We start from the raw sequence: 57,264 nt of genomic DNA, 5'->3' as shown, positions 1-57,264 counted from the left end.
TGTGCTCCTCGGACAGGATCATCATGTCGCGCAGCGACTCGGCGTTGCCCGACGAGATCGCACTGCCCTCGTCCTCCTCCTCGTAGTCGGAGATGATCGCGAGGTCCGGCGCGAGGACCTGCTGGACCAGCTGCGGGCGCATCCGGACGCCGTCGTTGGCGACGGTGCCGGCGATGACCGCGTTCTCGAGCGCCGTGAGCCGGACGTCCTTCTGGCCGATGCCGCTCTGGTACAGCGCCGGGCGGTCGGCGATGTTGAGGCAGTTGCCGTCGGCGAGCGAGCCGATGCAGGAGGGCACCACCGACATCGGGATCGTGAGGTCGGTCTGGCCGATGCCGTAGTTGGCCGCTTGCTCCGCCAGCTTCTGCTCGCCGACCTCGACCGCCAGCTGCGCGAACGCGGTGTTGCAGGACAGCTGCAGCGCGGTCTCCATCGACGCGGTCTGCCCGGAGCCGCAGGAGTTGCCGTTGTAGTTGCTCATGCAGCGGGTGCTGCCGTCGTCCGGGTCGCACGGGTCGCCGTTGAGCACGTCGATGCCCGGCGCCGCGGTCAACTGGGTGTTCTTGTCCTTGCCGTCCTCGAGCGCGGCCGACGCGGTGACCAGCTTGAACGTGGAGCCCGGGGTGTAGTTCTCCGAGATGGCCCGGTTGAGCATCGGCTTGGCCGGGTTGTTGGCGTCGCTGTAGGAGTCGTACGCCTTCTCCTGGGCGGTGCCGTCGTGGACGGCCAGGCCGTTCGGGTCGAACGACGGCGTGGACACCATCGCGAGGATCTTGCCGGTGTCCGGCTCCAGCGCCACCACCGCACCGGTGAAGTCGTTGCCGGTCATCGCGTCGTAGGCGGTCTTCTGCACCTTCGAGTTGATGGTGGTGACGATGTTGCCGCCGCGCGGGTCCCGGCCGGTGATCAGGTCGGACAGCCTGCGGACGAACAACCGGTCGTCGGAGCCGTTGAGGATCTCGTCCTCCGCCCGCTCGAGCCCGGTCGCGCCGTAGCGGACCGAGTAGAACCCGGTGACCGGCGCGTACATCGGGCCGTTCTCGTACACCCGCTGGTAGCGCAGCCGGTCGTTCGTCGCCTTGACGTTGGCGATGATCACCTCGTCGGAGGTGATGATCCGGCCGCGCTGGCGGGCGTACTCCTCGAGCAGCACCCGCTGGTTGCGCGGGTCGTTGCGGTAGTCGTCGGCCTTCACGACCTGGATGTAGGTCGCGTTGGCGAGCAACAGGGCGATCATGGCCAGCATGGCGAGACCCACCCGGCGCAGGGGAGTGTTCATGAGGGACGCTCCACCATCACGGTATGGGCCTCGGCGATCGGCGCCTGCTGCACGGGCTTGGGCTTGGCCCCGGTCTGCGGGCGGCGGGCCGCGTCGGAGATTCGCAGCAGCAGCGCCACGAGGATGTAGTTGGCGAGCAGCGACGAGCCACCCGCGGACAGGAACGGCGCGGTGATGCCGGTCATCGGGATGAGCTTGGTGACTCCGCCGACGACCACGAACACCTGCATGATCAGCGCGAACGAGAGGCCGCCGCCGAGGAGCTTGCCGAACGTGTCGCGCACCGCGACCGCACTGCGCATGCCGCGCATCGCCAGCATCATGTAGATCAGCAGCAGCGCCGCCAGGCCGATGAACCCGAGCTCCTCGCCGATCGCCGCGGTGATGAAGTCGCTGTTGGCGAGGGGCACCATGTCCGGCCGGCCCGCGCCGAGGCCCGTGCCGCCGATCCCGCCGGTGCCGAGGCCGAACAGCGACTGCGCGATCTGGTAGCCGCCGGCGTCGTAGTCGGCGAACGGGTCCAGCCAGTTCGCGACCCGGACCTGCACGTGGCCGAACAGCTGGTAGGCGAGCATGCAGCCGCCGATGAACAGGGCCAGCCCGACGCCGACCCAGATGGCCCGCTCGGTGGCGACGTAGAGCATCACCAGCACGGTGCCGAAGAACAGCAGCGAGGTGCCCAGGTCCTTCTCGGCCACCAGGACCATCACCGAGACCGCCCAGCAGAACAGGATCGGTCCGAGGTCACGAGCCCGCGGCAGGTCGATGCCGAGCACCCGGCGTCCCGCGGCCATGAAGAGGTCGCGTTTGGACACCAGGAACGCCGCGAAGAAGATCAGCAGCAGGATCTTGGCGAACTCGCCGGGCTGGATCGACACGGGTCCCAGGCGCAGCCAGATCTTGGCGCCGTTGATCGTGGGCGCGATGACCCCGGGGAGCACCGCCGGCAGCGCGAGCAGGAACAGGCCCACCAGGCCGAACGTGTAGCCGTAGCGGGTGAGCGTGCGGTGGTCCTTGATCACGTGGAGCACGGCGAGGAACAGCACCAGCGCGATCGTGGTCCACAGGATCTGCTTGGGCACGGTGTTCTCGAACTCGGTGTTCGTGCGCAGCGCCCGCTCGGCCGTGGCGAGGTCGATCCGGTAGATCATCACCAGGCCGATACCGTTCAACAAAGCAACGCACGGCAGGATCAGCGGGTCGGCGTAGGGCGCCCACTTGCGGACGGCCGCATGCGCGATGCCGAACAGGGCCAGGTAGGCGAGGCCGTACCAGACCAGCCGGATGGTGAGCGTCTGCTCCTGGTTGGCCTCGACGAGCATCAACGCACCGGTGACCAGGCCGGCCGCGAACGCCAGCATCGCCAGTTCGGTACCGCGCCGGGTCGGAGCCGATCTGCCTGGCGTGTCGCTGCCTTGTGCTGCCAACAACGGCGCTGGCCCCGGCTGCGCCATCAGCCGCCGCCCTCGTCCCCGCGCGGCTGGCGGCAGTTGACCCCGGGCTCCGGCTCGGCCGGTTTCTCGGCGGTCTCTGTCGGGTTCGGCGAGACGGAGCCGCTCGTGGTCGGCTTGGCCGGCGGCCGGCTGCTCGACGGCGGTGGCGCGGCATCGCCCGCCTGCCGCTCCTGCTGCTTGATCAGCGACTCACAGGTCGGCAGCGGGTAGTTCGTACGCAGGCCCTGGATGAACTGGCGGGCGTCCGGGACGCTGTCGAAGCTCTCGGTGCCCGACCGCACCGCGTCCCGGCCGAGCTGGCGCAGGTCGTCGACGTAGAACTTGTCGCAGGTCCGCACGTCCGGGTCGCACGAGCCCTGCACCTGGTTGTTCAGCGTGATGCCGAAGATGCTGCCGCGCACGCCCTGGAAGATGGCGATCTCGCCGTCGTCGGCCTCGCCGACGAAGTACTGGTTGTTCACCACGACCCATGTCGCGATGCCACCGCCGGCGAGGATCAGCAGCACGACGAACAGCAGCACGAACAGCCGGATCCGCTTGCGGCGCTTGGCCTTCGGGTCCGGCGGCTCGGTGGGCTCGACCCGGACCGGCTCGATGCGCGGCGAGGTGATGGCGCCCGCACGCGACGCCGGCGAGTCCGGCGGCGGCTGGTCGTCCTGCCCGTTGCCGGCGGCGCCGCCCACGATCGGGGCGTCCTCGCCGAAGTCGATGTCCACCACGTCGGCCACGATGACCGTGACGTTGTCCGGCCCGCCGCCCTTGAGCGCGAGCTCGATCATCCGGTCGGCGCACGCCTGCGCGTCGGGGATCTTGATCGTGTCGGCCAGCGTCTCGTGCGTGACCACGCCGGACAGGCCGTCGGAGCACAGCAGGTAGCGGTCGCCCGACCGGGCCTCGCGGATGGTGAGGTTCGGCTCCACCTCGTGCCCGGTCAGCGCCTTGAGCAAAAGCGAGCGTTGCGGGTGGGTGGCCGCCTCGTCCTCGGTGATCCGGCCCTCGTCGATGAGCGACTGGACGAACGTGTCGTCGTGGGTGATCTGCGCGAACTGCCCGTTGCGCTGCAGATAGGCCCGCGAGTCGCCGATGTGGACGAGCCCGATGCGACTGCCCGCGAACAGGATCGCGGTGAGCGTGGTGCCCATGCCGTCCAGCTCGGGGTCGCCCGCGACGAGCTCGGCGATGGCGCCGTTGCCGGCGTTGGTGGCCTCCCGGAGCTGCGCGAGCAGATCCTCACCAGGCTCGTCGTCGTCGAGCGGCGCCAGTGCCGCGATGACGACCTTGCTGGCGACCTCACCGGCGGCGTGACCGCCCATGCCGTCGGCGAGGGAGAGCAGGCGCGGGCCTGCGTACACGGAGTCCTGGTTGTTGGAACGGACCAGGCCCCGGTCGCTGCGGGCCGCATAGCGAAGGACGAGGGTCATGACCGTAGCTCGATCACCGTCTTGCCGATTCGGATCGGGACACCAAGAGGCACCCGGAGGGGTGCGGTGACCTTAGCCCGGTCGAGGTACGTCCCATTCGTCGAGCCCAGATCTTCCACGTACCAGTCCGTTCCGCGCAGCGAGATCCTCGCGTGCCGGGTGGACGCATAGTCGTCGTCGAGGACCAACGTGGAGTCGTCCGCGCGGCCGATCATGATCGGCCGGCCGTCCAGGGAGATCCTGGTCCCGGCCAGTGCGCCATGCGTGACGACCATCTGCCGGGGCGCCTTGCCGCCCCGGGACTTCTTCGCGGTGCTGCGGCGGAAGCCCGGGACCGAAACCTTCAGTCCGGCGGCGGCGTACAGGTCGGACCGAACGATCCGCAACGCGGCCAGCACGAACAACCAGAGCAGGGCGAGAAACCCTGCTCTGGTCAGCTGCACAACAAGCTCTGGCACCTGCTGTGAACGCTCCCGCCGGTAGGGGTCGATGGTATGGGGCACCGGCACCCGCGCGGTGCCTGTGCTCAGTATTGAGGGTCGGTCAGCCCCGGTGTCGGTCAGCCCTGGGTACGGAACACGAGGGACGAGTGCCCGATGCGGATGACGTCGCCGTCGGCCAGCTGCCAGGTCTGCACCGGAGTGCCGTTGACCGTGGTGCCGTTGGTCGAGCCGAGGTCCGCGAGGGTGGCGCTCTGACCGTCCCAAGTGATCTCCAGGTGGCGACGCGAGACGCCCGTGTCCGGAAGCCGGAAGTCGGCGTCCTGGCCACGGCCGACGACGTTGCCGCCCTGCTTGAGCGAGTACGTCCGGTTCGAGCCGTCGTCCAGCTGCAGGCTGGCGTTCAGCTGCCGCGGGCCGGTCTGCACGGCCGGCGGGGCATACCCCTGCTGGGCGTACGGGTCGCCGCCCTGCTGGTAGCCACCGCCTTGCTGCTGGCCGTAACCCTGGTCGTAGCCCTGCTGCTGGCCGTAGCCCTGCTGCTGCTGGCCGTAACCCTGGTCGTAGCCCTGCTGCTGGCCGTAGCCCTGCTCGTAACCTTGCTGCTGGCCGTAGCCCTGCTGCTGCTGGCCGTAGCCCTGGTCGTAGCCACCGCCTTGCTGCTGGCCGTAACCCTGGTCGTAGCCCTGCTGCTGGCCGTAGCCCTGCTGCTGCTGGCCGTAACCCTGGTCATAGCCCTGCTGCTGGCCGTAGCCCTGCTCGTAACCTTGCTGCTGGCCGTAGCCGTACTGCTGTCCGTAAGGATCGCCCTCGGGCGGCTGGCCGTGGCCGGGAGGCTGGCTCATGGATCGGTCTCCTGCGTTGCGGGGTGGTGCTGACCGCTTCTCCCCGGGAGCCCTGGCGGAAGCCTTGACGTCCGGGTCGACGGCCGAGCGTATTCGAAACTGTCCGGTGTGCAGCGCGTCGGAGCGCTCAAGGGAGACTACGACGTCACCATAGGTGTCCCATTGGTGCTCGGAGAGATACTCCGCCACACAGTCCGCGAGCAGCGCTGTGGTGCGGTCCTCGTCGCCAGCGAAGTTGTCGTAGTCGGCGGCGCCCAACTGCACCATGTAGTGGTTGGGTGCCAGCTGCCGACCACCGGCCAGCTCGCGAACGTTGACCTCACCTTCACGCAGCAGCGCCTGTGCCACTTCCTGGGGCACGACGTTGCCACCGAACACACGAGCGAAAGAGTTGCCCACGAGGTTCTCCAACTTGCGGTTCAGCCGCTGTCCGATGCCCATGGGTGCCTCCTTCCACACGTGTGCTCCTAGGTCGATCGTATCCGGGTACGGCCTGGAGGACAGTGCGATGTACAAACCCAGTTGAGGACCGTGTACTCTTCTCGGCGTTCCACTCGGGCGAGTGGCGGAATGGCAGACGCGCACGGTTCAGGTCCGTGTGTCCGTAAGGACGTGGGGGTTCAACTCCCCCCTCGCCCACTCGACCTCCGGATATCTGTGCCCGCGGAGAGCGCGGGCCGGGTCGGTCGTCATCATGTTGGGGGGCCGAGCCCCCCAAACCCCCACGGTGCGAGTTCCGTCCGACCCAGCGTGGTCACCTTCCGTGTTCACCAGCTGGGCTCGCCTTCGGCATCGACATCAGGGGCTCGGCATCCGGGTGGGGTCTCGCCTTCGGCATCGGTAGCAGCTGGGTCTCGCGTTCGGCGTCGGGCATGGGCGGATTCGTGGGTTGCTCTCGGCATTCGCTCGCGGGCTCGCCTCGGCGGGCGCTTCCGCTCAGTCGCTGCGGTTTTGGTTGGTGGGTCGGGTTTATCTCGGGGGTCTTGCGGGTTTTGTTCGGCGGGTAGCCGTTTCTTCCGCGTTCCTCCGGGCATTTCTCCGAGGCCTTCCCCTTGTGGTGCCGTTCGTCGTGGGCCAGGTGGGTGAGTTGTCCGAGCCGTCGGGCGGGCTGGGGTTGTCGTCGTTCCTGTGGGTTGGGGCGGAAGGTTCTCTTCCGGATCGGTGCGGGCCGCACCACGAGTCGGAGTTTTTCCGACCGTCCAGCCGGGTAGGAAAGGGTTGGGGCGCAACGACTTTCGCCAAAGTGGTCGCACTTGTGGATCTTCTGGTCAGGCTGTCCGAACTCCTCAAGTGGATCTTTCGCGGTGGTGCGGCCGAATCCTGTGTGCAACTCGTGGTGCGACCCTGCGTTCAACCATCCAGCCCACGACTCACCCAGACGGCGGCACTGCCGGGCAGAAGTCCCAATGTCGGTCGTCGACCGGTCACCGACCGCTCAGCGCCGTCGGTCGCAGGAGCCCCGTTCTCGTCTGCGGTTGGGGCCCCGCCACCTGGTACTCCGGACATGTACCAAAAAACGCCGCGCTTGGCAGGGGATGGCGAAGCCGATCGGCGCGACGGTAATCGAGAGGGCTGAGTTCGTGACGGGCATTCCAGGGCGCACGGCGGCAGTGGACAACCTGACGGCGGTGCCGTCTCCACTTGTTCCTCCCGTCGAGCTGCCGGCAGAGGTCGACGAGCTGGCCGCCGCGGCAGCGCGGGAGCTCGGTTGGCAGGGGGTCGTACTGCCGGAGATGAAGCTGCTCGGCCGCCGGGTCAACCTGGTGGCGCAGCTCATGCCGGACGCACACGCCGAGCGCATCTGCCTCGGTCAGGCCCCCGAGGTCGACCGGGCCACGGTTTCCACCTGGGTCTGGCCGGAGTTCTCCGGTCGGGTCCCCGAGCCCGCCGTGCGCATCGTGGGAGCGCTCGCGGTCACCCGCCACTGGCGCACCGGCCTCGTCAACGCCGTGCCGTTCCTTCGGTACTGCGACGCCGCCATGGTGCTGCCGATGTCCGTGGTGCTCACCAACGACTACCTGATCAACTGCCTGCCGCGGGCCCGCGCCTACGGTGTCGGCGTGATCAGCGCTGAGCCCGGGCCCGAGGTGGACCTCGACCTGCCGGGTCGCGGTGACCGGGCGCCGGCCGGGGTCGACGGCACCCAACGGTGGATCACCGAGCTGGCCTACGAGCAGATCCTCGCCACCGCCTGACCATGCGCGTAGTCATCGCCGGCGGGCACGGCAAGATCGCGCTGCGCATGACGAAGCTCCTCGCCGGCCGCGGAGACACCGTCGTCGGGCTGGTGCGCAACCCCGACCATGTCGACGACGTGCGCGCGGCCGGCGGTGACGCCCGGGTGCTCGACCTCGAGAGTGCCGACGCCGGCGCGGTCGGCGAAGTGGTCGCCGGCGCGGACGCCGTGGTGTTCGCCGCGGGTGCGGGGCCGGGGAGTGGCTCGGCCCGCAAGGACACCGTCGACCGGGCCGCGTCCGTGTTGCTCGCCGACGCCGCCGAGTCCGTGGGCGTGCGGCGTTACCTACAGATCAGCGCAATGGGCCTGGACCGTGCCGACGACCCGAACATGGACCAGGCCTTCGCCGGCTACCTTCGCGCGAAGGCCGCCGCGGAGCGGGATCTGATGGCCCGCGGTCTCGAGTGGACGGTGCTGCGCCCGGGCAGGCTCACCGACGACCCGGGCACCGGACGCGTCACGCTCGCCGACCGGGTGCCGCCCGGCGCGGTCACCCGCGACGACGTCGCCGCCACATGCGTCGGCCTCCTGGACACGCCGTCGACCGCCGGTCGCGTGCTGGAGCTCATCGGCGGAGACGTGCCGATCGAGCGCGCGCTAGCCGAGCTCGCCTAGGACGCGACTCAGGTACGGGTTGCCGAACACGCCCGTCGGGTCCATTTTCGTTCGCATTTCAACGAAATCGTCGAACCGGGGGTACCGGCCGCGCAGCTCGGTCGCATCCAGCGTGTGCATCTTTCCCCAGTGCGGCCGCCCGCCGACCGCGTCGACGATCGACTCGAACAGGTCGAAGTACTCCCGGTACGGCATGCCGACGAACTGGTGGATCGCGATGTACGCCGAATCCCGTTGGTACGCCGTCGAAAGCCAGATGTCGTCGGCCGCCGCCACGCGGACCTCCACCGGGAAGATCACCGGATCGGCCAGCCGCGGCACCCGCCTGCGCAGCTCCGCCAGCACCTCGCCGAGAGCCTCGCGTGGCACCGCGTACTCCGACTCGACGAACCGAACACTCCGGTTGGTCACGAAAACCCGGTGCGAAACGTCCCGATAGGACCGTTCGGACAGCACCGCCGACGCCAGTTTGTTCAGCGGCCGCACCAACGCCGGCACCCGTCGGCCCAACCGGCACATCGTGCCGAACAGCTTGTTCTCCATCAGCTCGTACTCGACGAACTGCCGCGTCCTGGACAGCGGCTGGGCCGGAGTCCCGGCCGGCAGCCGGTTGTTGCGCTTCGTGAGCACCTGCGGGCCGTAGGGGAACCAGTAGAACTCGAAATGGTCGTGGGTCGCGCAGTTCTCGTCCAGCGCCGCCAGCACCTCCTCCAGGGGCTCCGGCCGCTCCTGCGCGGCGAGCACGAACGACGGCTCGGTCCGCAGCGTCACCGTCGAGATCACCCCGAACGCGCCGAGGCTCACCCGGGCCGCGGCGAACAGCTCCGGCCGCTCGTCGGCCGAGCAGGTGACGACCGAGCCGTCGGCCAGCACCAGCTCCAGCCCGGCGACCTGGGTGGCGATGCCGCCGAACCGCGCGCCAGTGCCGTGCGTGCCGGTGGAGATCGCGCCGGAGATGGTCTGCGCGTCGATGTCGCCGAGGTTCGTCATCGCGAGGCCCAGCCGATCCAGCTCGGCGTTGAGCGCTCGCAGCGTGGTGCCGGCCCGCACGGTGACGAGCCCGGTGTCGATGTCGGCCGACGTGACGCCCGTCCAGTCCCGCAGGTCCAGCGCGATGTCGTGCGCCGCGGCCACCGCGGTGAAGGAATGGCCGCTGCCCCTGGCCCGCACGGACTTGCCGGCCCGCGCGGCACGCGTGACCGTGTCCGCGATGCCCTCGAGGTCGCGCGGCCGGGTCACGCCGGTCGCCACGGCCGACTCGGTGCCGGCCCAGTTACGCCAGGCGGTGGATGGAGCTGCCACGGATCCTCCCAGGTCCTACGGTGGGTGCGTGCCCGACGAAACGCACCTCATGAGGTTCAACGCTGCGACCTTGAACGCTGCGACCTTGAACGCTGCGACGAAGCACCTTGACGCGCCGCTCGCCGTCGTCGACCTCGACGCATTCGACCACAACGCCTCGGACCTGGTGCGGCGTGCCGCCGGTCGGCCGATCCGGGTGGCCAGCAAGTCGATCCGCTGCCGGTTCCTGCTGGAGCGGGTGCTGCGCCGGGACGGCTTCACCGGGGTCATGTCCTACGCGCTGCCCGAGGCGCTGTGGCTCACCGGCGAGTGGGCGGGCACCGACCTCGCCGATACGGATCTGCTGGTGGCCTACCCGACCACCGACCACGCCGCGCTGCGCGCGATGGCCGAGGACGACCACGCTCGTTCGCATGTGTCGATCATGGTCGACTCGGTGGCACATCTGGACCTTGTCGACGCCGCGCTCGGTGTCGGGCACCCGGACATCCGGGTGTGCCTGGAGCTGGACGTGTCCTGGCGACCGCTGCTGGGGCGCGATCTCGCCCACGTCGGCACCCGCCGCTCGCCGGTGTTCACCGCTGCGCAGGCCGGCGCGCTGGCCGCCGCGGTGGCCGACCGTCCGGGGTTCCGGCTGGTCGGGCTGATGGGCTACGAGGGGCAGATCGCGGGTCTCGGTGACCATCCGGCCGGCAAGCCGATCACCGGCGCGGTGTTGCGCTGGATGCAGGACCGTTCGGCGCACGAGCTGGCCGCTCGGCGGACCGCGGCGGTGGCCGGGGTGCGAGCGGTCGCCGACCTGGAGTTCGTCAACGGCGGCGGCACCGGGAGCATCGAGACGACCGGGCTCGACGAGTCGGTCACCGAGGTCGCGGCCGGTTCGGGGCTGATCGGGCCCACGCTGTTCGACAACTACCGGCGGTTCGCGCCGGCTCCGGCCGTGCTGTTCGCGCTGCCGGTGGCGCGCAAGCCGCGGCCCGCGATCGCGACCCTGTTCAGCGGTGGCTTCATCGCCTCGGGCCCGGTCGGCAAGGATCGGCTGCCGAGCCCGTACCTGCCGGCGGGCCTGAAGCTGCTGGGCGTGGAGGGCGCGGGCGAGGTGCAGACGCCGGTGACCGGGCGGGCGGCCCGCGACCTGCGCATCGGCGACCGGGTGTGGCTGCGGCACACGAAGGCCGGCGAGCTGGCCGAGCGGTTCACCGAGTACCAGGTGATCGAGGGCGACCGGGTCACCCACGCGGTGCCGACCTACCGCGGCGAAGGGCGGAGCTTCGGTTAGAACTCGCGGGCCAGGTACGCGCGGACGACTCGCTTGGCCTCGTCGATCATGTCCTGCTCGCCGAAGAGCTTGCGCCGGAACGCGAGCGCGAGGATGGTGTCGCCGATGTCGCTGGCGATGGTGATGGTCCGGTAGAGGCTTTCGACCGGCACGTTGACCTTCTGCGCGACGAGCCCCGCGATCTGGTCGGCGATGACTGTGTTGTTGTCCCGCTCGTCGTCGATGAACCGCAGGTCGATGACATCGCCGAAGCGCACCCGGGCGAACCCGGGGATCTCCCGGTACATCTCGACGTAGATGTCGATGATCGTGTCGACGCCGTGCCACCAGTGCTCGAGGTGGTCCCAGTCGAGCCGCCGGTCGATCTCGGCGGTGAAGTAGTCGAGGTTGCGCTTGGTGAGTGCCTGCACGACCGCGCGCTTGTCGGGAAAGAACTGGTAGAGCGACCCCACCGCAACCCCGGCGCGCTCGGCGATGAGCGTGGTGGTGACACCGTCGTAGCCGAGCTCGTCGATGAGCGCGGCACAGGCCTTGAGCATCTGCTCGACGCGTTTCGCGCTGCGCCGCTGCACTGGTTGCTTTCGCAACGGAACGGAGGTCACCACATGTACTCCTAGCCGGGGGCCTACCTCCATCCTGCCCGCAGGTGGCCTAGACCTCCACAAAACTTTGTATACGAAACCCCCAATCTGAAAAGTCTTGTATCCAAACCAAAAGGAGCCCCAGGAATGGAAGCGCATACGCCAAAAAAGGGCGAGCGAGCGAAAGGCGAGCGAGCGAAGCGAGAGCGAAAGCTGGTCACCTTGGAACCGGGACCACGCTGGGTCGGGGGGAGCTCGCACCGTGGGGGTCTGGGGGCTCGGCCCCCAGAGTCACGCGAAACGACCCGGCGAGCGCAAGGCGCGAGCAGGGTCGTCCGGAGTGGAGCCACGGACCGATGCTGGTCGGGGGAGGGGAATACAACAGCACCGGTCCGTGGAGCTTGTGGAGTTGTCATCGGCGGGTGATTGCCGGTTCCTCTGTTGAGAACCGGCGGCCCGGTGTTCGTCGAGCTCGGGGGTGCTGACGAATCGAACCGCCGGTCCATCAGGCGACCGTAGCCACACGTCGTGCGGGGTCACGGGAGGCCGTGGTCGCCGGTCCTACCTGGCGCTCGCCAACCTGCCGGGCGACGCGGTCCGGGTCGTCGCCTTGGGGGCGGGCTCGGCGATCGCGTGCCTTGCGTTGTTCGGGTTCGGAGCGAGGCCACCCGCCACCAGGTGTTCGTAGGCCGCCTGCCACACCGAGCACGGCGCCTTCTGCTGGCGCCACCGGGACGAGCACGCCGGGCAGTTGCCCCGGTCGTCCGGCTCGTGCGCGGCGAGCATGGCTCGCCAACCCTCGGTCAGCCTCGGGAGTTCGGAACGGGCCACGGACAGCAGGGACGGCGCGTCTGCGCGGTTGGCCAGCTCGGAGAGCATGTCGAGCCGCTCCCACACCGCGTTGCGCAGCACCTGCCCGAGTATCTCGTCCACCGAAACCTCACCGTCACCTTTCCGCCTGTTCGGCGGCCTCACGAAGCGCGGTCCGCAGCTGGCCGAGCTGGCCAGTGGTGAGGACCGCGGTTTCGCCCGGCGGCCCTACGAGGACCACCCGATTGCGTTCGACGAGCACGGTGAGGCAGCGTTCCCGGTTGACCACGTCACCGCAGTTGATGCGCCACACCTGGCGGCCGAGGGCGGAGCCATGGAGGTCGCCGCGGAGATCCGCGGGGCTCCGGTCCTCGCCGGCCAGGCGTCGGGTTGGCGCCGGCGCTGCGGTCACGGCGGTCTTGACCAGTTCCACAGTCGCTGCTTCCCTCCGTGCTCGTACGCTTACAACCAACTACATTGGTGCCTGAGAACACAGATTGGTGCGTCACAGCGCCGATCGGCGGTCGTTCCACGGTGAACGGTCGTTGAACTTCGGTCGGACCGATCAGGTTCACCGATTCGGACTTCTCGCTGCTTGTGAAGTACGCATACATTGCTGCTGACGCCCAGCGGACTGTGAGGGGGCGGAATGAACTCCATCGGATCTCAGAGCTCTTCCGTTACATCGGATGTGTGGGAAGCCCAGGAGATGCGAAACGCGCTCGCGGCGCGGGAGGTCAGCACCATCTACAAGCTGCTGCGACGAAAAGGCGTGTCACAACGCCAGATCGCGGCGATGACCGGTCAGTCACAGTCCGAGGTGTCGGAGATCCTCAAGGGTCGTCAGGTCATGGCCTACGACGTCCTGTTGCGGATCGCCGACGGCCTGGGTGTCCCCAGGGGATACATGGGCCTCGCGTACGACGAAGTCACGGCCACACGAGTAGCCGAGACGCGCGAAGCCCCGGAGGCTGAGGAGCCGGAGAACGTGAAGCGTCGCAAGTTCCTTGCGCATGCCGCCGCCGTGGCGGTCGGTGCGCATGTACTCGGCGCGGACTCAGGATCGTGGGTGTCCAACCCCGTGTTGACCCCCGCTCCTGGTCGGATCGGAATGACCGATGTCCGCCAGGTAGAGGCGGCCACCAGGGCACTCCGCTCGCTGGACTACCAGTACGGCGGGGGGTTCTGCCGGGACGCCGTCGTCGCCCAACTGTCGTGGGGGCAGCAGATGCTGTCCGCGTCCGGCTCGGAAGTGGTCAAGCAACGCCTCCACGTGGCGCTCGCGGACCTGCACAACCTGGCCGGTTGGACCTCGTTCGACATCGGACTGATCGACTCGGCGCGCAACCACTTCGGGCGGGCTCTCGAGCTCGCCAAGGCAGGGGACTCCAACCAGCTGGTCGCCAACATCCTCTACCGGATGGGCCGGGTCTACCTGCACAAGGAAGCCCCCGACGACGCGCTCAAGATGTTCCAGCTCGGCCAGATCGCCGCCCAGGAGTCGGGCTCCGAGCTGGCCGTGGCGGTCATCTGCGCCAACCAGGCCTGGGCCTACGCGATGATGGGCCACGAGGACCAGACCATGAAGCTCATCGGCCGTACCCGCGACGAGTTCGCCAGGTCGAACTCGGGCGAGGCCGAGGACTGGGTGAAGTTCTTCAACGAGGACGACGTCTACGCCATGATCGGCACGGTGCACACCGTGCTGGCCCAGGAAGTGGATCCCAAGCACACGAAGTACGCCATTCCCGCGCTGCACCGGGCCATCGGCTCGTACGGCGACGACATGGCCAGGAGCAAGGCGTTCAACCTGAGCTTCCTGGCCACCAACCACTTGCTCGACGGCGACATCGACCACGGTGCCAAGATCGGCCACCAGGCCGTTGACCTCGCCCAACATCTCAAGTCCCGGCGTGTCAAGGACCGCCTCATGCCACTCAAGGCCGAGGCGGACAAGCGGCGCAACTACACCGACGCGCGGGAGCTGTCCGACACCATCAGCAGGTTCTACGACGCAGACGTGTCCTGACTCGACAAGGCAGCCCAATGACCGCGACGTCCACGTCGGACATGGCCCCGGGCCGCGGCGGTCAGTTCTCACCCGACAACCTCGCCGAGGCCCTCACCGCGGTGTGCGCCGCCGCCGGGCTCGACCCGGCCGGCGCGCGGCTGCTGCGGTGCACCAACAACGCCGTGTTCGAGCTGGCCGGCGCGCCGGTGGTGGTGCGGATAGTCGCGTCCAACGCGCTGCGCCACCGGGTCGACAAGGTGGTCCGGGTGGCCACCTGGCTCGCCGAGCACGACCTGCCGGCGGTACGGCTCGTGCCCGGCGTCGAGCAGCCGGTGGCCGCCGGGGAGTACCTGGCCACCGTGTGGGAGACGGTCCCGCACGGTGGCCGTCGGGTCCGCGGCCGGGACCTGGCGAAACTCCTCCACAGGCTGCACGAGCTGCCCGAGCCCGCGTTTCCGCTGCCCGCATGGGAACCACTGGACGACGTTCGGCGGCGGATCGGCGAGGCGGATGGGCTGGATGGCGCTGACCTGGCGTTTCTCCAGGATCGGTGCGACGAGGTGAGCGCGCGGCTGGCCGGTGTCGAGTTCGCGCTGCCCACCTCGCTCCTGCACGGCGACGCGCACCTGGGCAACCTCATCCCGAGTCCGGCCGGTCCGGTGCTCTGCGACTTCGACTCGGCGAGCCTGGGTCCGCCGGAGTGGGACCTGACCCCACTCGCCGTCGGCATCGTCCGGTTCGGCGAGCCGGTGGGGAGCTACCGCGAGCTGGTTCGCTCCTACGGGTTCGACGTCACCGGGTGGGAGGGGTTTCCGGTGCTCCGCGAGGTGCGTGAGCTCAAGCTCATCACCAGCGTGCTTCCGATCCTGTCCAGCCGGCCCGAGGTGCGGCCGGAGCTGTTCCGGAGGCTGTCCGACGTTCGGCGGGGCGACAGGTCGGCCAGATGGGCGCGCTACACCTGACCCGTTCGGTCTAACGCCAGTCCACTGGGTCGTAACGCTGCGTCGCCAAAATACGACGTCCTCGATGGGTATGCCGTGCTCACCAGGGCGTCCTCGCAGGTCAGATCGAAAATCACCCGATCGAGTGACAGGCCGGAGTGGACGTTGCGGATGAGCGCGCTACGCTCTGTTAAGGTAGCCTCTCCCGTTCCCCGAACGAGGTGGTTCGTCCCGGTGGCTAAGCGCAGGCAGGTGACCAGACCGAGCAGGCGCGTGCGACGTGCGCTGGCGTCCGCGCGTGTGTTGGACCAGGTGGTGGCCGACCAGCTGCCCCTCGTCGCCAGGCTCCCCGAGGCGAGCCGGCACAGAGCCGCCGACTTCTTGGCCGAGCTCGTCCTGCTGTCGCAGGCCTACCGCCACCACGCCGCCGGTTGGATCACCCGTCGCGAGCTCGAGCGCAGGGGCACCGGCACGGTCTCCCGGATCGCTGTCATCCGCCGCCGGTCGAGCCTGTCCTCGGCGCAGTTCACCGAGCAGGACTGACCATTCGCCGTTGGGCCGATCCGGGGGCTCGGCGACGCCCTGTGGCCCAGCACACACCGGCCGTTCCCACGATGAACGGTCGTTGCCACCGTTCGCCGTATCGGAGCGGCTGTTCGTGCAACCAATCCGGCGTGCACCGCGTATGACCGAACTGGGGCGAAAAAACAGGCTGGTGTCCCCCGCCGGAAGTTCGTCACATGATTCGCCGGCCCAGCTTCCTGCTGGCGGCGTCGCCGGTCCGCCCGAGTACAACCCGGTACGAGGACGAACCGGCGCCTTGCCAGCAGAAACCTGGACTCGCCGACTCACGCAACAGACTCCCGGCGGGGGACACTAGGCGACCGGGGCGCGGCTGAGCACCACCGCGAAACCGAACGCGAGCCCCATCACCGACAGCTCCAACGCCGCCCAGCCGACCAGCGCGGTCCGCTGGTGGCGCACGATCCCCGGCATCAGTCGCCAGCGGATGTTGGCGCCCAGCGCGCCGAGCAGCGTCAGGCAGGTCAGCTTCAGCAGCACGAGAACGCCGTAGCCGGTGCCGAAGAGCGCGCCGAAGAGGTTGTGGTCCCCGGTCAGCTCGACGACCGCGTTGAACAGGCCGGTCGCCGCCACCACCCCGAGGCAGACGGTGGCGAGCCGGGAGAACCGGGGCAGCGCGGTGGCCAGCAGCGTCCGGTTGGTCGCGAGCAGCACGACCACCGCGCCCAGCCCGCCGGTCCACGCCACGGCGCCGAGCACGTGCAGCTCCAGTGAGATCATCGTGAAGTCGCGCCACGCGAAGTTCGTCGCGTGCCCGGTGACCGGCAGCGGCAGCAGCCCGAACAGCGCGACGGCGGTGCGCAGCTCGGCCGGTACGGACTCGCCGACCCGCACCGATCCGATGCCCAGGCCGAACGACACGAACGCCACCGCGGCGACGAAAACCAGCGCCTTGCCCGCGCCGACCTCGGCCACGTAGTCCGCGACCGCGCCCGGCGAGACACCGGTACCCGGCTTGACCTCGGCGGTCTGCATGACGAGCGCGACCAGCGCGGCGAGCGCCCACCCGAGCGCCGCCACCGCGGCCACCCGCCGGGCGCCGCCCAGCACCTGCTCGGCGTGCTTGGGCCGGTCGTAGCCGATGAGGATCGGCAGCAGGTTCAGCCCGACCGTCACCACCGCGGCCAGGTCGAGCACCACCCGCACGACCGGCAGCCCGTACCGGACCACCGCGTCCGGCTCGGTCACCCCCGGCACCGGCTGGGCCGCGGTCAGCGCGAGGCCGACGGCCATGCCGGCCAACGCCGCCGCGACCAGCGCGACGACCAGGTGGAACCGGGCGGACGCGGTGGCCCGGGCCTGGGTCATTGCGGCTGCTTGCCCCCGATGCGCAGGGCAACGGTCAGCCCGGCGCCGAGCACGACGACCGCACCGACGATCCACACCCAGATCGGCAGCCCGTCACCGTCGGACGAGCCGCCCGCGGTACCGCCGCCACCGGTGCCGCCGGCGTTCGGCACGCCGGTGACCGGGGTGCCGTTGCCGGCCGCGGCCAGCGTGAACGTCACCTCGCCGGTCACCGGGTGCCCGTCGGCCGAGACGATCCGGTAGGCGATCCGGTAGGCGCCGGCCGGGCCGAGCTCGTCGAGCGACGCGCTGATGACGTTGCTCTCGACGTCGACCGCACCGGTCGTCCAGCTCGTCTGCTCCGGACCGCTGACGGTGATCGTGTTGAGCCCGTCACCGTTCTGCACCGGCTGGTCGAACGTCAGCTCGACCGTCGACGGGCTCTCCTGCACGGTGGCCTGGTCGGCCGGGTTGCTGCTGACCAGCGAGTTGTGTGCGAACGCCGGGGTGGCCAGGCCCAGCAGCGCCAGGAAGGCCACCCCGATGACGACGGCGAGCTTCCTCATTGCGCGTCGCCGGTCTTGTTCGCGGCCACCACCCAGCGGGCTCGCATCGTGGCACCCACCCCGACGCCGAGGCCGAGTGCGCCGACCACGAGGCCGGCACCGCCGAGCCAGCGCGCGGTGTCGTCGCTGGTGGACGCCGCGGAGGCGGTGTTCTCGATGTCGTCCGCGTCGGCGGCGGCGGGTGCCGGCGTGGCCGCGTCGTGGCCGTGCTCGTCCTCCTCGGCCGGCGACAGCGTGATGACCGGCGCCGGGTGCTCCGGCTCCTCCGCGCCCTCGGCCGGCGGCGGCGCGTCCCACTTCACGACCTTGTTGCCCTCGTAGGTCTGGATCGCGGGCATGACGAGCTCGTCGGTCTCGGGCAGCGGACCCACGGAAAGCTCGAACTCGGCGAACTCGCCGGGGTTGATCCGCACGCCGGGGCTTGCCGTCCAGGTGACCTTGCTCGCCGCCTCGGTGATCTCGGCGCCGTGCGACTCGATCGGCTCGGCCAGCTTCGACTTGGTGACCGCGGCCTTCCAGCCGGTCACCGCCTTGGGGCGCACAGAGCTCATCGGTGCGTCGGCAGGCAGCCGGACCTCGAGCTTGACGGTGCCGGCGGTCGGCTCCTCGTTCGGCACCCGGAAGGTGATCTTGGTGTAGCCGCCCTGCGCGGCCGACTCACCGATGATCTTCGCGGTGACGTGTGCCGAGGCGACGCCGGTGCCGAGCAGCAGGGCCGCGCCGGTGGCGACGGCGACACCGATCGCCGCTCCGGCGCGCTTGTATCCGTTGGTGGACATGTGTGACGTGCTCCTGAAGATAGGTGGGTGACGACGCATCCTTGGCCGGCTGCGTCGGTGGGGTGCTCGGTTTCAGGAGCGAACGGGTGGTCCGCGCCGGGGGCTGACCCGGCGCAACAGCACTTCGAGCAGGTGGTCCGGCCGGGCCGGGGCGCCGCCGCGGACGTTCTGGAGCGCGGCTCGCGGCGGGGCGGGGCACAGGGCCTGCAGCCTGCCGACCAACCAGGTGAATGCCGCGCCGACGGCGGCCAGGGCCTCGTCCGCGCGGAGCAGCAGCACCGCGGACAGCAGCGTGGCGACCGCGTGCGTGGCGAACATGAGCCAGCCGTTGACCGGCGGCGGCGCCAACATGTGGGTGTGCATGCTGCCGGCGATCTCGGTGAGCAGCACGTGCTGGGCGGCCTGGGTGGTCCCGAGCACGCCGACGAGCGCGACCAGCCCACCACGCCGGACGATTGTCGCGCCGCCCCAGGCGAGAACGGTCGTGAGCAGGGCGGTGAGGGCCGCGTCGGAGAGCGTGCCGCCCGCGGTTCCGTGCGCGGCGACGGCCAGCGCGGCGGAGCAGGACCCGAGCAACCAACCACGTGCGCCCGGCGCACCGTCGGTCGTCCGTCTGCCCATGTCTGCCTACCCTAGGCGGCTGTTCCGGACCGGGGACCGCGTCTCGGCGAACGGTCGTCCCGAACGGTCGTATCGGACCCAATTATTGCGCTCAGCGCAACAATCGTGACGCAGAGCTTGCCAGCAAGGTCAACATAGGCCACCGTGTCGGCCAACAAGCACCCAGCGGGGCGGAGGTGACCAGAGGTGAACCTCTGGGAGTTCATCGGCGAGCGCTGGTCCCGGCTGGCGGTCGAGGCCTACCAGCATGCGAGCGTCGTCATCCAGTGCACGATCATCGCGGCGGTCGTCGGGGTACTTGTCGGCGTCGGTGTCTACCGCAGCCCGCTCGGCTCCACGATCGCGACCGCGCTCGCCAGCACGATCCTCACGATCCCGTCGTTCGCGTTGCTCGGCCTGCTGATCCCGGTGCTCGGCCTCGGCGTCGCGCCCACGGTCACCGCGCTCGTGCTCTACGCGCTGCTGCCGATCGTCCGCAACACGATCGTCGGGCTCGGCGGGGTCGACGCGGCGGTGACCGACGCGGCCAGAGGCATCGGGATGAACCGGATCGCCGTGCTCACCCGGGTGGAGCTGCGGCTGGCCTGGCCCGCGGTCCTCGCCGGCATGCGGGTCAGTACCCAGATGCTGATGGGCATCGCCGCGATCGCCGCGTACGCCAAGGGCCCGGGGCTGGGCACCGAGATCTTCTCCGGGCTCAACCGGGCGGGCAGCGCGAACGCGACCAACCAGGCGCTCGCCGGCACGCTCGGCATCGTGGTCATGGCGTTGGTCATCGACGGCTTGTACCTCGTCATCGCGCGACTTACTACCTCGAGGGGGATCCGTGGCTGAGACCAGTGGTGTGGAGATCCAGCTCGACGAGGTGACCAAGCGCTACCCCGGCCAACGCGAGCCGGCGGTAGACGGTTTCACCATGACGATCAACCCCGGGGAGATCACGATCTTCGTGGGACCGTCCGGCTGCGGCAAGACGACCACGATGCGCATGATCAACCGGCTGATCGAGCCGACCGCCGGCCGGATCACGGTCGGCGGCGAGGACGCGCTGTCGCTCAACCCGGACGACCTGCGCCGGCGGATCGGCTACGCGATCCAGCAGGCGGGGCTCTTCCCGCACCTGACCGTCGCGCAGAACGTCGGCGTCGTGCCGCGCCTGCTCGGCTGGAACAAGCAGAAGATCACCGCGCGAGTCGCGGAGATGCTGGAGCTGGTCGGCCTGGACCCCGGCCAGTTCCTGCACCGCTTCCCGCGCCAGCTTTCCGGCGGCCAGCAGCAGCGCGTCGGCGTCGCCAGGGCACTCGCCGCGGACCCGCCGGTGCTGCTGATGGACGAGCCGTTCGGCGCGGTCGACCCGATCACCAGGGGAAACCTGCAGGACGAGCTGATGCGGCTGCAGACAGAGCTGCGCAAGACGATCGTGTTCGTCACCCACGACTTCGGCGAGGCGGTGAAGCTCGGCGACCACATCGCGGTGCTGGGTGACCGGTCCCGGATCCTGCAGTACGACACCCCGGAGGCGATCCTGGCGAACCCGGCCGACGACACGGTCGCGGGCTTCGTCGGCGCGGGCGCCTCGCTCAAGCAGCTCACCCTGCTGCGGGTGCGCGACATCGAGCTGACCCAGGTGGTCACCGCGACCGAGGACGAGTCGCCGGCCGCGGTGCGGGAGCGGATCGCGGCCGGGGGCCGGCAGTTCGTGCTGATCGTGGACGGGCAGCGGCGGCCGCTGCGCTGGGTGCACACCCGCCAGCTCGGCGGCAGCTCGCTGGCAGGTGTCGGCAACCCGGTCGGCGACCAGGTGAGCACCCAGTCCACGCTGCAGGACGCACTCGAGGCGATCCTCACCGAGGGCGGCGCGGCGGTGGTCACCGGCGGCCGCGGCGAGTACGTCGGCGCGGTCGAGCTGGACGCGGTGGTCGGCAAGATTCGCGAGCTGCGCGAGGAGCACAACTGATGAGCACCACGGCGGACCTCGACCGCGAGGTGACCACGGGCTCGGTCCTGTCCGTCGACTCCGGCTCGCGGCGGGCCGAGGTGGTCCGGCTGTTCCTGCAGCCGATCGCCGCGATCGCGCTGGTCGGTGCCGTGCTGATCTGGGCGTTCAGCTCCGACCTCGACGCGAACGAGACGGCCACGCTCAACTCGGAGACGCTGACCAAGGCGACCTGGGAGCACCTGGTGATCACGTTCGTGGTGACCGTCCTCGTCGTGGTGGTGGCCATCCCGCTCGGCATCATCCTCACCAGGCGATGGGCCCGGCCGATCGCGCCGATCTTCCTCGGCATCGCGACGATCGGGCAGGCCGCACCGGCGATCGGCGTGGTGGTGCTGTACTTCCTGTGGACCTCTCAGGAGGGGCTGTGGGCGGCGGCGGTCCCGCTGGCGTTCGTGTCGCTGCTTCCGGTGTTGCGCAACACGATCGTCGGCATCCAGCAGGTCGATCCGGCCCTTGTGGACGCCGGCAGGGGGATCGGCATGTCGTCGTTCACCGTGCTGCGCCGGGTGGAGCTGCCGCTCGCCGTGCCGCTGATGCTGGCCGGCCTGCGCACCTCGCTCGTGCTGGCCGTGGGCACCGCGACGCTTGCGCTGTTCGTCAACGGCGGCGGGCTCGGCTTCGTGATCGACTCCGGCTACAAGGTGGCCAGGACCAGCGTGCTGCTGGTAGGCGCCACGCTGGCGGTCGGGCTCGCGCTGATGGTCGACTGGCTCGGCGCGCTGGCCGAGCGCTACCTGGGACCGAAGGGGCTGCGATGAGGCGCCTTGCTGGTCTGCTCGCGGTGTGTGCCCTGGTGGCCGGCTGCGGGCTGGACGCCGGCTACAAGCTGCCGTTCGACGTCGGCCCAGGGTCGATCGAGCCGGTGCCGGAGCTCGAGGGCGTGTCGATCACCGTCGGCTCGAAGAACTTCACCGAGAACATCCTGCTCGGCTACATCGCCGAGGTGGCCCTGACCGCGGCCGGCGTGGACGTAGAGGACCTGACGAACATCCAGGGTTCGCCCAGCAACCGGCAGGCGCTTGAGAAGGGCGACATCGACCTGTACTGGGAGTACACCGGCACGAGCTGGATCAACTACCAGGGCCAGACCGAGCCGATCCCGGACGAGCAGGACCAGTACGACGCGGTCAAGAAGGTCGACGCGGAGCAGTTCGGCATCGCCTGGCTGGACTACTCGCCGGTGAACGACCAGTACGCGTTCGCCACCACCCGCGAGTTCGCCGACGAGCATGGTCTGGAGACCCTGTCCGACATGGTGGCGTTGCTGGCGGAGGACCCGTCGCTGGGCACATTCTGCCTGGAGTCGGAGTTCATCAGCCGGCAGGACGGCCTGGCCGGTGCCGAGAAGACCTACGGGTTCGACGTGCCGGACGACAACATCAAGACGTTCGGCCTCGGCACGATCTACGCGACCCTGGCCGGCGGCAACACCTGCAACTTCGGTGAGGTCTTCACCACCGACGGCCGGTTGCTGACCCTGGACCTGGCCGTGCTGGCGGACGACAAGAAGACCTTCCCCCAGTACAATGCGGCGGTGACGGTCCGTGTCGACTTCCTGGATCGCTACCCGCAGCTGGCCGACATCCTGGAACCGATCTCGGCGAAGCTGACCAACGAGGTCATCCTGGAGCTCTCGGTCAAGATCGACGGTGACGGCGTGGACCCGGCCGTGGTCGCGAGAGACTGGTTGGTGAAGGAAGGTTTCGTGACGAACCCGTCCGACTGAGGCGGCGTTCGCGGTGGACATCGCAGGTCTCGAGCGTCGGCTGGCCGAGACCGTTGCCGGGCGGGTCGGCTTCGACGCCGGGACCCGGGCGCTGTACACGATGGACGCCTCGAACTACCGGCAGGTGCCGGTCGCCGTCGTGGTCGCCGAGTCCGGCGACGACGCCGTGGCCGCGGTGGCGGCGGCCCGTGAGTTCGACGTTCCGCTCGTCGCGCGTGGCGGGGGCACGAGCCTCGCCGGCAACTCGACCGGTGGCGGGCTCGTGCTGGACCTGTCCGGGCTGAACAAGATCCACGCGATCGACCCGGTGGCCAGGACCGCACGGGTCGAGCCGGGCGTGATCCTCGACGACCTGCGTGCCGCGGCCGCCGAGCACGGGCTCACCTTCGGGCCGGACCCGTCGACCCACGGCCGCTGCACGCTCGGCGGCATGATCGGCAACAACTCCTGCGGCGCGCACTCGGTCGCCTGGGGCACGACGCTGGAGAACGTCGAGGAGCTCGACGTCCTCCTCCACGACGGCACCCGGCTCACCGTCGGCCCGACCACCGCCGAGGAGCTCGACCGGCGCGCGGCACTGCCCGGCCGCGAGGGCGAGATCCACACCGCGCTGCGCGACCTCGCCGCGGGCAACCTCGCTGCCCTGCGCACCGAGCTCGGCAAGCTCGGCCGCCAGGTGTCCGGTTACCCGCTGCACCAACTGCTCCCCGAGCACGGCCGCAACCTCGCGAAGGCACTGGTGGGCACCGAGGGCACCTGCGTGGTCGTGCTCGGCGCGACGGTCCGGCTCGCCAAGGTGCCGAAGACCCGGGCGCTGCTGGTTCTCGGCTTTCCCGACGACATCGCCGCGGCCGACGCGGTGCCGGCGATCCTGCCGCACGGTCCGCTGACCGTCGAGAGCATGGACGAGCGGATCCTCGCGCTGCGGGATGCCCGCAGCGCCGACACCCGGCCCGAGCTGCCCGACGGGGGTGGGTGGCTGTTCGTCGAGGTCGGCGGCGACGACGTGCCGTCGGCCACCGGCGCGGCCGCCGCCATCGCGGCCCAGCTCGCGGTGCCGCACAGCGTGTACACCGAACCGGCCGAGCAGCGGGCGCTGTGGCGGCTGCGCGAGGAGGGTTCGGGCATCTCGACCCGGATGGCGGACGGCTCGGAGGCGTGGCCCGGCTGGGAGGACGCCGCGGTGCCGCCCGAGCGGCTGGGCGCCTACCTGCGGGAGTTCCGTGCGCTGCTGGAGGGGCACGGTCTGCGCGGCGTGACCTACGGCCACTTCGGCGAGGGCTGCATCCATATCCGGATCGACTTCGACCTCGTGCACGGTGACGGCGTGGCCGCGTTCCGCCGGTTCGTCGAGGAGGGCGCGGACCTCGTCGCCCGGCACGGCGGCACGCTGTCCGGCGAGCACGGCGACGGCCAGGTGCGCGCGGAGCTGCTGCCGCGTATGTACTCGCCGGCCATGATCGAGCTGTTCGAGCGGTTCAAGGCGATCTGGGACCCGGCCGGGCGAATGAACCCGGGCATGATCGTGCACCCGTACCGGATCGACGAGAACCTGCGGTTCGCCGCGGTCAAGCCGCTGCCGATCGTGACCGAGTTCGCGTACCCGCACGACGGCGGCGACTTCGCCCAGGCGATGCGGCGCTGCGTCGGCGTCGCGAAGTGCCGCAACCACGCGGGCGACGGCGCGGTGATGTGCCCGAGCTTCCGGGTCACCGGCGAGGAGAAGCACTCGACCCGCGGGCGCGCGCGGCTGCTGTACGAGATGCTCGCCGGCGAGGTGATCACCGACGGCTGGCGGTCCACCGAGGTGCGCGACGCGCTCGACCTGTGCCTGTCCTGCAAGGGATGCGCGAGCGACTGTCCGGTCAATGTGGACATGGCCACCTACAAGGCGGAGTTCCTGCACCATCACTATGCCCGTCGGGTGCGGCCGGCATCGCACTACTCGATGGGGTGGCTGCCGGTGTGGTTGCGGCTGGCGTCCCGCATGCCGCGGCTGGCCAACGCGACGATGTCCGCGCGGTGGTCATCGGCGCTGCTCAAGCGGCTCGGCGGGATCGCGCCGCAACGGTCGCTGCCGGCGGTGGCGCGCCAGCCGTTCAACCGCTGGCTGCGCCGGTCTCCCGCGTTCGGTGGCCGGCGGGTGGTGCTGTGGCCGGACACGTTCACGAACTTCTTCGCGCCGGAGATCGGCATCGCGGCGGTGCGGGTGCTGCGTGCGGCGGGCTTCGACCCGGTGCCGCCGGCCGGGCGGGTGTGCTGCGGGCTGACCTGGGTGTCGACGGGCCAGCTCACCAAGGCGCGCAAGGTGATGCGACGGAGTCTGCGGGTGCTGGAGCCGGAGCTCGCGGCCGGGACGCCGGTTGTCGGTCTCGAGCCGAGCTGCCTGTCCGCACTTCGCGGCGATGTCCCGGAGCTCACCGGCGACCGCCGCGCGGTCTCTTTGGCCGCGCGGAGCTTCACGCTGGCCGGCTTCCTCGCCGAACATGCTCCCGAGTGGACCCCGCCGTCGGTGCCGCGGACCGCGATCACCCAGGTGCACTGCCACCAGCACGCGACCCTCGGCTTCGACGCCGAAGCGGCACTGCTGGCAAGGGCGGGCGTCGAAGCCAACCGTCTGCCGTCCGGCTGTTGCGGCCTGGCCGGCACCTTCGGCTTCGAGCGGGACCACTACGAGGTGTCCCAGGCGCTGGCCGAGCAGACGCTGCTGCCGGCGGTCCGCGAGGCCTCGCCGGAGACGCTGGTGCTGGCGGACGGTTTCAGTTGTCGAACCCAGGTCGCGCAGGGCAGCGACCGGCGCGCGGTCCATCTGGCCGAGGTACTGGCCGACGGCCTGCCGACCTGATCGTGGTCAACCGACCGGTCTGCGGGCAGACCCCCGCCGGCCGACGCCGCGGTTCAGCGGGCCACCGGCAGCGGCTGCGTGACCTGGTCGCCGGGTGGGGCCAGCGGCAGGGTCACCGTGAAGCGGGCGCCGCCTTCCGGCGCCGGGCCTGCCTCGACGGCGCCGCCCATGCGGGTGACGAGGCCGTGCACCAGCGCGAGCCCGATCCCCGTGCCGACCGGTCGCACGCCCGCGTAGCGCGAGCGCAGCACGCCCCGCGCGAACGCCTCCTGATAGTCCTCGTCGGACAGTCCGGGCCCGCCGTCGCGCACCTCCAGCACCGCCGCGCCCGGCACCGCGCGCAGCGCGAACACGATCGGCGCGCCCGCGGGCGTGACGCGCAGCGCGTTCTCCGCGAGCCCGTCCACCACCTGACGCAGCCGCCGCGGGTCGGTGTGCACGGGCACTGGATGGTCAGGCGCGTCCACGAAGAACGGCACACCCTCGGCCGCACACCGGCTCTGCCACACCCGGGCCGACTCGGCGACGAGCACCGTGAGATCCACATCGACGAGGTCGAGCCGGAAGTCGTCCGCGCCGAGCCGGGCCAGGTCGAGCAGGTCGGACACCAGCCGGTTGAGCCGACCGGCCTCCTGCCCGATGACCCGGCCGACCTCGGGCACCTCGTCGCCGGTGACGACCCCGTCGGCGAGCGACTCGGCGAACCCGCTGACCGCGGTCAGCGGCGTGCGCAGCTCGTGCGAGATCGACAGCAGGAACTCCCGCTGCCTGGCCTCGCTGTGCGCCAGTGCGTTGGCGAGCGCGTTGATCGACTCACCGACCTCGACCAGCTCGCGCGGGCCCTCCGGCGGCACCCGCAGGTCCCGCCGCCCGTGGCTCATCGCCGACGCCACGGCCGCAGTGCGCCGCAGCGGCCCGGCCAACCGGCGAGCGAGCAGCCACCCGGCCCCCGACGCGACGAGCAGCCCGATCCCCAGCGCGAAGACCACGTTGCCGATCAGCCGCCGCCCGGTTCCCTTGGCCGTGGCGACCTCCCCGACGAGCGCGATCACCCGCTGCCCCTCGATGACCCGCCCCTCGACGAGCAGGACCGACCCACCGACCCGGGCGCTGCCGTGCAGCGGCCGGGTCGCCGTGACCCGGGTGATCCCGGCCCGGCGCGCCGCCTGCACCGCCGCCGGGTCGTCCCCGACGACGCCCCCGCCCGCCCCGCGCCGAACCACCGAGACCCCCTGCCCCTCCAGAATCTGCTGGAGGCGACGCCCGATGCGCGGCGAGTCGGCGAGCTGAGCGGCCACGACGTCGGCCTGGTCGGCGAGTGTCTGTTGGGTCAGCTCTCTGGAGGCGGTGCTGACGAGTCGAACCGCGATGCCGCCGGCGACGAGCGCCATGACTCCGGCGACCGCGAGGCAGAGTGCGGTGGTCCGAACCGCCAAGGACGACGGCCGCTTCACGGCGACTCCGCGGGGGTCAGGTGTCGCTCGTGTGGGACTGGCTGGTCGGCGGGTGCCTGTTGGGTCGGTTTCGGGTGTGCGGTAGTGACGAAGCGAAGCGCGGTGTCGCCTGCCACCGGCGCTTTGACCGCGGCGACGGCGGGGCCGGGTGCGGTGGTTCGGACCGCCAACGACGATGGCCGCGTCACGACCACTCCGTGGACGGCAGGTCTCGCCCGCGTGCGGAACGGGGCGGTCATGGGTTGTCCGCGGAGTAACCGACGCCCCGGACCGTCCGGATGGGACTGGTCGGGCCCAGCTTGGCTCTGAGCTGGGCGATGTGGACGTCCACGGTCCTGGTGCCCGAGGCGGCCTCGTATCCCCAGACCATGCTCAGCAGCTGGGCGCGTTCGAACACCTGGCGAGGGCGGCGCATCAACGCGGTCAGCAGGTCGAACTCCGTGGAGGTGAGGGACACCTCCACACCGTCGGTCCAGGCCCGGCGTTGGGTGAGGTCCAGGCGCGTGCCGGCGAGCTCCAGAATCTCGGTGGCCGGGGTGCCGGTGGCGCGGCGGCGGACCGAGCGGATCCTCGCCACGAGCTCGCGGGGGCTGAACGGCTTGGTCACGTAGTCGTCGGCGCCCAACTCGAGGCCCAGGACCCGGTCGACCTCGTCGTCGCGAGCGGTGACGAACAGGACCGGGGTCCAGTCGTCCGAGGACCGCATCGCTCGGCAGACCTCGATGCCGTCCAGCTTCGGCAGGCCGACATCCAGCACCACGGCGACCGGGCGGAGGCGGCGCACGGCCGCCAGCGCCGCCTCGCCGTCGGTGGCCACGTGCACGCCGTAGCCGTCCCGCCGCAGGTAGCGGCTCACCAGGTCGGCGATGGCGGCGTCGTCCTCGACCACCAGCACCAGACCTCGCTCATCCGGCATGCATCACCTCGAGTCACTCGTTCAGTTCGGACTCAATGCTGTCCAAGGTGGACTCGACGTCGTCGAACCGTTGCTCCACCGAGTCACCCGGGCCGCCCGGACCGCCGGAGTCACCGCCGCCGGCATCCCGGCAGCCGGCGCCCAGCAGCAGCACGGACGACGCGACCAGCGCGATTATCCGGGCCCGCCTCACTTCGCCCCGCAGTGCTCGGCGCGGAAGTCGGCCGCCCACTTGTTGACCTGGTTGAGCTGCTCGACCCGCCCCTCGCGGCGGTCGGCCCGCTCCTCCAGTAACTCGGCCGACGTCTCGCGGCCGGCACCACGCTCCTTCTCGGCCCGCGCGCGCAGCCAGGCGGCCGAACCCCGCACGTCCGCGCCGCCGTTGATGCGCTCGACCAGCTTGCTCGTCCGCTTCTCGATCTTGGGCAGCCGATGGTCGCACAGCCTGGTGACCTGCTCCGGGCTCAACGTGATGGTGACCGGCGCCGGCTGCGACGACGACGGGTCCTCCTGGGCCACGGCCACCGCGGCGCCGCCGAGCAGCACCGTCCCGACCACCGCGCCGCCGATGACGACCCTGGACATCCGGTTCATGTCGCTCCTCTCGTGGATGTTTCCGACGAGACCCACTGTGCCGGTGGGATGTGAGCGAGTTGCCAGGTTCGTGTTCGGGTCCGGTAAGGGTTTCAGAGACCCAGTCGGGTGAGCAGGCGCTGCTCCAGCTCGTCCAGCTCGGTGCCCGCCGCCTTGTGTGCGGCCCTGCGCCGGGCGGACGGCATCCGCTCGGCCGCCCGCACGGCCGCGGTGAGCTGGCGCAGCGTCGTCTCCGAACGGTCGGCGAACGTCCGGTCCCCGGCCGTCGCGTCCGGCTTCTCGCGCAGCTCGGTGATCGCCTCGGCGGCGCCGGTGATGCGGGCGTGCAGCGCACCGCCCTTGCCGGAGAACTGGGCCAGGTCACCGACCGCCACGCCCATGCGGCGGGCGCGCATCCTGTCGATCTGGTCCCGGGCCTCGCCGAACGCGCGGAGCACGAAGGGCGCGACGACCGGTATGACGGCCGGCCCGACGATCTTGGCCACGGCGAGCGCGTTCTTCGCCTTCTTGGGAGTGAACCGCGGATCGCCCGGCACGACGTCCGCCGCGCGCTTCCTGAGTGCCATGCGAAGAACCTACTTGGGAGTGAGGCGTGGAGCACGCCGGCTACCTGCCGTGTTCTGTCGGTGGGTCCGCCTAAACTGCGAACCGTGACAACTTCGGTGCTGCTCGACGCTGGCGTGGTGACTCGGTGCCGGCGACGGGTGCACCTGGAGCACGACCCCACCATGGTCGGCACGGTCACCGCGCCCCCCGACCCCACCGCCGAGCAGCGGAAGGCCGACGCCACGGCACACCGCCGGTCCATCGCCGACGAGATCGCCGGGCTGGTCGGCGGTGTCGACGGCGAGGGCTGGACGGAGATCCCGCGCGGCGCCGGCCACCGCAGCGCCGAGCGCGAGCAGGCCACCCTCGAGGCGATGGCCGCCCGCGCGCCGCACATCTGGGCCGCGCAGCTCCCGCGTGATCATCCCGGCGGCCGCCGCGGTGCCGTCGACCTGCTGGTCGCCACCGAGGGCGGCTACGTCCCGGTGCTGGTCGTCCGGCACAAGGTCAGCGACCCGGGCACCGGCGCGCAGACCTCGCCGCTGGCCAGCCCGGTGCCGTCCGCACGCGGGGCGGACCCCGCCCGCCGGGTCCGCCCGCAACCTCGTGACCAGCTCAAACTCGCCCATTCCTACCGGCTGCTCGAGGCCTGTGGCCAGTCCGACGGTTCCGCGCTGGGCGGTGTCGTCGGGCTCGACGGCGACGTGGTGGTCTGGCACGACCTCGAGGTACCCAGCTGGCCGGGTGGCCGCGGCGCGCTCGCCGAGTACGACGCCCGCTTCGCCGACCGCCTGGCCATCGCCACCACCGCGGCCACCGGCGGCGAGGCGCTGGCCCAGCCGTCCCGCATCGTCGAGTGCCGCACCTGCCCGTGGTGGCCGGTCTGCCAGGTCGAGCTGGAGGGCGCCCGCGACGTGAGCCTGGTCGTGCGCGGCGAGGAGGCGGGCACGCTGCGGGCGGCGGGCGTGCGCACGGTCGACGACCTGGCCCGGCTCGACCCCGACGACGATTCCCTGCCGCCCACCGGCATGCCGCTCACCGACGCGGTCGGCCTGGCCAAGGCGTGGCTCGCGGACCTCACGGTCGTGCGACGCATCCCCCGGATCAGCGTCCCGCGCGCCGAGGTCGAGGTCGACGTCGACATGGAGAGCTTCGGCGACTCCGGTGCCTACCTGTGGGGCGTGTGGTTGTCCGGGGCGGATGTCGGCGAGCCGCACGGCTACCGTGCGTTCGCCACCTGGGAGCCGCTGCCCACCGACGACGAGGCGCGCTCGTTCGCGACCTTCTGGCAGTGGCTCACGCTCATCCGCCTGCGCGCCAGCGCTCGCGGGCTGAGCTTCCGGGCCTACTGCTACAACGAGCTCGCCGAGAACCGCTGGCTGCTGTCCTCGGCCAAGCGGTTCGCCGGCAAGCCGGGCATCCCCACCACCGAGCAGGTGCAGGCGTTCATCGGTTCCGACGCCTGGTTCGACCTGTTCGGCAGCGTGCGCGACCACTTCCTGTGCTCGCGGGGCAAGGGGTTGAAGACCATCGCCCCGGCGGCCGGGTTCGCCTGGCGCGACGCCGAGGCCAGCGGCGAGAACTCCATGCGCTGGTACCGGGACGCGGTCGGCATGGACGGCTCACCGGCCGACGACGGGCAGCGCCGCCGGCTCCTCGAGTACAACGAGGACGACGTGCACGCCACCCTCACCCTGCGCCGCTGGATGACCTCGCCCGCGGTCAACCAGATCCCGTATGTCGGCGACCTCTAGTGTCCTGAGTCGGAGATTCGTCACCACCTCCGGCGCCCGCGCGGCGGCTGGCGGCGTTGGCGGAAAGCCCGAGTACGACCCGGTACGAGGGATTCCCTCCGCCTCGCCAGGAACGATCTGGATCCCCGGCAAACGTCAAACAACCTCGAACTCACGACACTAGCGAGGCGCCATGCGCAGGGCGCCGTCCATGCGGATGACCTCCCCGTTCAAGTAGTCGTGCGCGATGATCGTCAGCGCCAGGCTCGCGTACTCCTCCGGCTTTCCGAGCCGCTTCGGGAAGGTCACGCCCTCGGCCAGGGCCGCGCGGAACTCGTCGCCCACCGTCGCCAGCATCGGGGTGTCCACGATGCCCGGCGCGATCGTCATCACCCGGATTCCCGAGGAGGCGAGGTCGCGGGCCGCCGGCAGGTTCAGGCCGATCACGCCACCCTTCGACGCCGCGTAGGCGGCCTGGCCGATCTGGCCCTCGTATCCGGCGATGGACGCCGTGTTGATCGCCACGCCGCGCTGGCCGTGCTCGTCGGGCTCGGTCTCGGCGATGGCCGCCGCGGCCAGGGTGAGCACGGTGAACGTACCGATCAGGTTGATCTCCACGACCTTGCGGAACAGGCCGAGATCGTGTGGGCCCTTGCGGGACAGGATGCGCGCGGACGGGCCGATGCCGGCGCAGTTGACGACCACGCGGAGTGGCACCCCGCTGCCCGACGCCGTCTCGACGGCGGCGGCGACCTGGTCCGGGTCGGTCACGTCCGCCGCGACGTAGGTGATCCCGGCGACCGACGGGGCTTGCTCGATGGCCGCCGGCAGATCGAACGCGAACACCCGCGCACCGTTCTGCGCAAGCGCTTGCGCGGTCGCGCCACCCAGTCCGGAAGCGCCGCCCGTCACGATCGCCGCGGTGTCGCTGATCTGCATGCCCGTTCCCCTTTCTCGGCTACCGCAAGAGAGGTTAACGGGCGTTCAACCACCGTCCCGAGTGGCGCTGCTCACCTGAGCTCGCCCGCCAGCAGGTCCATCAGGAGGCCGTCGTGCCAGCCGTTGCCGTCGTGGTCGCGCTCGTACCGGCGCATGATCCCGACCGGCTGGAAGCCCACCGCCGCGTAGCACTTGACCGCCGCATCGTTGTCCGCCGCCGGGTCGATCACCAGCCGGTGGTGGCCGCGGTCCTCGATCAGGTGCCTGGCCAAGGTCCGGACCGCGTCCCGGCCGACGCCGCGGCCGTGCACGGTCGGGTCCAGGAAGATGTCGATCGACGCGTGGCGGTACCCGGGATCGTCCTCCTCGCCGTACTGGATCATCCCGCGCACCTCGTCGTCGACGAGCACCGCGAAGCACGTGACCTCGGGGTCGTCCAGCGGCCAGCCCGGCTCCGCGTCCGCCTCGCCCCAGCGGACGGCCACCGCGGGCGTGTGCAGGATCCGCCGCAGCTCCGGCACATGTGCCGGGAGCACCGGCACCAGCTCGGTCAGGTCACCACGTAGCACCCACGCACGCTAGCCGTTCCCATCCGGGTGCCGTCCACCGAAATTCAGGAGCAGCACGAGCGGGATGGCCGCGAGCAGGGCGAGGAGCACGAACAGACCGGCCGCCGCGAGGAGTTCCATACAAACACCCTGGTAGCAGGGCTGCCGCGGGCGCGTCGGCCATCAGTGGTGTTCTGCGGTCCGTCCGGGGGATGACCGGATATCACCCTCAGCGACGACCCGGCGGGCAGATCTCGTCGAGGACCAGCAGGTCGTCAGCGGTCGGGTGCCACTGGACGGAGGAGGCGTTGGCCATCGCCTGCTCGGGAGTGGTCGCGCCGGCGATCACCGAGCCGACCGGTCGCTGGGCGGCGAGCCACCCGATCGCGACCGTCGCCATGCTGATGTTGCGTTCCTCGGCGAACGCCCGGAGCTTCTCGATCCGGTCCCACGGCGCGTCGGCCAGCAGCCGGGTCCGGCCGGCCAGCCGCGCGTTCGCCGGCGGCTCGACGTCACGCTGGTACTTGCCCGTCAGCAGGCCGTTGGCCAGCGGGAAGTAGGGCATCACGCCCAGGCCGAACCGGTCGCACGCCGGCAGCACGTCCCGCTCGGCCTCGCGCTCGAGCAGCGAGTAGTGGTTCTCCGCGGCGACCGGCGCGGAGAGGTTGTGGGTGCGCGCGATCCACGCCGCGTCCGCCACCTGCCAGCCGGCGAGGTTGCACACCCCGGCGTAGCGGATCAAGCCGTCGCGCACCAGGTCGTCCAGCGCGCCCAGGGTCTCCTCGATCGGGGTGTTCGGGTCCGCCCGGTGCAGCTGGTACAGGTCGATCCAGTCGGTGCCGAGCCGGCGCAAGGACGCCTCCACCGCGCGCTTGACATAGCGACGCGACCCGCGCGCGCCGAAGTCCGGACCGTTGGCGCCCTGCATGTCCACGCCGAACTTCGTGGCGATCACCGCGTGGTCGCGCCGGCCGGACAGTGCCTGGCCCAGCAGCTCCTCGCTGCGGCCCCGCGGCGCGCCGTAGACGTCGGCGACGTCGAACAGGTTGATCCCGGCGTCTATCGCGGCCCCGATCAGCGCGCGGGAGCCGGCCAGCGACTCCGCCGCCGTCCCCGGCCTGCCGAGGTTGTTGCAGCCGAGCCCGACGACGCTGACCACCAGTCCGGATTCACCCAGGTGACGCAATTCCACTCGATCAACCTACTAAGCCGACTGGCCACGATCTAGCTGCCAATCGGTGGGTATTGGCTGCTCTTCGCCGTGCGGTAGCCGCGCCGCGAATACCGTCGACCGCCATCACTGCCGGCGACACGGCGACCGAACCACCGGGGCGCGGTGTGAATCGGGCGCCGGTGAGGCACGCTATGCGCCATGAGCAGTGCACCTGATGACGAGAAACCGTCGGCGTCGACGTGGATCGCCGACCACATCTCGAGCCAGGTCGGCCGAACCTTCGTGGTCACCGGAGCCAACAGTGGGCTCGGGCTGGAGACCGTTCGTGCCCTCGGCGGCCTCGGCGCCACGGTGATCCTCACCGTGCGCGACGAGGGCAAGGGCATTCGCGCACTGGACGAGCTGCGCGGGGAGCAGCCGGAGGCCCACTTCGAGGTCAGGGTGCTCGACCTCGCCGACCTCGACTCGGTCCGCGAGTTCGCCGGCACCGTCGAGGAGGTCGACGTGCTGATCAACAACGCGGGCGTGATGATGCCGCCGCGCGGCACCACCAAGCAGGGCTACGAGCTGCAGTTCGGGGTCAACCACCTCGGCCACTTCGCGCTCACCGGACTGCTGCTGGACAAGCTCGTGCGGTCCGAGGACGGGCGGGTGGTCACGGTCAGCTCGGGACTGCACAAGCGCGGCCGGATCCACTTCGACGACCTGCACGGCGAGTCGAACTACTCGCGTACCAAGTACTACTCGCAGTCCAAGCTGGCCAACGTGGTGTTCGCGCTGGAGCTCAACCGCAGGCTGCGGGCCAACACCATCCCGATCCGCAGCGTTCTCGCACACCCCGGCTACTCGGCCACCAACCTGCAGACCACCGGCCCGACCGGGGTCGGCAAGCTGGTGATGAAGGCCACCACCAAGTTGTTCGCCCAGGACGCGATGATGGGTGCACTCCCACAGCTGTACGCGGCGACCGGCGCCGATGTGGAGAGCGGCCAGTTCTACGGGCCGGACGGGCGGGGCGAGTCCAAGGGTTTCCCGACCGTCGTCGAACCGCTCGACGCGGCACGCGACCGCGAGCTCGCCAAGCGGCTGTGGGACATCAGCGAGGAGCTGACCGGAGTGGAGATCCGCCTGGCGCCGTAGACCTCGCCGGCAAGGGAGGTGCACCGTGAGCACCCACTACCACTCCTGCACGCTGTGCGAGGCCACCTGTGGCATCGCGGTCACCGTCGAGGACGGCCGGGTCGTCGGCATCCGCGGCGACGCGGCGGATCCGTTCTCCCAGGGCTACATCTGCCCGAAGGCGACCGCGCTCGCGGACCTGCGGGACGACCCGGACCGGTTGCGCCACCCCGTGGTGCGCACCGGGGACGACTGGCGGGAGGTCGGCTGGGACGAGGCGTTCGACCTCGTCGGCCGGCGGCTGCGGGAGGTTCGCGCGAAGTACGGCAAGCACGCGCTCGCCGTTTACCAGGGCAACCCGACCGTGCACAACCTCGGCCTGGTGACCTACGGGCAGCTCGTGTTCCGCGGCCTCGGCACCCGCAACCTGTTCTCCGCCAACTCGGTCGACGCGCTGCCGCACATGCTCGCCGCGCGGCTGATGCTCGGCCACCAGCTGCTGATGCCGGTGCCGGACATCGACCGCACGGACCTGTTCGGGTGCCTCGGCGCGAACCCCGCGGTGTCCAACGGCAGCATCATGACCGCGCCGAACGTACGTGGCCGGCTCAAGGCGATCCGCGAGCGTGGCGGTCGGGTCGTGGTCGTCGACCCGCGACGTACCGAGACCGCGGCGCTCGCCGACCGGCACCTGTTCCTCCGGCCCGGTACCGACGCGTTGCTGTTGCTCTCGCTGGTCCACGTGCTGTTCGCGGAGCACCTGGTGCGCACCGGCCGGCTCGGCCGCTACCTGTCCGGTGTGGACGCTCTGCGCTCGGCGTCGGCGCACTTCGCGCCGGAGACCACCGCGCTCGCCACCGGGGTTCCGCTCGACGACGTGCGGTGGCTGGCCCGCGCGCTGGCCGCGACGCCGCGGGCGGTGCTCTACGGTCGGTCGGCACGTGCACGCAGGAGTTCGGTGGGCTCGCGACCTGGCTCGTCGTGGCCGTCAACGCGCTGACCGGGCATCTGGATGAGCCGGGCGGCGCGATGTTCACGACGCCGGCCGTCGACATGGTGCCGGTCGCGCGGATGGTGGGCCAGCGCGGACACTTCGACAAGTGGCGCAGCAGAGCCCGCGGGCTGCCGGAGTTCGCCGGCGAGCTGCCGGCAGCGACGTTCGTCGAGGAGATGGAGACGCCGGGTGCGGGCCAGATCCACGCGCTGGTCACGGTCGCCGGCAACCCGGTGCTGTCCACCCCGAACGGTGCCCGGCTCGAGCGTGCCTTGCCTGGACTGGACTGGACTGGACTTCATGGTCTCGATCGACCCGTACCTGAACGAGACCACCCGGTTCGCCGACGTGATCCTGCCCCCGACCGTCTACTTGGAACGGTCGCACTACGAGCTCGCGATGGCGACCTACTCGGTGCGCAACGTCGCCAAGTACTCGCCTACGGTCTTCGAGCGCGGCCCGGACCAGCGGCACGACTGGGAGATCGTCGTCGAGCTGGCCGCCCGGCTGTTCCCCAGGCCCGTGGGCCTGCTGGCCAAGGTGCTCGGTCGCCGGATGCCACCCGACGCGTTCCTGAACACCTGGCTGCGCACCGGGCCGTACGGCCTGGGCCGGGGCGGACTTTCCCTTGCGGTGCTGGAGAAGCAACCGCACGGGGTGGACCTCGGCCCGCTCGAGCCCCGGCTGCCCGGCCGGCTCGGGCTGCACCGGCGGATCAACCTCGCGCCGCGCGAGTACCTCGCCGACCTGCCGCGGCTGCGTGGCCGGCTCACCGCGACCCGGGACGGCCTGGTGCTGATCGGCAGGCGGCAGCTGCGCAGCAACAACTCCTGGATGCACAACAGTGAGCGGCTGGTGAAGGGCCGCGACCGGTGCACGCTGCTGATCCACCCCGACGACGCGGCCGCCCGCTCGCTGACCAACGGCGCCACCGCGCGGCTCGCGACGAGGGCGGGGGTGGTCGAGGTGCCGGTCGAGGTGACCGACGCGATCATGCCGGGCGTGGTGAGCCTGCCGCACGGGTGGGGCCACGGCCGACCCGGTGTGCGGCTGTCGGTGGCGGCCGCGCACCCCGGGGTCTCGGTCAACGACGTCACCGACGAGCGGCTCGTCGACGCGCTGACGGGCACCGCGGCGGTGTCCGGCGTGCCGGTCGTGGTGACGTCGGCGGATCTCCCTCTCAGGTAGGGGAGCCCTCGCGCCACGGCGGGACCCGTCCGGTGCGTTCGCCGTGCAACCTGGTGGCATGACAACGACCGTGGCCGGCCACACCGTCGCCGGTGGCCGACCGACCCGGCCGGACCGGCTGCGCGTGGCCCGGCTGATCGTCGGCTACGCGGCCGTCGTCGGCACCCTGCCCTACCTCTCGCACAAGCTCGCGTGGCTCTCCGGCGCCACGATCGGCATCACCGACCTCGAGCTGGCCGAGGACGGCAGCTTGGTCGTGCTCAACACCGTCACCGCCGGGATGGACCTCGTCGCGGTGGCCGTGGCGCTCGCGTTCACCCACCGCTGGGGCCTTCGGGTGCCGGCGTGGCTCGCCCTCGGCATGCCGGTGGTCGGCGCCGGGCGAGCTGCTCGCCGGCGACACCGCGACATCCACCGCGACATCCACCGCGACGACCACGACCGGCGGCGTGAACTTCCTCTAGCCGTGGGTGCGGCCGGTGGTCTACGCCGGGTTCGCCTGGCAGGGCGCCATGCTGATCCTCGCCTTCGTGCTCTACGCGCGGGTGCGCTGGGCCTTCACGTCGCGGACCGGCGACGTGCCGCGCGGCGCGACCCACCCGGTGCAGCTCGTGCTCGCCAACGGTGCCGCCGTGCTGGCGCTGGCGGTCGCCGCCCTGCACCTGGCGCACGCGTCCGGGAGCACGGTCGGCCTGGCGGCCGAGGCCGCGGCGGCCCGGAACACGTCGGCCTATCTCGTCGAGGGCAGCAACGGGGTCCTGGCCCTGCTCGCGGGGGTCGGGATCGTGCTGATGGTGCACCGGATCGGGGCGCGCCGGCCGTTCTGGCTGCCGCTCGGGCCGACCTGGGGAGCACGTTCCTGGCCCGCGGTGCCGAGCCGACGCCGCTCGGCCGGCCGCACGACTTCGTGAAGGTGCTCGCCGGCCTGGTCATCGGGCTGACCGCGGTGCTGCTGCTCGCCGAGCGGCGCGGTCAGGAGTCGGAGCCCCCGGTCCGCGAGGGCCGGTCATAGAGGGCGGCCGCGAGGCGCGCGAGGAACACGACCGCCACCACCGCCACGATCACGATCTGCATCCACATGACCCGTCGCCTCCGGATATGTCGGTCGGTGCATGCGACGCCTGCGATGGTCGATCCGTTCCGCCCTCGCGGCGGGGACCTCGCGAAGGACACGCCGAACGGGTTCACCCGTTCGGGTCAATCCTCGCGGCGGTGCCGTCCGCCACCGGCCACGCGATCCGGGTCCGGGTCCCACAGTTCGCCACGAATGACATCGTGGCCGTTCCGGACACCGTTCACCGGCGGCGCCGGGGGACCGGTCGCCGGTCGCGGTTGGCGTGTCGGCCAAGGCGGGGGAGCAGGTCGGGGCGCGGGCCGGGGCGGGCGTGCGGGCAGCGCCTCGTCCAGGGCGGGAACCGGCCTGATGCGCTTGACCGTCGGGGCATCACCCGACCCCGGACCGGGCCAGGCCGGCTCGACCCCCTGTGGTCCGCGCCGTGGTTCGGGTTGCCGTGGTTCGGGCCAGGCCGGCTCGACCCGTTCCGGTGGGGTCTTCCGCGGCTCGGCCTTCTTCAGGCGGAACCGCTTGGTCAGCCGCCGGCCGATGCGCTGGCCGGGCTGCTCGACGTAGCGGAACGTCACCTCGGCCGCCGCCACGGTCAGGGCCAGGCCGGCGACCACCGCCAACCACACCGGCACGACCCCGCGCAGCCCCTCCATGACCGGGAAGGCGATCGGCCCGTGCATCAGGTAGAGCGAGTAGCTGCGGTCGGCCAGGAAGGAGATCGGCCTGGTTGGCCGCAGGTGCGGCTCGGCCAGCAGCAGCACGATGAAGAGGCCGAAACCCAGCGCGCACGTCGAGCTGTAGGCGTCGTCCAGCCGGCCCATGTTCCGGATGTCGCCCAGCACGTACAGCGTCCAGCTGGCGAAGCCGAACACCGTGCCCAGCCACAGCGGGACCCGGCCGCTCCACACCGCCCAGGTGACCTGGCCGAGCAGCACCACCGGCAGGTAGGACATGTTGACCGAGAGCAGGAAGAACGACGGGCCGAACTCCCTGGCGAGCAGCAGCGCGGCCAGCACCAGGCCGAGCTCGATGAGGATGGCGAGCCAGGTCCACCGGCGCAGCACCGCCAGCAGCGACAGCACCATGCTGTAGAAGATCACCTCGATGACCAGCGTCCAGGCCACTCCGAGCAGGATGACCTGCGGCACCATGAAGTAGTTCGCCAGCGCGAAGTTCGTGAGCACCGACTGGAGGGTGATCTCGAAGTGCTGGCCGGTCCTGAGCACCTCGAGGTTCCAGATGCTGAGGATCGCGGTGAGCCCGACCGTGGCGATCAGCAGCGGGTAGATCCGGAAGAGCCGCTTGATGCTGAACTCGCGATGCGACTCACTCGTGCCGACCTGGGTGATGATGAACCCGCTGACCAGGAAGAACATCACCACCGCGAGGTGGCCCATCTGCTGCTCGAGCCGCAGCGGGTCCCGTAGCTGCTCGCTCAGCAGGTCCACCACGGGGCTGTCCAGCCCGTGCGGGTCGAGGAACAACGCGACGACGTGGCTGTAGATCACCAGGACCGGCGCGATCCCGCGCATGATGTCGAGGAAGACGAACCGGTTCTGTCTCGACCTGTCCGTCGCCTTGTTGGTCGCCTTGTTGGTCGCTGTCATGAGGCACCCTCGCGGAGCCGGCGCGCGAGCAACGCCGCCGGCCGTTCCGTGGCTTGGTGCAGCAGCTCGGCGGCCACCAGCGTGGCCAGCACCGCGGCCGCGACGGCGAGCGCGGACCAGGTGTGGCCGGCGATCGGCGCCAGTACGGCGGCGGTGACCGCCTGGTGGGTCAGCAGGATCCCGAAGCTCCGGCTCGCCAGGTGGTCCACCGGGGGCAGCCGCCGCACCGAGCCGCCGAGCAGCACCGCGGCGACGACCAGCAGGAAGACGTAGGCGAGCGCCAGCGGGTAGGCCTCGCCCGCGTGGTAGCCGAGCCGGTCGGCCCACGCGAACACCACCCAGCAGGCCAGGCCGAGGCAGGCGCCCACCCACAGCGGCGAGTGTCCCGCCCACACCAGCCAGATCACCTCGCCCAGCACGACGGCCGTGCCGAACGCGCCGATCGTGCCGCCCGCCGCGGCGGCGACGGTGTCGAAGTTCGGCATGATCGACAGCAGCACCGAGCACACGGTGACCTGGATGGCGATCGCGAGCCACGGGCTGCGGCGGAAGACCGGGAGCAGCAGGCCCACCATCGCGTAGACCGCAAGGATCGGCAGCAACGCCCATGCCGCCCCGACCAGCGCCGCGCCCGGTGCCTGGAAGAAGTTGGCCAACAGCAGACCGGACACCAGGTCATCGACGTCGGCGTCGCCGACGCCCGGGACGGCCGGCTGGCCGAGCGCGACCAAGGTCCAGGCGAGCAGAGCCGCGAACCACAGCGGCGGGAAGACCCGCAGCAGGCGCCGGGCGGCGAACTCACCGGGCCCCTGCCGCGCCGCGGACCTGGCCACGAGGAACCCGGTGACCAGGAAGATCAGGGCGGCGCCGAAGAACCGGAGGTCGGCGTCGAGCCGCAGCGGCGTGACCAGGAAGTCGTCGACCAGCGAGCTCGCGCCGAGCGGCTCGCCGTCGGTCCGGAACCAGGAGGCCAGCTGGGTGTAGAGCACCAGGACGAGCGCGAGCACGCGAATGACGTCGAGGCCCGCCAACCGGTCGTTTCCCCCGGTCACGTGCCCCGACGCGGCTGCTGGCACAACCTGCGTGGTCATCGGGCGCCTGCTGTCCTGTTGACGACGGACTATCTGACATCTTGCCGAGTCCGTTGCGTCAATTCGACCACGCGAGGTGTTGGTTACTTACCCGAATCGGGTGCTTCCGCCGAGATCCAGCGCATCGAGCCGCTCTCCAGAATGATGACCACGCGGTTCGCGGCGCTGGCGGGAGCGATCACGGAGAACCCGACATCGGCGGAGATCCCGGACAGCCGGGCGGTCACGTCGCGCCGGGACAGGTGGGTCAGCCCACCGCCGGTGATCTTGCCGTTGGCGTCGACGACGACCGCGCAGCGCACCGGGTCGTCGACCCCGGTGGCCCAGCCGCGGATGACCGCGCCGTCGTTCTTGTTCTCGACGTCGTCCACCGAGCCTGCCGGCTGCCGCGGGTTCCTTTCGTCCGCCGGCGGCAGCGGTGTCATCGCGTTCATGTCCAGCGTCGAGCCGAGCTCCGGGCCGCCGCAGCCCAGGGTGAACGCGTCGGAGAACGGGTAGTGGCCCATCGCCTCCAGCCGGGGAACGAGAGCCTTCGCCGGTGGCAGCGTGGCGCCGTACGCGTCGCCGAGGCCGGCCCGCAGCGCGATCGCCTCGAGCTGGTGCTCGGAGTTCTGCGAGCGGATGGTGGCCGCGGCCGGCGAGCCGAGCGTGTAGCCGAGCAGGCCGATGGCGAGCACCCCGATCGCGAGCTTCTGCGCCCGTTCGCCGAGCACTCGATGTGCCCAGACCATCAGCAGCACCACGGCCGGCACGGCCATGAGCACCGACAGCGAGGTGTAGCGGCTGGACAGGCCGAAGTCCGCGCCGAAGTCGATCCTCGCCGCGGCGATCATGGCGCTGGCGACGAACGCGTGGCACGCGAGCGCCCACCAGAACCGCATCGACCGGTCCCGCCCGACGGTCGTGGTGGCGAGCCAGCCGTAGAGACCGAGCACGACCACGCCGGCGAACACCGCGACCCCCGCGGTATCGGCGGTCCACAGGTGCCCGATCACCGCGAGCAGCGTGTACAGGAGGCTCGCCAGGTCGTTGGCCGGTGCGCCGCCGGGGTCGACCGCCGGCTTGAGGCCGAGCCAGCTGAGCACCACGATGAGGCCGACGCCGAGCGGCAGCAGCCGCTTCCACCACGACTCCCGGTTGATGGTGGCCATCAGCGCGAACGCGGGCCACACGGCGAACGCGGTGCCGTAGCTCATGCAGGCCAGCAGGCCGAGCGCCCACGCGAGCCACCACTTGCGGTGGTAGGCCAGCAACAACGCCCCGATGACCAGCAGGTTCGCGGTCAGCCATGCGGAGCCGCTCATCGCGCGGACGAAGTTGTGCAGGCCGTGCGGGCTGAACACGAGCGCGGAGGCGGCGACCACGATGCCGGCCCGCAGCGGCGGCGGCAGGGTCTTCGGCAGCGCCGTGCGCAGCAGCAGCACGGTGACCGCCGCGATGATCACGACGAGCACGCCCAGAATCCGGTTGTCGCCGCCGGCGAACCGGGCGTCCAGCCAGTACAGGAACGACGGCAGCATCAGCGGGTGCTCGTTCTGCAGCACCCGCATGCCGGCGATGTGCAGCGAGCCGTCCGGGTTGGTGATCCGCAGCAGCACATACCAGTAGTCGGTGTACTGCAGCCGCTGCCCGGCGGTGACCTCCAGCAGCGTCGTCACCATCGGCAGCAGCGCGAGGACCTCGAGCAGCCTGGCCAGCCGGGTGTTGGTGAGCTGCCGCCGGAGCCTGGCCAGCCGCGACTCGGTGCCGGCCGGGACGCTGTCGTTGTCGGGTGGGTCGCCGGCCGCTGCCGGATCCGTCTCCCTGGCGACCGTGTCCGTCATGCCGGGCGTAACCAGAGGGTCAGAAAGCCTTCGGCGGTCTTCATGGCTGCCTCGATCAGCTCGCGGTTGGACAGTTCGGGACCTGCGTCGAACGTGCGGGCGGCGACCGGGCCGCCGGCCGCCGTCAACGCGTCGACCAGCGCGGCGTCGACCGGGGTCGGTCGGTAGCCCCAGGATCGGTAGGTGTCGAGCACGACGCTCGGGTCGTCCCCGGCGTCGGCGGTGACCGCCGGCCAGAACTCGACCAGCAGGTGCGGCCGGTGCACCTCGAACAACCCGGTGAGGCCCGACAGCGCCAGGTGGTCACGCCCCTGCGCGTCGCACTTGACGACGTCGACCTTGCGGCCGGCCAGCTCCGGCAGGCCGTCCAGGCGGATCCCGGTGATCTCCACCGGCCCGGCCGGGTCGACCCGGTTGTCGCCGCTGTTGCCGTCGTCGGCGAGCGCGAGCCGCAGCGGCCCGTCGGTGTGCCACGCGGCCGACGGAACCACGGTGAGCGCCGCGGCCACCTCGGCCGGAACGTTGGCGGCGACGTTGAGCGCGAGCAGGTCGCGGACCCGCCGCCACGGCTCGGCCGCGACCACCGTGCCGCCGGCACCGACCCGGTGCAGCGCGCGCACGGTGAAGTAGCCGACGTGCGCGCCGATGTCGACGAACGTGCCGCCCCTCGGCAGCAGCAGGTCGACCAGCCGCGACTCGTCGGCCTCCCAGGTGCCGTAGCGCCGCAGCCAGGGCAGCACCACGGTGTCGTCGGCGGGCAGCCGCAGCGGTCCGACGTCGGTGACGACCGCCTGGCTGCCGGCCGGGTCGGGGCTGAGCAGGTCGTGGTGGTGCAGCAGGCCGGTGCGCAGCAGCGGCACCTCGGCGGTGAGCTCGGTGGTGGCGGCCTCGACGGCGGCCATCCACTCGGCCCGCTCGTGGAACATGCGGGTGGTCTCGTGCTCGAACTCGGCGATCCGCTGGCCCAGCCCGTTGGCCTGGGCGCCGATCCGCCGGTCCATCTCCTCCGGCAGCTCGCGCAGCTGGCGGGCCACGTCGGCGTTCACCTGGTGCTGGGCGTTCTGCCCGCCGGCGAGCCCGTGCTCGAGCCGGTCGATCCGCTCGGCCAGCTGCTGCTGCCCCGCGGCGAGCTGGGTGACGCTCTCGGCCACGCCGTTCATCAGCTCGCCGAGCACGGCGCGCTGGTGGTGGTCGTAGTGGTCGAGCACGCGCAGGATGCCGCGGCGCAGCGTCGCCGCCATCGGGACCTTGCTGGTGGCGGCCGGGTCGGCGCGCCACCGCAGGGCCTCGCGGCTGCGCTCGATCGGCGCGAGCGGACCCGGCCGGGTGCGGTCGGTGCGCCGGTGCAGCCACTCGGCGTGCGCCGCCTCGAGCCGGGTGTGGGCCCAGTCGGCGGCGATGCGGGGCGAGCGGGTGGACAGCACGTGCTGCCGGGCCGCCGCACCGCGCCGCACCGCCTGCGCTGGATGGTCGGCGATCTCCCGGAGCGCCGCGGCGGCCGCGGCCACGTCCGGCTCGGCCCACCGCGCGGCACGCGGGTAGGGCTCGTTGCCGGGGCCGACGTCGACCATGCGGTACGGGATCGGCCAGCCGGTCTCCCGGGTGAGGAACTCGCTCGTGCCGCCGTAGTCGGTGGCGACCACCGGCAGGCCGTGCGCCATCGCCTCGGCCACGGTGAGCCCGAAGCCCTCGCTGCGGTGCAGCGACAGGTAGCCGTCGGCGGCGGTGAACAGCTTGGCCACCTCGTCGGCGGCCAGGTACTGGTCGATCAGCTCGATCCGCTCGTCCCGCGCGACGGCCATCCGCAGCCGCTCGCTGTCGCCGGGGTGCTTGTCTCCGTTGATGGTCTTGAGGACGAGCCGCACGTCCGCGCGGTCGGGGAACGCCGTCCGGAACGCCTCGATCGCGGCCAGCGGGTTCTTGCGGTCGAAGATGCTGTTGTGGTCGAAGACGAACAGGAACCGGGTGATCCCGTCCGCCCCGGGTGTGTGCCGCTGGGTGTCCTGGCCGGCCAGCGGGTCGCGGACCGGCACCGGGATCCGGTGCACCGGGACCGGTGAGTGCGCGGCGATCGCCGCGGCGCAGAAGTCGCTGATCGTCCAGATCTCGTCGACCTGCCCGAACGCCGGGTGCATGGCGGGCGGGAAGGTGGACAGCTCCCAGGACCACACGCCGATCACGTACCGGTCCCGGCCGAGGTCGGGGTGCAGCCGCAGGGTCGCCGCCGTCATGTCCGCGTTGACGACCAGCACGCTGACCCCGAACCGGGGATCGCCGAGCGCGGCGTCCGCCGGCAGCGGGTGCGACGTGCGGCTGGCCACGGTGAACTCCTCCACCGCGGTCGCCACCGGCACCCCGCTCGCCACCACCGCGTCGTGCACCAGCCGGCCCATCTCGCCGACCCCCAGCTCGGCGGTGAGGTAGCCGAGCACGTTCGCGCCGAGCGTCTCCACGACGGGCACCGGCTCGGCGTCGGGTCGGACCGCCACGGCGTCCGGCGGCAGCTCACGCTCGTTGACCCCGGAGGTCAGGCACCAGTGCCGGTAGCCCTCGGCGTCGGCGTGCAGCGGGTCGGGGTACACCTGCTGCAGGTCCGTGCGGGACTGCCAGAGCGCGGTGGCCCACCGGCTCAGCCCCGCGCGCTCCTGCTGCGGGGTGCCCGGCGCGATTGCCCACCGCAGCAGGTCCTCGGCGGTGTCGCCGCGGAACGGGTTCGGCGGTGCCGGGGTGTTCACGCGCTCCGAGTCCACCCAGGCCTGCCGGTAGGCACGGCGCAGTGCGGGCGGCACCGGCGTCCCGTCCGGCAGGGTGCTCCACCGGTAGCGGACGTCGTCGAGCGCCTGCCGGTAGCCGGCGTCGGTGAGCTTGGTCCGGTAGCTCGCGATGAGCTCGGCGAGGAGCGGGTGTTCGGACAGCAGCACCCGGGGCCTGTCGGCGTAGTGCGTCGACACGAGCCACGGCTTCTCCGGCCGGTAGCCGCTGAAGTGCACGAACCGCACCGGCCTGCCGGCGGCGGTGACCGTGCCGTCCGCGCCGGTGGCGAGCGGACGCTGGTAGACGTTCCAGTAGGCGAGGTTGTAGCCGGGATCGGTGATCACCGTGTGGCCGAACAGCGCGGGCACGTTGTCCACCCAGCGTTGGTCGGTGAACAGCTGCTCGGTGACCGAGGAGATGGCGTCCTGGCGCAGCCGGTCGGCCCAGAAGGTGAGGAACGGCGCGGCGTCGCGGGACACGCCGATGAACCCCAGGTTGAACACCCCGGAGGCCATGATGTCCGCCTCGCTCGGCCGCAGCCCGTCGCGCGGCATGGGCTCGAGCACGTGCGGGGTGAGCACGATGGCGTGCTCGAGGGCCGCCTCGCCGACCGTGCCGGCGAACGGGGCGAAGACCTCGATGTCCGGGTCCAGGTAGATCGCGACCGGGTGGTCGGCGAGCAGCGTGCGCAGCAGCCACGGCTTCACCGCGGTGCAGAACTCGGTGACCGTGTAGGCCAGCGCCATCCGGCCGAACTCGCTCGGGTCGAGGTCGATGTCGTTCGGGCCGAGGAACCGGGTCCCCGGCACCTCCGCGGTGAGCGCGGCCAGCTCGTCGTCCTCGGCGTCGATCACCAGGACGGCGAACTCCGCGCCCGGGTGGTGGTGCCGGTAGGAGCCGGCCAGCACCCGGGCCGCCGGCACATAGTTGCGCGCGACGATGGTCCCCGCGATCGTGCCCGTGCTCGCCGTCGTACCGGCGTCGGACGGGCCCGGTTCACCCATCCGCGGGCAGCCGTTCGAGCTCCGCGTCGAGGACGTCCTCGAACAGCTGGGTGACCTCTTCCGCGTTCTCGCCCTGGGCCTGGACCCGGACCACCTTGTTGCCGGACGCGTAGTGCGCCCGCAGGATCGGCCCGCGGCTGGCATTCGGGTTGCTCCCGGTCAGCACCCCGGCCGGCGAGTCGGCGACCTTGGCCAGCTTGAACTTCCGCTGGAGGGCGTCGAGCTGGTCGCGGGCGGTGACCGCCGCGGCCGGGCTCGTCTGCTCGGTGACCAGCACGATGAGCTGGATGTCGTTCTCGGTCGAGATCGCGATCGTCGCGGTCCGCGCGCCACCCTGCTGGTAGATCGCGATCTCCTGCTTGTCCAGGTAGTTGAGCGCGACGACCTTGGGGAACGTGTCGACATCGCCCATGTCGGACGCCTCGCCCGGCAGCTCCGCGATCGGGCCCTTCGGCTTCTCGGAGGTGGGCGGCGCCTCGGAGGTGGCGGGCGGCTTCTCCTCGTTGGTCGAGTCCCCGGTGTTCCGGGTGCTGTCGTCCGGGCGGAACAGGAAGTAGGCGCCGGCCGCGACGCCGAGCAGCACCACGACGATGGCGATGATGCCGAACACCTTCATCCCGCCGGACTTCTTCTCGGTATCGAAGACCTCCGGGCCTTGTCTGGCCCAGTCCGGGGTGCCGGCGGCGGCGAGCGGCGGGAACTCCTGGCCGGCCCACGGCGGAGCGAAGTCCTCCTCGGCCTGCCAGGGTGGCTGGTTCGGCGGATAGTTCGGCTGCGGGAAGCCACCGGGCGGCGACGGGTTGGGTGGCGGGGCGGGCCGCACCGGCCACGCGCCAGCCTGTGCCTGCGGGGGGACGCCGGGCACGCCCGGCACGACCTGGGTCCGGCCGCTGTCGTCGCCGGGCGGGGTGGCCCGCCAGCCGCCGACGGTCTGCGTGCGGTCGGAGTCGCCCATGTCCTGGTTGGAGACGATCTGCGTCTTGTCGGCGTCGCCGCCCTGACCCTGCTGGCCCTGTTGACCTTGCTCGTCCTGGCCCGGCGGGGTGACCGGGGTCAGCATCGTGGTCGCCTCGCCCGGGGTGGTCCCGGAGGCGGGCTGGCTGCCCTGCGACACCGCGGACGACATGATCTGGTCGCGACGTGACCGGTAGTCGTCGGCCGAGATTCGCCCGGATGCGAGCTCTTCGTCGAGCCTGCGGAGTTCGTCCTGCCAGGACACCCTGGCCTCCCTTCCTACTTACCGGTCGCGACGCCCGGCATACCGATCCGGCAACCCCGAACGGGCTTATTGTGCACGGGGTCGGGGTCCCGACCTCAGGCGGCCGGAAGCTCCTTCGTCACCGACCGCAGGACCTTCTCGAACTCCGTCCGCAGTGCGGCCGCGTCCCCGTCGGGCGGGCCGGACACGTTGAGCTGGACCCAGATGTCCTCCGAGGCGTACATGGCCACGAACGTCCGGAAGAACTGGTCCGTCCGGGTGACCACCGGGACCCCGAGGGACTCCGCCGGGTCGGCCGTCTCGAACCCCGCTTGCCGCAGGTTGTCGCTGGTGGCCGTGGCGGTGTCGACGGCACCGCCGCTCGGCTCGATGGGCGCGGCCACCAGCAGGTAGCCGAACCCGTCGCCGGCCGACTTGCGGTACACGATGTCGTCGACGCCGTTGTCGGTGAGCAGCTTGGCGTAGGCGGGGGTGAGCAGCTTCTGCTCCTGCGCCTCGGCCGCGGTCAGGGTCCCGCTCTCCGGCTTCGCCTCGCCGGGCAGCGCGGGCACCTTCTCGGCGACGTCGGCGACGCTCGGCACCTGCGACGCCGAGGGCTGCTGGCTGCTGGCCGGCGGATCCTCGTTCTGCACGGCCGGTGTCGAGTCGTCGCGAAGCGCGAACCACCACACGGCCACGCCGACCAGCGCGAGGATCAGCAGCGGGACGAGGATCTTCAGTGCCGTGCCGGCGCCTGACGACCGGGCCTCGGCGAACACCTCCTGCCCCTGGATCGGCGCCGCCCTCGGGTACTGGATGGGAGGGACCGGCGGACCGAACTGCGGCGGCCGCTGCTGCTGGATCCGCGGCCCGGGCGGGGCCGAGGTGAGCATCTCCGCCTTGACCACCTGGGTCGCCTCGTCGTCGGGCGTGACCACCTGCGTGGCCTCGTCAGGGGTGACCGTCCGGGTCGCTCCGTCGTCGGGAGTGACCACCTGCGTGGCCCCGTCGTCGGGAGTGACCACCTGCGTGGCCCCGTCGTCGGTCTTGACCACCTGAGTGGTCTCGCTGTCGACCTGCGCGGGCTGAGCCGGTGGCGCGGCGGGGTTCGTCGACATCCAGAGCTCGCCCTTGGGTGTCTCGCCGCCGACCGACTGGTTGCCGCTGGACGCCTCCGCGAGGATCTCGTCCCGAGCCTTGCGGTAGTCGGCGGCACCGATCTCACCGTCGGCCAGTCGCGCGTCGAGTTGGCGCAGGCTGTCCTGCCAGGTCATTGGTCGATCTCCCTGTAGCGCTAGCGAATCGGATGTTTCTGGAGTTCCTGGCGCACCCGCTCGATGAACGCGGGGTCGAGCATCGCCGGTGTCCCGAGCGCGATGTTGCGCTCCACGATCTCGAAGACGACGACCTCGCTGTCCGCCATGGTGGACGCGACGAGGCCCGGGTCCGACTCGACCGTGTTGTAGTAGAGCTGGGTGATGTCGGAGAACGCAGCCGACAGGTACGCCGACGCTGGCAGCATGAACGAGTCGCCGAGCAGCAGCGTCGGGCGGTCGACCATGCCCTCGATGGGCTCAGAGGTGCGCCGGATCGGCTTGCGGGGGTCCTTGAGGTGCGGTCCGGTGCGATCGGTCTCGCCGTCGGGCAGCAGGTGGAAGCCCGTCGACTTGTTCTCGCCCTGCTTGCCGATCAGCGGCGGCAGGTCGGCGTTCGCCGTGCGGGTCTCCCCGCGGGTGATGCGCCAGTTCGCGGAGACACCGGGCTCGAGCCGGTCGGCGACCTGACGGACCATCGTCAGCGCGCCCTCGTCGGTCCAGTGCGAGTCCAGTGGGAAGTAGACGGGGCGGTCGAGCTGCTCGCTCGCCGACTGCAGCGGTGGTCGCATGTCGATGGCGCGGGCGACCGCCAGGTCGCGCCACAGCTCCGGCGTGGCCTCCCGGGCGCAGGTCTTGCCCGGGTAGTTGTCCGGCAGGTGCTCGGGCACCATCGTCGTCTTGTCCGGCACGGCCACGAGCATGAACTTGCGGCCGGAGGACTCGACCGCGTCCCGCAACGCGGTGAGCTGCGCGATGCTGCGATCCACCGGCTGCTTCGGCCGACACTTGTTGGTGACGTCCAGGCCGAGGTACATCCAGCCGTCGTCGCCCTCGATGACCCGGCGGTAGCCGGCGGAGTCCTGGTCGCCGGACGGGTCGCCCGACTCGCCGCCCGGGGGCGGTTCGTCCGGGCTGCCCGGCAGCGGGCCGGACGGCGCTCCGCCGCCCTGGTCGTAGGGCGCCGCCTCGCCGAAGAACGTGCGGCTGACCCAGTCGGCGGCCTGGATGGCGTCGGCGCGGAACACGAGGTTCTCCGTCGCCCAGGGATCCATCCTGGTGAGGAAGCCCCAGCCGTCCAGCACGCTCGGGAAGCCGGCGACCTGGTGGTTCTCCAGCTCCACCGGGCGCATGCCGAACACCCACATGCACGTGGGCGCGGTGAAGAAGACCAGCGCGCAGACGAGCGCGGTGAGCTGGCGGCCACCGTGCCGCGGGCGGTGCAGGGAATGCTCCCGCGGCAGCCACGCCTCGTGCAGCGGGGGCAACCCGCCGACCGGTCGCCGATCGTGCAAGGTCACGCGCGTTACGTTAGCCGGCACGTATGTGTGCTGTGCGCGAGATGAGCGAAGCCGCGTCGAGGCCCGTTTCACGCTAGGCGGAGGGCACCGGCTGGCCGTGCCGCCGGTTTCGGCGGGCCCGGACCATGCCGTACCGCAGCGCCAGCAGCATGTCGGCCAGCGTGTGGGCCACGCGCAGGATCACGCTGACCGTCGTCGCGGCGGCGACGCCCAGGAGTGGGGAGAGCGCGAGGATCAGCACCGCCTCCCGCGCGCCGACACCGGCCGGCGCAATGAACACGACCAGGCCGACGATCCAGCCCAGCGCGAACGCGCCCGTGCACACCACGGCGAGCTGCAGGACCGAGTCGGTGAACGGGTCGGCCAGCAGGTAGCCCGCCGCGCCGTAGCCGAGCCACGCGGGAAGCATCCAGGCCAGCGGCCGCACCAGGTGCGACCAGCGCAGCACCGGCGGCTCGACCCCCGAGCGGCCGGCGAGCTTGCGGGCCAGCAGGTTGATCACCTTCGGGTGCAGCAGCACCAGCGCCAGCGGGATGCACACGCCGGCCCAGCCGAACCTGCTCACCAGGTCCGGCTGGCTGATCAGCAGCAGCGCGCCGACCAGCACCGAGGTCACCGCGTGCACGACCAGGAACACCGAGCCGGCGAGCAACGCGAGACCGCCCGGCACGCCGTGCTCGCGGGCGAACCGCATCTGGGCCAGGAACGGCCAGATCGAGCCCGGCAGGTACTTGCCGACCTGGGCGGGGAAGAAGATCTGCCGGGCGGCGTTCGACGTGACCCGCGAGCCGAGCGCGACGAGGCAGTACTTCCACACCTCGGCCGTGGCGAGCAGGCCGGCGACCACGCAGCCGAGCGCGAGCACCGCGCGCCACCAGGCGATCCGGCCTACCGCGTCGAGCACGTCCGGCAGTTGGTGGCGCAGCGCCCAGCCGGCGACGCCGACCGCGATCACCACGAAGACGATGGCCAGCAGGTCGGCCCGCCGGCTCGGCTTCGGAGGCCGAACCGGTGTGTCGGGCGTCCCGGCCGGCTCGTCAGTCACGCCAGATCAGCCCGGTGGTCGTGGGGTAGGGCAGCGTCGGCGTGGCGCCCTTGAGCAGCTCGATGCGCAGCCCGGGGAGCGCGGACACGACGTCCCAGTACCGCTTGCGCCTGATGTTGTCGTACACGACGACACCGCCGTCGGCGAGGTGGTCCAGCGAGCGGCGGAACGCGTCGTTGCGCGCCCGCCCGTCGACCACGATGACGTCGAACGGGCCGCCGACCTGGTCGATCGTGGCCACGTAGTCGCCGAAGTCGAGATCGGTGTGGCCGACCCGCCCGGACCGGATCACGGTCTCGGCGGTCGCCGGCGTGGCCGGTACCGCGTGCAGCTTCACCCCGGGGGTGTCGGCCAGCAGCTCACGGACGTACTCGACCCACCGGGTGTCGTGCTCGACCGAGTCGACCTGGCCGGCGCGGCGGGCGAGCCACGCGGTGCTCGCGCCCGCGCCGAACTCGAACACCCGCGCGCCGGGCCGCTCGGCCAGGAACGCCTCGACCCGCCGCATCGCCGGGTAGCTCCACCAGGCGAGGTCCATCCGGGCGAGGTCGCCAGCGTCGAAGATCGAGAACAGCGTGCGCAGGTGGCGCATCCGCGGCGACTCGCTGTTCTCCAGCTTCGCCAGCAGGCCGGCCTTGTCCGCGGCCTTGCGGACCGTCCTCACGCCCATGACGTACGCGCCCCGGATGCCACTCATGACAGCCCCTCGCAGGCTCGGTGCTGCCACTCGTGGGCACCCTGTGACATTGATTCGCTCGCACGCTCGCTCATTGCGCACTCACCGTCGGCTTGGGCTCGGCCGCGTCGGCGGGCTCGAGCGTCTTCGTCCGTTCCGAGATCAGGTCCGTCGCTTCTCGCCGGTTCGCCGTCCGGTGCAGCACGATCTCCGCGATCAGCCCGATGGAGATCATCTGCACGCCCAGGATCACGAGCAGGATGCCCAACATCAGCAGCGGCCGGTCACCGATGGCCGCGCCGCCGAAGATCTTCGCGATCGTCAGGTAGGCCAGCACGACGAAGCCGAGCAGACCGGACGCGAGCCCGAGGCCGCCGAACAGGTGCGCCGGCCGCCTGCCGTACTTGGTGATGGTCATGACCGTCAGCAGGTCGATGGCGCCGCGCACGTAGCGCTCGAAACCGTACTTCGACTTGCCGTGCTCGCGCGGGCGGTGGTTGACCGCGAGCTCGCGCACCCGGTAGCCGGTCTGGTGGGCCAGCGCCGGGATGTAGCGGTGCAGCTCGCCGTAGAGCGGCACCCGCCGGTAGACCTCGGTCCTGGCCGCCTTGAGCCCGCAGTTGTGGTCGTTGAGCTTGAGGCCGGTGATCACGCCGGTCATCTTGTTGAAGAACTTGGACGGCAGCCGCTTGCCCAGCGGGTCCTTGCGGTCGGCCTTGTGCCCGGACACCAGGTCGGCGCCGTCGTCGAGCTCGGCCAGCAGCCGCGGCACCTCGGCCGGGTCGTCCTGCAGGTCGGCGTCCATCGTGACGATCCGCTCGCCACGCGCCTCGTCGACCGCGGCGGCGAGCGCGGCGGCCTTGCCGAAGTTGCGCCGCAGCCGCAGCGCCCGGACCCGCTCGTTGGTGGTGGCCAGCTCCTGCATGACCGTCCAGCTGGTGTCCACGCTGCCGTCGTCGACGAAGATCACTTCGTACTCGACCTCGGGCATGGTCTCGAACATGGTGCCGATCTCGTCGACCAGCGTGGCCAGCGTCTGCTCCTCGTCCTTGACCGGGATCAGGACGCTGATCTGAACGTCGGGCACGGCCTCGATGCTGGGCTCGGTTGTCACTGTTCGTCTCCGGTGTCGCTGACCTGTGCCGGCAGCCACCGCATCGCGCCGCTTTCGTAGACGACCACGATGCGTGTCTCGTCGGTGACCGGTCCGATTGCCCTGAAGCCTACGTCGGGTGGCAGACCCCAGTACTTGCCGGTGACGTCACTGCGCGGCAGCAGGCTCACGCCGGCCCCCACGACCTTGCCGTCCCCGTCCACGACCAGCGTGCAGCGCACCTGGTCGGCGTTGCGGTTGGTGCCCCCGGTGGCCCACCCGGTGATCAGGTCGGCCTCGCCGCGCGGCTCGATCGAGTCGATCATGCCGGTGGGCTTGTCCGGGCTGCGGGTGCCGGGTTGGGGCAGTGCGGTGGTCTTCGAGAGGGTGATCGTGGAGCCGAGCTCCGGGCCGCCGCAGCCGAGCGTGAACGTCCCGTTGAACGGGTAGTGGTGCAGTGCCACGAGGTCCGGCTGCAGCTCGCGCTCCTTGGGCAGCACCGGGCCGAGCGCGTCGCCGTAGCCCGCGCGGATCGCGATGCCCTCGAGCGGGTGCTCCTTGATCTGGTTGCGCAGGTCGGCCGCGGTGGGCAGGCCGAGGGTGAACCCGACGACGCCGACCCCGATGGCGGTGACCGCGATCTTCAGCGCGTTGCGGGGCAGGCCCTTGTAGAGCACCGCGCCCATCAGCACGAGCAGCGGGACCGAGACCATGACCGCGAGCGAGGAGTACCGGCTGGTGAGGCCGAAGTCGGCGCCGAAGTCGATGCGCGCGGTGGCGATCATGCCGCAGGCCAGCACGCCGTAGGTGGCGAGCGCCCACCAGAACCGCAGTCCCTTGTCGTGCGCGGTCTTGTTGGACATCAGCACCGCGTAGACGATCAGCATCAGCGCGCCGGCGGCCACCGCGAAGCCCGAGTTGTCGGCCGTCCACATCTTCCCGACGATGGTGAGGAACGTGTACAGCAGCGAGCCGATGTCGTTGGCCGGCGTGCCGCCGAGCCACGTGTTGGGTTTGAGGATGTACCAGATGCCGACGATCACGACGCCGATGCCGAGCGGCGCGAGCCGGATCCGCCAACGCTCCTTGTGCAGCGTCGCGAGCACGGCGAGCGCGGGCCAGAGGGCGAACGCGGTGCCGTAGGTCATGCTCGCCAGCACGGCGACGACCCAGGCGAGCACCCACTTGCGCTTGTTCGCGAGCAGCAGCGAGCAGACCACGATGAGGTTGGCGGTGAGCCACGCGGAGCCGCTCATCGAGCGGACGAACATGTGCAGGCCCTGCAGGCTGAAGATCAGCGCGGACGCGGCGACCACCAGGCCGGCGCGAAGCAGCGGCGGCATGGTCTTCGGCAGCGCGGAGCGCAGGAGCAGCACGGTGACGGCGGCGACCACCACGACGAGGTAGCCCAGTACCCGGTTGTCGCCGTCCGCGAGCCGCGCGTCGAGCCAGTACAGCAGCGACGGGATCATCAGCGGGTGCTCGTTCTGCGGCGTGAAGATCCCGCCGAGGCGGAACGAGCCGTCCGGGTTGGTGATCCGGATCAGCACGTACCAGTAGTCGAGCCACTGCAGCTTCCCCGCGCGCGACACCTCGAGCACGATCGCGATCGTGGGGATCAGCGCGAGCAGCTCGACGAGCCGGGCGACGGTGCGGTCGGTGAGCCGGCTCTTCAGCGAGGCGACCCACGCGTCGGCTCTGGAACCGCGCTCCCCGTCCTGGCTCTCGTCGGTGCTCGGCTCGCGCGGCGGATCCGCCTCCGGATCCTTCTTCAAGACCGTGCTCGTCACCCGAATACCATGTCAAAGCCGATTAGGCCACCAGCGAGCGGCCTCAGTTCGGCGGGCGCGACCGAGGGTCGTGTCCGCGCTCTGTCGCTGGTCGGCATGGTCGGTCGGCATGGTCAGTCGGCGGTGCTCTCGGGCGGCTCGGTCAGCACGGTCGCACCATCGAGGTTGTCGCCGATCGTGTCGCTGCCGACCGTCGTGGTCTCGTCCCGGGCGCCGACGATCTGCGTCATCTCACCGGACGGCGCCTCCCAGGCCGCGGACACCGGGATGTGCACCCGGGTCCGATCCTGCTCGGCCTCGGTCTCGGTGGGCTGTGTGTCCGCGGCCGCGTCGACATCGGCCTCGGCGAGGATCTCCTCGCTCCGCGTCCGGTACTCGTCGGTGGTGATCTCCCCGGAGATCAACAAGTCGCCGAGCTCCCGGAACCGGTCCTGCCACCCCATCGCCGCCGCGCCTCCCTGTGCGTCCTGGTCCTCGGGATGTTGTTACCACGCCCCGCCCCCAGGCCCGAGCCGCAAGACCGAAAACGAGCGAGGAGTCCCAAACGAAATCCGAGAGGCTGGTGAACACCCCATAGAACCAAGCTGGGTCAGCGCGAGCCGGCACCGTGGGGCCCGAGGGTGGATGCATGTGGGTCGGGATCCCAACGTCCGCACGCTGGGTCGGGAGGGGTTCGCACCGTGGGGGTCCGGGGGCTCGGCCCCCGGAACAAAAGGCGAGCGAGGCGGCCCGCGTGTTCGGCGGGCACACTCCGCCCATCGCGAGCGGACGACGGGATTCGAACCCGCGACCCTCACCTTGGCAAGGTGATGCGCTACCAGCTGCGCCACGTCCGCATTGCTCGCGACGAGTTTAGCCGATCGGGCGGCGGGGTATCCGCCCGCCGCCTGCGAGATTCGGCTGGGCCGAACGGCCTAATACCTTCGTATGTATCGCCTTAACGTTCTTAACGTTTGCCGTCCACACGAAACCGTCCTGTGGCATGTTGAGCCAGATTCCCGTGGCGGCCGGGAGGAGGTGCCGGTTCGATGACCGGCGAAGTTCCGAGATCAACTGGAGCGAACAGGGCGGACAAGGGCACGACGGAACACGCGACCGGGGCAGATGCGGAGGATCGGACGCTGCTCGAGCGGCTCCGAGCCGGTGAGGACGCGGCCTTCGGCGAGCTGTTCTCGCGGCACTCCACCGCCGTGTTCCGGCTCGCCCTCGGACTGGTCAACGACCGGGCCGAGGCCGAGGACCTCACCGCGGAGGCGTTCTTCCGCGTCCTCCAAGCGATCCGGCGCGGCTCCGGACCTGTCGACAACGTGCGTGGCTACCTGCTCATCGTCGCGCGGCGGGTGGCATGGGAGTGGAGCCTGCGGCGCAAGGACGTGCCGGTCAGCGACGAGGAGCTGACCCACCGGGCGGCCTCCGACCCGGACACCTCTGGCCAGTTCACCGAGCGCAGCCTCATCCGCCGCGCGTTCACGAGCCTTCCGGAACGCTGGCGCAACGTGCTCTGGAAGATGGAGGTCGAGGGCGAGCGCCCGGCCGCCGTCGCCACCAACTTCGGGCTCAGTCCCAACGCCACCGCGGCCCTGGCCCGGCGCGCCCGCCAGGGTCTGCGCGCCGCATACCTGCAGGCACACCTCGCCGCCGACCGCAGCGCCACCGGTTGCCGCTCGGTACTCGAGAAGCTCGGCGCGTACACCGCGGGCAGCACCTCGGGCATCGAGCGTCGGCGGATCCGCGCTCACCTGCAGACCTGCGCGTCCTGCACGGCCATGTACGCCGAGCTCCGGGACGTCTGCTCGGGCCTGCGCGCGCACGCCGCGTACGTCGCCGCGCCGGTCGCGGTCGTCGCCGGGGCCGGGCTCGCCGCGCAGGCGGGCGGGCTGGGCGCGTCGGTCAAGAGCCTCCTCGTCAGCACCAAGATCCAGATCGGCATCGCCGCCGGCTCGGCCGCCGCCATCGGTGTGCTCGGGTTCGTCGCTGCCCCATGGGGCAGCGACGGCGACGGCTCGGCCGCCCCGGTCGACCTCGCCGGCAAGCGCGGCGTCGAGCTCCACGTCGACGAGCCGCCCGCGGGTCGGTCGAGCGAGTCGTCGCTGCAGGTCACCGAGGGTGAGTTGACCACCCACCGCAGGGTGCCGCGCGAGGGTCCGGCGCCCGAGGCCGACAGGCCCGCGCGGGACGTCACGCCGACCGAGGAGGCGCCCGCGCCCGCCACGACGACGACGGAGGACGGCAGCCGGCTCGACTCGCCGATGATGAGCGAGGAGGCGCCGTTCGACGAGACCGCGCCGATCGTCTACCGGGAGACCAGGGTCGAACGGCAGACGACGACCTACGAGGACCACGTCGTGGTCTACGAGACGACCACGATCACCGAGGTCAACTCGCTGGACCAGACCAGGACGACGACCGAGAACACCAGCTACGCCCAGGCACCGGGCTCGACGCCACCCCCAAGCGGGGGACAGCAGACCGCCCGAACGGCTGAACCTACCGCGCCCTCCTCTGCGCCGGACGGCCCCTGACAGGTGCGTGGGGCCGGCAGGTTAGGGCTTGGAAATGAACAACACGCTCAACTGGGTGTGTCGGTCGGGCTGATGGTGTAGTTCCATTCGCCGTGCCACTCGTGTGGGGTCAGATACCGCGCGAGGAGTGTTCTCATCTCACGATCGGTGATCTTGA

Annotated in this window: 50 protein-coding genes and 2 tRNA genes; 18 read left to right on the top strand and 34 right to left on the bottom strand. The window is 71.0% G+C overall.

Annotated elements, in window-relative coordinates:
- From GEV28_RS14025 to GEV28_RS14005, 5 genes are all read right to left on the bottom strand, one after another.
- A partial coding sequence (locus tag GEV28_RS14025; RefSeq protein ID WP_291412433.1) for a penicillin-binding transpeptidase domain-containing protein occupies positions 1-1,279 on the bottom strand: 1,279 nt, incomplete at its 3' end.
- The gene (locus GEV28_RS14020) at positions 1,276-2,733 is read right to left on the bottom strand and encodes an FtsW/RodA/SpoVE family cell cycle protein (RefSeq protein ID WP_291412431.1); all 1,458 of its coding nucleotides are present in this window, start codon (positions 2,731-2,733) and stop codon (positions 1,276-1,278) included. The genes GEV28_RS14020 and GEV28_RS14025, both read right to left, overlap by 4 nt.
- Complete coding sequence (locus GEV28_RS14015; RefSeq protein WP_291412429.1) at positions 2,733-4,154, bottom strand: protein phosphatase 2C domain-containing protein; 1,422 nt, start codon at positions 4,152-4,154, stop codon at positions 2,733-2,735. The genes GEV28_RS14020 and GEV28_RS14015 overlap by 1 nt, the downstream gene beginning before the upstream one ends.
- On the bottom strand, positions 4,151-4,612 hold the full coding sequence (locus GEV28_RS14010; protein ID WP_291412427.1) for an FHA domain-containing protein: 462 nt from the start codon (positions 4,610-4,612) through the stop codon (positions 4,151-4,153). Before GEV28_RS14010 ends, GEV28_RS14015 begins: the two co-directional genes overlap by 4 nt.
- Positions 4,613-4,713: 101 nt before the next feature.
- On the bottom strand, positions 4,714-5,880 hold the full coding sequence (locus GEV28_RS14005) for a DUF3662 and FHA domain-containing protein (protein WP_291412425.1): 1,167 nt from the start codon (positions 5,878-5,880) through the stop codon (positions 4,714-4,716).
- Positions 5,881-5,995: 115 nt separating this feature from the next.
- On the opposite strand from GEV28_RS14005, the gene GEV28_RS14000 reads away from it, so the two are divergent.
- The 3 genes from GEV28_RS14000 (at position 5,996) to GEV28_RS13990 (ending at position 8,290) form a co-directional block, all read left to right on the top strand.
- Positions 5,996-6,078: transfer RNA gene (locus GEV28_RS14000), tRNA-Leu, on the top strand.
- A gap of 941 nt (positions 6,079-7,019) precedes the next feature.
- A complete protein-coding gene (locus GEV28_RS13995; protein ID WP_291412423.1) occupies positions 7,020-7,634 on the top strand; it encodes a hypothetical protein in 615 nt (204 codons plus the stop codon).
- A 2-nt stretch (positions 7,635-7,636) separates the two neighbouring features.
- Complete coding sequence (locus tag GEV28_RS13990; RefSeq protein ID WP_291412420.1) at positions 7,637-8,290, top strand: SDR family oxidoreductase; 654 nt, start codon at positions 7,637-7,639, stop codon at positions 8,288-8,290.
- Here GEV28_RS13990 and GEV28_RS13985 read toward each other — a convergent pair.
- Positions 8,273-9,592: a D-arabinono-1,4-lactone oxidase gene (locus GEV28_RS13985; protein ID WP_291412418.1), complete on the bottom strand. Its 1,320-nt coding sequence runs from the start codon at positions 9,590-9,592 to the stop codon at positions 8,273-8,275. The two genes, GEV28_RS13990 and GEV28_RS13985, sit on opposite strands and share 18 nt — an antisense overlap.
- A gap of 49 nt (positions 9,593-9,641) precedes the next feature.
- Between GEV28_RS13985 and GEV28_RS13980 the strand changes: the two genes are divergently transcribed.
- Positions 9,642-10,871, top strand: a complete 1,230-nt coding sequence (locus GEV28_RS13980) for an amino acid deaminase/aldolase (protein ID WP_291412439.1) — start codon at positions 9,642-9,644, stop codon at positions 10,869-10,871.
- Here GEV28_RS13980 and GEV28_RS13975 read toward each other — a convergent pair.
- From GEV28_RS13975 to GEV28_RS13965, 3 genes are all read right to left on the bottom strand, one after another.
- Positions 10,868-11,506: a TetR/AcrR family transcriptional regulator gene (locus GEV28_RS13975; RefSeq protein WP_291412417.1), complete on the bottom strand. Its 639-nt coding sequence runs from the start codon at positions 11,504-11,506 to the stop codon at positions 10,868-10,870. The genes GEV28_RS13980 and GEV28_RS13975 overlap by 4 nt on opposite strands.
- Before the next feature lie 507 nt (positions 11,507-12,013).
- Positions 12,014-12,385 (bottom strand): hypothetical protein, encoded by a 372-nt coding sequence (locus GEV28_RS13970; protein ID WP_291412415.1) that lies wholly within the window; start codon positions 12,383-12,385, stop codon positions 12,014-12,016.
- 13 nt (positions 12,386-12,398) lie between these two features.
- The gene (locus GEV28_RS13965) at positions 12,399-12,644 is read right to left on the bottom strand and encodes a hypothetical protein (RefSeq protein WP_291412437.1); all 246 of its coding nucleotides are present in this window, start codon (positions 12,642-12,644) and stop codon (positions 12,399-12,401) included.
- A gap of 327 nt (positions 12,645-12,971) precedes the next feature.
- On the opposite strand from GEV28_RS13965, the gene GEV28_RS13960 reads away from it, so the two are divergent.
- The 3 genes from GEV28_RS13960 (at position 12,972) to GEV28_RS13950 (ending at position 15,757) form a co-directional block, all read left to right on the top strand.
- Positions 12,972-14,291, top strand: a complete 1,320-nt coding sequence (locus GEV28_RS13960; protein WP_291412413.1) for a helix-turn-helix transcriptional regulator — start codon at positions 12,972-12,974, stop codon at positions 14,289-14,291.
- Between the two features lie 17 nt (positions 14,292-14,308).
- Positions 14,309-15,235 carry an aminoglycoside phosphotransferase family protein gene (locus GEV28_RS13955; RefSeq protein ID WP_291412411.1) on the top strand — a complete coding sequence of 309 codons (927 nt, stop codon included), beginning with the start codon at positions 14,309-14,311 and terminating at the stop codon, positions 15,233-15,235.
- A 213-nt stretch (positions 15,236-15,448) separates the two neighbouring features.
- The gene (locus GEV28_RS13950; protein WP_291412409.1) at positions 15,449-15,757 is read left to right on the top strand and encodes a hypothetical protein; all 309 of its coding nucleotides are present in this window, start codon (positions 15,449-15,451) and stop codon (positions 15,755-15,757) included.
- A 333-nt stretch (positions 15,758-16,090) separates the two neighbouring features.
- Here the strand turns inward: GEV28_RS13950 and GEV28_RS13945 are convergent, their stop codons facing one another.
- From GEV28_RS13945 to GEV28_RS13930, 4 genes are all read right to left on the bottom strand, one after another.
- The gene (locus tag GEV28_RS13945) at positions 16,091-17,104 is read right to left on the bottom strand and encodes a CopD family protein (protein ID WP_291412407.1); all 1,014 of its coding nucleotides are present in this window, start codon (positions 17,102-17,104) and stop codon (positions 16,091-16,093) included.
- Complete coding sequence (locus GEV28_RS13940; RefSeq protein WP_291412405.1) at positions 17,101-17,649, bottom strand: copper resistance CopC family protein; 549 nt, start codon at positions 17,647-17,649, stop codon at positions 17,101-17,103. The genes GEV28_RS13945 and GEV28_RS13940 overlap by 4 nt, the downstream gene beginning before the upstream one ends.
- A complete protein-coding gene (locus tag GEV28_RS13935; RefSeq protein WP_291412403.1) occupies positions 17,646-18,428 on the bottom strand; it encodes a YcnI family protein in 783 nt (260 codons plus the stop codon). The genes GEV28_RS13940 and GEV28_RS13935 overlap by 4 nt, the downstream gene beginning before the upstream one ends.
- 72 nt (positions 18,429-18,500) lie before the next feature.
- On the bottom strand, positions 18,501-19,049 hold the full coding sequence (locus GEV28_RS13930; protein WP_291412401.1) for a hypothetical protein: 549 nt from the start codon (positions 19,047-19,049) through the stop codon (positions 18,501-18,503).
- A 186-nt stretch (positions 19,050-19,235) separates the two neighbouring features.
- On the opposite strand from GEV28_RS13930, the gene GEV28_RS13925 reads away from it, so the two are divergent.
- The 5 genes from GEV28_RS13925 (at position 19,236) to GEV28_RS13905 (ending at position 25,619) form a co-directional block, all read left to right on the top strand.
- Positions 19,236-19,883, top strand: a complete 648-nt coding sequence (locus GEV28_RS13925) for an ABC transporter permease (protein WP_291412399.1) — start codon at positions 19,236-19,238, stop codon at positions 19,881-19,883.
- A complete protein-coding gene (locus GEV28_RS13920; protein ID WP_291412397.1) occupies positions 19,876-21,006 on the top strand; it encodes an ABC transporter ATP-binding protein in 1,131 nt (376 codons plus the stop codon). The genes GEV28_RS13925 and GEV28_RS13920 overlap by 8 nt, the downstream gene beginning before the upstream one ends.
- The gene (locus tag GEV28_RS13915; RefSeq protein ID WP_291412395.1) at positions 21,006-21,806 is read left to right on the top strand and encodes an ABC transporter permease; all 801 of its coding nucleotides are present in this window, start codon (positions 21,006-21,008) and stop codon (positions 21,804-21,806) included. Before GEV28_RS13920 ends, GEV28_RS13915 begins: the two co-directional genes overlap by 1 nt.
- Positions 21,803-22,774: a glycine betaine ABC transporter substrate-binding protein gene (locus GEV28_RS13910; protein ID WP_291412392.1), complete on the top strand. Its 972-nt coding sequence runs from the start codon at positions 21,803-21,805 to the stop codon at positions 22,772-22,774. Before GEV28_RS13915 ends, GEV28_RS13910 begins: the two co-directional genes overlap by 4 nt.
- A 100-nt stretch (positions 22,775-22,874) precedes the next feature.
- Complete coding sequence (locus GEV28_RS13905) at positions 22,875-25,619, top strand: FAD-binding and (Fe-S)-binding domain-containing protein (protein ID WP_291412435.1); 2,745 nt, start codon at positions 22,875-22,877, stop codon at positions 25,617-25,619.
- Positions 25,620-25,672: 53 nt separating this feature from the next.
- Here GEV28_RS13905 and GEV28_RS13900 read toward each other — a convergent pair whose 3' ends face one another.
- From GEV28_RS13900 to GEV28_RS13880, 5 genes are all read right to left on the bottom strand, one after another.
- Positions 25,673-27,073, bottom strand: a complete 1,401-nt coding sequence (locus GEV28_RS13900; protein WP_291412390.1) for a HAMP domain-containing sensor histidine kinase — start codon at positions 27,071-27,073, stop codon at positions 25,673-25,675.
- A gap of 235 nt (positions 27,074-27,308) precedes the next feature.
- The gene (locus GEV28_RS13895) at positions 27,309-27,989 is read right to left on the bottom strand and encodes a response regulator transcription factor (protein ID WP_291412388.1); all 681 of its coding nucleotides are present in this window, start codon (positions 27,987-27,989) and stop codon (positions 27,309-27,311) included.
- A gap of 13 nt (positions 27,990-28,002) precedes the next feature.
- The gene (locus GEV28_RS13890; protein ID WP_291412387.1) at positions 28,003-28,182 is read right to left on the bottom strand and encodes a hypothetical protein; all 180 of its coding nucleotides are present in this window, start codon (positions 28,180-28,182) and stop codon (positions 28,003-28,005) included.
- Positions 28,179-28,583, bottom strand: a complete 405-nt coding sequence (locus GEV28_RS13885; protein WP_291412385.1) for a hypothetical protein — start codon at positions 28,581-28,583, stop codon at positions 28,179-28,181. Before GEV28_RS13885 ends, GEV28_RS13890 begins: the two co-directional genes overlap by 4 nt.
- Before the next feature lie 92 nt (positions 28,584-28,675).
- A complete protein-coding gene (locus tag GEV28_RS13880) occupies positions 28,676-29,149 on the bottom strand; it encodes a DUF6474 family protein (RefSeq protein WP_291412383.1) in 474 nt (157 codons plus the stop codon).
- Positions 29,150-29,233: 84 nt separating this feature from the next.
- Between GEV28_RS13880 and GEV28_RS13875 the strand changes: the two genes are divergently transcribed.
- Positions 29,234-30,883, top strand: coding sequence for a TM0106 family RecB-like putative nuclease (locus GEV28_RS13875; protein ID WP_291412381.1), 1,650 nt, complete (start codon positions 29,234-29,236; stop codon positions 30,881-30,883).
- A gap of 159 nt (positions 30,884-31,042) precedes the next feature.
- Here GEV28_RS13875 and GEV28_RS13870 read toward each other — a convergent pair whose 3' ends face one another.
- From GEV28_RS13870 to GEV28_RS13860, 3 genes are all read right to left on the bottom strand, one after another.
- Complete coding sequence (locus GEV28_RS13870; protein ID WP_291412379.1) at positions 31,043-31,801, bottom strand: SDR family NAD(P)-dependent oxidoreductase; 759 nt, start codon at positions 31,799-31,801, stop codon at positions 31,043-31,045.
- 71 nt (positions 31,802-31,872) lie between these two features.
- Positions 31,873-32,370 carry a GNAT family protein gene (locus tag GEV28_RS13865; protein WP_291412377.1) on the bottom strand — a complete coding sequence of 166 codons (498 nt, stop codon included), beginning with the start codon at positions 32,368-32,370 and terminating at the stop codon, positions 31,873-31,875.
- Between the two features lie 208 nt (positions 32,371-32,578).
- The gene (locus tag GEV28_RS13860) at positions 32,579-33,508 is read right to left on the bottom strand and encodes an aldo/keto reductase (RefSeq protein ID WP_367115102.1); all 930 of its coding nucleotides are present in this window, start codon (positions 33,506-33,508) and stop codon (positions 32,579-32,581) included.
- Positions 33,509-33,721: 213 nt separating this feature from the next.
- Between GEV28_RS13860 and GEV28_RS13855 the strand changes: the two genes are divergently transcribed.
- The 4 genes from GEV28_RS13855 (at position 33,722) to GEV28_RS13845 (ending at position 37,735) form a co-directional block, all read left to right on the top strand.
- Entirely contained in the window at positions 33,722-34,663 is a 942-nt protein-coding gene (locus GEV28_RS13855; RefSeq protein ID WP_291412373.1) for an oxidoreductase, read from the top strand.
- A gap of 25 nt (positions 34,664-34,688) precedes the next feature.
- Positions 34,689-35,642: a molybdopterin-dependent oxidoreductase gene (locus tag GEV28_RS42295; protein ID WP_367115101.1), complete on the top strand. Its 954-nt coding sequence runs from the start codon at positions 34,689-34,691 to the stop codon at positions 35,640-35,642.
- A 294-nt stretch (positions 35,643-35,936) separates the two neighbouring features.
- Positions 35,937-36,824, top strand: coding sequence for a molybdopterin dinucleotide binding domain-containing protein (locus GEV28_RS42290; RefSeq protein WP_367115100.1), 888 nt, complete (start codon positions 35,937-35,939; stop codon positions 36,822-36,824).
- A gap of 479 nt (positions 36,825-37,303) precedes the next feature.
- Positions 37,304-37,735: a hypothetical protein gene (locus GEV28_RS13845; RefSeq protein WP_291412371.1), complete on the top strand. Its 432-nt coding sequence runs from the start codon at positions 37,304-37,306 to the stop codon at positions 37,733-37,735.
- A 286-nt stretch (positions 37,736-38,021) separates the two neighbouring features.
- Here GEV28_RS13845 and GEV28_RS13840 read toward each other — a convergent pair whose 3' ends face one another.
- The 13 genes from GEV28_RS13840 to GEV28_RS13780 form a co-directional block, all read right to left on the bottom strand.
- Positions 38,022-39,497: an acyltransferase gene (locus GEV28_RS13840; protein ID WP_291412369.1), complete on the bottom strand. Its 1,476-nt coding sequence runs from the start codon at positions 39,495-39,497 to the stop codon at positions 38,022-38,024.
- Positions 39,494-40,588: an acyltransferase gene (locus GEV28_RS13835; protein WP_291412367.1), complete on the bottom strand. Its 1,095-nt coding sequence runs from the start codon at positions 40,586-40,588 to the stop codon at positions 39,494-39,496. The genes GEV28_RS13840 and GEV28_RS13835 overlap by 4 nt, the downstream gene beginning before the upstream one ends.
- Before the next feature lie 83 nt (positions 40,589-40,671).
- The gene (locus GEV28_RS13830) at positions 40,672-42,411 is read right to left on the bottom strand and encodes a hypothetical protein (RefSeq protein ID WP_291412365.1); all 1,740 of its coding nucleotides are present in this window, start codon (positions 42,409-42,411) and stop codon (positions 40,672-40,674) included.
- Positions 42,408-46,169 (bottom strand): FkbM family methyltransferase, encoded by a 3,762-nt coding sequence (locus GEV28_RS13825; protein WP_291412362.1) that lies wholly within the window; start codon positions 46,167-46,169, stop codon positions 42,408-42,410. Before GEV28_RS13825 ends, GEV28_RS13830 begins: the two co-directional genes overlap by 4 nt.
- Entirely contained in the window at positions 46,162-47,388 is a 1,227-nt protein-coding gene (locus GEV28_RS13820) for a hypothetical protein (RefSeq protein WP_291412360.1), read from the bottom strand. Before GEV28_RS13820 ends, GEV28_RS13825 begins: the two co-directional genes overlap by 8 nt.
- Positions 47,389-47,483: 95 nt before the next feature.
- Complete coding sequence (locus tag GEV28_RS13815) at positions 47,484-48,641, bottom strand: SHOCT domain-containing protein (protein ID WP_291412358.1); 1,158 nt, start codon at positions 48,639-48,641, stop codon at positions 47,484-47,486.
- A 20-nt stretch (positions 48,642-48,661) separates the two neighbouring features.
- A complete protein-coding gene (locus GEV28_RS13810) occupies positions 48,662-49,981 on the bottom strand; it encodes a hypothetical protein (RefSeq protein WP_291412357.1) in 1,320 nt (439 codons plus the stop codon).
- A gap of 73 nt (positions 49,982-50,054) precedes the next feature.
- Positions 50,055-51,026 carry a lysylphosphatidylglycerol synthase domain-containing protein gene (locus GEV28_RS13805; RefSeq protein WP_291412355.1) on the bottom strand — a complete coding sequence of 324 codons (972 nt, stop codon included), beginning with the start codon at positions 51,024-51,026 and terminating at the stop codon, positions 50,055-50,057.
- Positions 51,019-51,723 (bottom strand): class I SAM-dependent methyltransferase, encoded by a 705-nt coding sequence (locus tag GEV28_RS13800; protein WP_291412353.1) that lies wholly within the window; start codon positions 51,721-51,723, stop codon positions 51,019-51,021. Before GEV28_RS13800 ends, GEV28_RS13805 begins: the two co-directional genes overlap by 8 nt.
- A gap of 70 nt (positions 51,724-51,793) precedes the next feature.
- Positions 51,794-52,789 (bottom strand): glycosyltransferase family 2 protein, encoded by a 996-nt coding sequence (locus tag GEV28_RS13795; protein ID WP_291412351.1) that lies wholly within the window; start codon positions 52,787-52,789, stop codon positions 51,794-51,796.
- A gap of 23 nt (positions 52,790-52,812) precedes the next feature.
- Positions 52,813-54,585 carry a hypothetical protein gene (locus GEV28_RS13790; protein WP_291412349.1) on the bottom strand — a complete coding sequence of 591 codons (1,773 nt, stop codon included), beginning with the start codon at positions 54,583-54,585 and terminating at the stop codon, positions 52,813-52,815.
- A gap of 113 nt (positions 54,586-54,698) precedes the next feature.
- A complete protein-coding gene (locus GEV28_RS13785; protein WP_291412347.1) occupies positions 54,699-55,028 on the bottom strand; it encodes a hypothetical protein in 330 nt (109 codons plus the stop codon).
- Between the two features lie 320 nt (positions 55,029-55,348).
- Positions 55,349-55,421, bottom strand: a tRNA-Gly gene (locus tag GEV28_RS13780).
- A gap of 192 nt (positions 55,422-55,613) precedes the next feature.
- Between GEV28_RS13780 and GEV28_RS13775 the strand changes: the two genes are divergently transcribed.
- Positions 55,614-57,107, top strand: coding sequence for a sigma-70 family RNA polymerase sigma factor (locus tag GEV28_RS13775; RefSeq protein WP_291412344.1), 1,494 nt, complete (start codon positions 55,614-55,616; stop codon positions 57,105-57,107).
- The last annotated feature ends 157 nt before the right edge of the window (positions 57,108-57,264 follow it).

Source organism: Actinophytocola sp. (assembly GCF_009379765.1).
Taxonomy (GTDB): domain Bacteria; phylum Actinomycetota; class Actinomycetes; order Mycobacteriales; family Pseudonocardiaceae; genus Actinophytocola.
This window is presented reverse-complemented; position numbering and strand designations above follow the sequence as displayed.

Coding starts and splice junctions, on each gene's coding strand:
- GEV28_RS14020 (WP_291412431.1), bottom strand. CDS start 2,733: ATGGCGCAGCCGGGGCCAGCGCCGTTGTTGGCAGCACAAGGCAGCGAC.
- GEV28_RS13930 (WP_291412401.1), bottom strand. CDS start 19,049: ATGGGCAGACGGACGACCGACGGTGCGCCGGGCGCACGTGGTTGGTTG.
- GEV28_RS13980 (WP_291412439.1), top strand. CDS start 9,642: ATGAGGTTCAACGCTGCGACCTTGAACGCTGCGACCTTGAACGCTGCG.
- GEV28_RS13915 (WP_291412395.1), top strand. CDS start 21,006: ATGAGCACCACGGCGGACCTCGACCGCGAGGTGACCACGGGCTCGGTC.
- GEV28_RS13960 (WP_291412413.1), top strand. CDS start 12,972: ATGCGAAACGCGCTCGCGGCGCGGGAGGTCAGCACCATCTACAAGCTG.
- GEV28_RS42290 (WP_367115100.1), top strand. CDS start 35,937: ATGGTCTCGATCGACCCGTACCTGAACGAGACCACCCGGTTCGCCGAC.
- GEV28_RS13785 (WP_291412347.1), bottom strand. CDS start 55,028: ATGGGGTGGCAGGACCGGTTCCGGGAGCTCGGCGACTTGTTGATCTCC.
- GEV28_RS13775 (WP_291412344.1), top strand. CDS start 55,614: ATGACCGGCGAAGTTCCGAGATCAACTGGAGCGAACAGGGCGGACAAG.
- GEV28_RS13940 (WP_291412405.1), bottom strand. CDS start 17,649: ATGAGGAAGCTCGCCGTCGTCATCGGGGTGGCCTTCCTGGCGCTGCTG.
- GEV28_RS14015 (WP_291412429.1), bottom strand. CDS start 4,154: ATGACCCTCGTCCTTCGCTATGCGGCCCGCAGCGACCGGGGCCTGGTC.
- GEV28_RS13955 (WP_291412411.1), top strand. CDS start 14,309: ATGACCGCGACGTCCACGTCGGACATGGCCCCGGGCCGCGGCGGTCAG.
- GEV28_RS13835 (WP_291412367.1), bottom strand. CDS start 40,588: ATGACCACGCAGGTTGTGCCAGCAGCCGCGTCGGGGCACGTGACCGGG.
- GEV28_RS13990 (WP_291412420.1), top strand. CDS start 7,637: ATGCGCGTAGTCATCGCCGGCGGGCACGGCAAGATCGCGCTGCGCATG.
- GEV28_RS13800 (WP_291412353.1), bottom strand. CDS start 51,723: ATGAGTGGCATCCGGGGCGCGTACGTCATGGGCGTGAGGACGGTCCGC.
- GEV28_RS13885 (WP_291412385.1), bottom strand. CDS start 28,583: ATGAACCGGATGTCCAGGGTCGTCATCGGCGGCGCGGTGGTCGGGACG.
- GEV28_RS13895 (WP_291412388.1), bottom strand. CDS start 27,989: ATGCCGGATGAGCGAGGTCTGGTGCTGGTGGTCGAGGACGACGCCGCC.
- GEV28_RS13825 (WP_291412362.1), bottom strand. CDS start 46,169: ATGGGTGAACCGGGCCCGTCCGACGCCGGTACGACGGCGAGCACGGGC.
- GEV28_RS13815 (WP_291412358.1), bottom strand. CDS start 48,641: ATGACCTGGCAGGACAGCCTGCGCCAACTCGACGCGCGACTGGCCGAC.
- GEV28_RS13880 (WP_291412383.1), bottom strand. CDS start 29,149: ATGGCACTCAGGAAGCGCGCGGCGGACGTCGTGCCGGGCGATCCGCGG.
- GEV28_RS13870 (WP_291412379.1), bottom strand. CDS start 31,801: ATGCAGATCAGCGACACCGCGGCGATCGTGACGGGCGGCGCTTCCGGA.
- GEV28_RS13975 (WP_291412417.1), bottom strand. CDS start 11,506: ATGGAGGTAGGCCCCCGGCTAGGAGTACATGTGGTGACCTCCGTTCCG.
- GEV28_RS13855 (WP_291412373.1), top strand. CDS start 33,722: ATGAGCAGTGCACCTGATGACGAGAAACCGTCGGCGTCGACGTGGATC.
- GEV28_RS13905 (WP_291412435.1), top strand. CDS start 22,875: ATGGACGCCTCGAACTACCGGCAGGTGCCGGTCGCCGTCGTGGTCGCC.
- GEV28_RS13910 (WP_291412392.1), top strand. CDS start 21,803: ATGAGGCGCCTTGCTGGTCTGCTCGCGGTGTGTGCCCTGGTGGCCGGC.
- GEV28_RS13840 (WP_291412369.1), bottom strand. CDS start 39,497: ATGACAGCGACCAACAAGGCGACCAACAAGGCGACGGACAGGTCGAGA.
- GEV28_RS13945 (WP_291412407.1), bottom strand. CDS start 17,104: ATGACCCAGGCCCGGGCCACCGCGTCCGCCCGGTTCCACCTGGTCGTC.
- GEV28_RS13830 (WP_291412365.1), bottom strand. CDS start 42,411: ATGACGGACACGGTCGCCAGGGAGACGGATCCGGCAGCGGCCGGCGAC.
- GEV28_RS14005 (WP_291412425.1), bottom strand. CDS start 5,880: ATGGGCATCGGACAGCGGCTGAACCGCAAGTTGGAGAACCTCGTGGGC.
- GEV28_RS13935 (WP_291412403.1), bottom strand. CDS start 18,428: ATGTCCACCAACGGATACAAGCGCGCCGGAGCGGCGATCGGTGTCGCC.